Origin of the sequence: Escherichia sp. WS33, from assembly GCF_046486385.1 — a bacterium.
In the GTDB taxonomy this organism is placed as follows: Bacteria; Pseudomonadota; Gammaproteobacteria; order Enterobacterales; family Enterobacteriaceae; genus ECMA0423.
In genome coordinates, this window is record NZ_JBJQLJ010000016.1 from 1 (window position 1) to 57671 (window position 57671).

The window sequence follows — 57671 nt, forward strand, 5'->3', positions numbered from 1 at the left end:
CGAGCATTATAACGAATGGCATCCGCATAGTGCACTGGGTTATCGCTCGCCACGGGAATATCTGCGGCAGCAGGCCAGTAATGGGTTAAGTGATAACAGGTGTCTGGAAATATAGGGGCAAATCCAGTTTTAAATGTTAAAATCACTATCTACACTTTTCAAAGCCTTAGAAACCGCCTGAGATGAAATAGTTCTTCCCTCAATTTCCGTTAATTTATCTGCAATTTGCCTCTGATTGAATCCTTGTTTCTTAAGAACGAGCATTCGTTTCTTACTATCTGTTAATCGTGAGTCAACCATGTGGCGAGCGATATCTCGCAGTTTTCCGATATCATCAGCTCCAAGAGTCGTACCAGCTCCAGTCAAGCGCACGGCTGCTTCATGAATGAGTCTTTCTGTTTCTTCCTTAAGTACGATTGGGTAATTAAAATTATCCCTAACGTAATGGAAAAATGCGTCACTTTGTTCCTGAGTGACGCATTTAAATTGGAGGAAATGATAGAAATAAAGGTCAACTAGTTCATCTCTTGAAATGACTTTAAGCTCTTCGACTCTGACAATGTGAAGTTGCAATCTCTGAAATTCATTCTCGAATTGGTCTTTTGAGTGCAGAGCACTCTTGTAAGCGGAGTTCCACGTACAACCATTTTTGTGTTTCGGTTTATGGTAAGAGCAATACCTGTGGCTGAGTTGTAGTTTTTTCTGATTATCAGGATTCTGTTCGTTGTGACTTTCTATCTCATCTTCCAGTTCTAGCATATTGTTATCTAGTTTATAGAAATATTCTGCAAGTTCATTTCTTTGGCCACACAGCTCGCAGAAAGTTTGCTTTCGTCGCGCATTGAGTTTTGTGTCTGCACTGTGTTGCTTGAAGCGCGTCGGTGTAAGGTGAAGCTGCCATAATAGCTCAAGCAGATTATCCACGGTTGCTTGAAACTTAAGATCAATAGGTCGATATTGATGTTCCGTTTTTTCAAAACGCCTTAGTTGCTGTTTAATAACATCATGAGCATTTTTGATACCCATAACCATCACTAGATTGGTTATCGGAGTATCTTCCTTAAATTTAGAATCATATTTAATAGGCGAACAACTAGGGACGCTTTCAGTACTGGTAAATTTATCATTTGAACGTGGTAAGGGAGAGTGAGAAATATTCGTATAGGGAATAGGAAAGAATTGAAAATGACTCTCAGGAAGAGAGTTAAGGAATGTTGAAACTTTAGGATCAATCACCTCTAAGATAAGTTCTCCAATAGGACGCTTATCCGCTTCTCGTTTGTCGTAGGATAAAATATCCTTCAAATGGCTTCGTGGGTCCTTTCTTTTTGAATGTACGGTGTAGTTTGCCCATCGCTCTCGAAATTCCCGTATGCCAGCGGCAACAACGGTATCGCAATCTTCCCAGACAGAGATAAAGTACATACCTAAGCGATCACTTACATTCTTTTCACTTTCGATATATGCCATTTGCCACATCCCTCATATACAGATTGGGGTTATGTTACTACTGGTTAAGTAATGAGTCTATTGGCAACTACTTGTAATGGCAGGCAGCTGTTCTTTGTTAATTTGAAAATAAATTAAAGAATCAACCTAATCTGCCAAAACGTCCAATTCAATGTCTAAAAAATATTGGCATAGTCAGGTCTCAGCAACTAACAGGAGACCAACACATGCAAGAACTAGCACATAAGACCCTAATTAATCGTAAGACCCTACTCAGCATGATTCCTTTGTCTGATCGAACGATCTATAACCTGGAACAACGTGGTGAGTTTCCTCAGCGTATTGTTTTGACGAGCCGAAGTGTTGCGTGGGATTTAGCGGAGGTTGAAAACTGGATAGAAGCAAAGCGCAGATCTGCTTTAAAGGCAGCAAGACCCGCTTTTATGTGGTCAGTGTGAAGCATCATGACGATTAAAAATGTAATAGATGTTCAGTCTTGGGAAACGACTCAGAAAAAAAACGTCTCTGTGACAAACGATAAGGTAAAGTTAAATACAAGATATGTAGATAAACTCATCGCTATACATGAGTGCAGTGCTCTGGAGGCTAATGAAATTGGTTTCATTGCTCGGTTTTTAATTAAGGCAACCCTGCCACACAGCAAGCCAAGATTGAATGAGTGGAGCCGTAAAAATGGTAATTTAACCATGCATATGATGGCACCATCAGCAGTAGGTTTGCCTTACGGTTGTTATGCTCGATTACTATTGGTTTGGATTAGTACTCAGGCAATTAGAAATAAATCAAAATTAGACAAAGGTATTATCACTGAACAGGAAGTTCGTAAGCTTGAATTAGGACGATCTCAGCGACGTTTTATGGAAGCACTGGGGCTACGTTCAAGCGGTGGTAAAAATGGCTCTATTGTCCCGCTTCGTGAACAGATGCGGCGATTATTCAAAACGACGATTAGTATTATGTCAGCAGAGATAAATGAGGAAAATGGATATATTTGTGAAGATGAAATGGGAGCTAGGGTCGCCGATATTTCACATATTTGGTGGAGTACAAATTATCCTGAACGAAATTTATTGAGTCAATCTTGGGTAGAACTTTCGCCTAAATTTTTTCAACTAATAATAGATAAACCTGTTCCGTTGGATATGAGGGTTCTGCGGCTGATTAAACGTTCTCCGATGGCCTTAGATATATATTGCTGGGCGACTTATCGGGTGAGTTATTTAAAGCGAGTCACAGTTATCCCTTGGTCAGGTTTGATGGAGCAAATGGGATCTAATTATGCCGATGTCAAAGACTTTAAGCGACGGTTTAATGATGGGCTTGAAAAGGTACAGCAGGCATGGCCGGGGCTAGACGCTACACCAACTGAAAAAGGACTTCTTATAAAACCAAGTGCTCCTCAAGTACCACGAAGGAAAAAACACAGAACTGAGGGATATTGAAACGTTATGAACCTCTATCAACTGACACTTTATAAGTGTGTGTAAGCTTGGGGATGAAGAAAGTTATCCACGCATATTCTGTCCCGCTTCAAACAAAGTATTCTGCGCATATTCTGTCTCAGTTTACGCATGTTTTGTCTCGGGGTGCGCATGTTTTGTCGCTTGGATGGTTGTAAAATCAATTTATAACAAAGGGTTATAGAGCACCCTGTAGTGTTTTCCTGTAGGTTTAACCTATATAAAAATTAACCTGTAGTTAAGGGATAGATATTGTGGATGAACTCGATGGGGTCTCTAATTACTTTCCTGATTATCACTGTTCAATTTTTAATGTTAATTTTTTATTGAGATTTGCTTAGCTAAAAAATACATTTTTCTAAATGTCATCTGTTTCTTTTGAAAACGATTTATTTTGTAAGCATTTATAGCTTGTATTTGTATTATTGACACATGAGGTAGATTGTTTTTTTGCATATAAAACAATTTGTTAGCTGTTGTTGGGGGCTTTAAAAATTTTAGCCGCTAAAATCCGATAATTTTTCTTGAGAGTTAGGGGCGATGAAATCAGTTATAGCTGAGTTTATAACCACTGAGACGGTGACCGAGGCGCACTATATATCGAATAATTTTACTCGAGGAATCCTGCATCAATACTCTAAGGAAACACAACATGTACACCGAAATACACATTGTCGTGCACAGATATACTACGGCAACAGGAGGGCAGGACATGTAAAGTAGGCCCACCGTAAACGGTGCTTCTACTTTACCTTCCCTTATTCGCAGCGGGGCTGCTCAAGGGAGTCCTGCTCTGCGAGGCTAATCGGCTACGGCCTATATGGAGAGAAATATGACAGTCACTCAGACTAGAAAAAACAGTACACCAATTAAAGTTTATTGTTTGCCAGAGGAAAAAGCGCGAATACAAGAAAATGCGGAAGCATCTGGCTTAAGTGTCGCGAGTTTCATTCGTAAAGTCGCAATGGGTTATCAGGTTGAGTCTATTGTAGATATTAAACAGGTTATAGAGCTTAGCCGGGTAAATGCTGATCTTGGTCGACTTGGTGGGTTACTTAAACTGTGGTTAGCTAACGATCCTCGCACAGTTGATTTCTCACCCACATTGATTAAAACGTTGCTCGCTAAAATAGAATCAACCAGACGAGAACTAAGAAATATTATGGATAGAATCTTGGACAAATAAATTTATGGCTTCCTAAATATCTGCATCTGTTAAAATTCCGAGTTTTCAATATTAATAATAAGTTGAAATTGAGGTAGGCAAATGAAGTTAATGCTCCGAGTATTTTCATCACCGAGAGGGGTTTTAGCCGCTAAAAAAGCCTTAGTAGCTTCCTTCCTGGCGTCCATCATGGTATTACCGGTGACAGCCGGTATTCCTGTTATTGATGGAACTAATGTGGTTCAGACCACAATCAGCGCTGTCAACAACGTTCAGGCAGTAGCAAAACAAATCCAGCAATACCAGACGCAACTGCAGCAATATGAAAACATGCTGCAGAACACCGTAGCACCTGCGGCTTACATCTGGGGCCAAGCCAATTCGACCATCAACAAATTACTGCAGGCGCAGGACACCCTGAATTACTACAAAAATCAGGCCGGAAGTCTTGATTCATATCTAAAACGTTATCAAGACATTAACTACTACCGTTCATCACCGTGCTTCAACAGCAATGTTGAGTGTACTGCATCTGAAATTAGCGCACTGCGTAAAGTTGAACAGAACAGTTCTGAGGCACGAAAAAAAGCTAATGACGCCGTATTCAAGGCAATTGATGAACAGCAGGATACGCTGCAAAAAGATGCTAACAACTTGGCAGACTTGCAAACTCAGGCTGCCGGCGCAAAAGGGCAAATGGAAGCCATTCAGGCGGCTAACCAGCTTGCTAGTGCACAAACAAACCAGTTACTGCAAATCCGTTCACTACTGGTGGCACAACAAAATGCAGCTACGACCCTGGCGCAAGCTCAGGCCGATAAAGAAGCCCAACAAATAGCCGCTGATGAGAAAGTATTAGCTAGACAGAACACGCCAAGCCCGAAGCGAATTTGGTGAGGACCAACTGAATGAAAAATAAAATCATGATGGTTTTTATTCTAATCATTTCAATGACTCTATGTTCTTGCGAAAAAAACGATAAAGATTGCTCATCGACGCCAGATAATAAATTAGATGCACATAGATACGATAAATGTGCATTGCATAGTAATAACAATCCAAGCCCTAAACGAGAATGGTGATTATGAAAATAGTAAGCAAACTCACTTTTTTAGGTATCATAGTTTTCTTTTCTGTAAATGCTTATGCTGGTCAATTAGATAGTAGCGGGCTACTTGATATTTTGTTAGATAAGTTTCAACAAGTAGCCAGCACATGGACAACAGTAATTGCTGATTATGCAAATTGGCTCTTCTGGGGGCTGGTATTAATAAGTATGGTTTGGACATTTGGTATGATGGCGATGCAAGGGGAGGGGTTGACAGGCATACTTGCTGAAATGGTTCGATTTTTTGCCATTATTGGTTTTTTTTATTATCTTTTAATCAACGGCCCAGCCATATCGCAATCCATAATTAACTCAATGAGACAACTTGCAGCAAACGCTTTAGGAATAAGTACTGGTATTTCACCCTCAAGCATAGTTGATATGGCGTTTGCGATATTAACAAAGGTCAGTTCAGCCGCATCAATTTGGTCGCCAATGATATCCACCATTATGATAACAGTCGCGATAATTGTTTTGGTAGTGATGTCCCTTATAGCGATAAATATGCTAATCATGTTGGTTTCTGCATGGGTGTTATGTTATGCAGGAGTTATACTGCTTGGGTTTGGTGGTTCAAGATTGACCTCTGATATAGCAATTAATTACTTACGAACTGTTTTATCGATTGGCATTCAATTATTCACGATGACATTAATTATTGGGGTTGGGCAATCATTTATAGATCAATATTTTTCTCTTATTAAAGATGATGTTCCTGATCTTAATAGTCTTATCGTTTTGCTTCTGGCATCAATTATCCTATTAGTATTAACGAATAAGCTACCACTGTTGTTATCAGGTGTTGTAGGAGGGGCTTCTTTACAAGGGATTGGTGGGTTTGGGGCGGGTATGATTACCGGCGCTGCCGCTACTGCCATCAGCGGTGCTGGAGCAATGGCAATGGGGGCATCAGCTCAGGTCAGCGGCGGAGCCTCTGCATTAAAGGCAGCGTTCGAGTCTGCGCAAGCTGCCATGGCCGAAGAGGCGGGTTCCGGGGGCGTAATTAGTGGTGGTGAAGATACCGGCTCTGTAGACACGTCGGGAGAACAACCATCCGGTCAAGGTAGCTCCAGTGGGGGAAGCGAAGGTTTTGCTGCATCCTTCTCGCGTGCTGGCCGCATGGCAAGCCATATGGGAAGCAGTATGATTAACGGAGCTGCTGAGTACCAGAGAATGAAGCGAAGTAGCAATTCTTCCCGAGCTCAACAGACTTTTGGCGGGGAGTTGGCGACTCAGATACGTAAACAAACAGCTACTCGTCGGGATAACCACGAACATGATAATTTTGCCGGAGATAGCTTATCCGGCAATAATAAATCTTGAATCACGCGCGTCAGTTTACGAGGGAGCGCGAGCTGACGCTTTCACTGAGCGAACTTTACTTCTGCAACTCAAAGGAAAAACCATGTCCAGGACTCCCGATTCACGGTTACGCATTGAGGGTTTTCGCAAAGCAGAGGCTTCCCTGAGACTTGAAGGAATGGACCCCAGCGGTACGCCACTGTACGAGTCCATTAAGGCGCGTATTATTTCAGGTGAACTGACGTATGAGCAGGGGCGTTCTGAGATTCTTGCATACTACACAAAAGCAGATACCGCCGGGCCTGTGACAGCGGGAGAAATTCTGGCAGAGGAATTTTTAAAACCGCTGAACATGTCACATGATGAACTGGCGGAAGCTATGGGTATTTGCAAGCAGGATATTGAAGATATTATCTGCGGTATGCGTCGTCTTAGGGATAATGAGGTATGCGTTCTCGCTGACATATTTGGGACTGATGAGGACTTCTGGAGCAATCTTGAGGCTTTGCAAGATTGTCAGGAACAGCGACCGACATAATCAATCCGCTGCTACCTCATATGTCATGATACAGCCGCCCCTCAAGTGTCATGAAAATTTCAACGTCGGCTCGCAGTTTTTCTCGAAGCTAGCATTTTCTCCATAAACAGATAACCGGGCGGGCTCAGTCCAACATGACTGGTGAACTTCAATTCCCGGAGAACTTCGGAAAAACTTGGCGCAAGACAGATGAAAAGGTTCTTTACGACATGATTAATTATGGCTGCACTGTCCTGCAGATAGCCGTTGAACTGAAACGGCACCCGGTAAGCGTCGTTAACACGCTGGCGAAGTACGTGGACGATGAAAGTATCGAGAATGCATTTCTCAAGATTTTTACGATGTCCTTGTTCGGGAATTCATTCGATGGTTGTAGACGTACGCTTCCCGTTGGGTAGTAATCATATTCATTTCCCGCCTGACTTGGGTTGCTTGTATTTGCTTGACAACAGGTAATAATGTTGCCCGTCATGTGACAAACCTGTACTATTTCGACAATAAAACATTACCCCCAACAGAGTACGGATAACGCAAATGAGTGAGCAAATAATGACCGTTAAGGATGTCGCGTCGTACCTAAAGCTCAACGAGCGAACTGTTTACCGTATGGCAACGTCAGCGAAAATACCTGCCTTCAAAGTGGGCACATCCTGGCGTTTCAAGCGTGAAGACATCGAAAAGTGGATAGTAGAACAAAAGAATGACAGACAATAATAGGGAGTTTCGGGGTGTTACTGGATAACAAAACCAGCGGCCACGTTGGTATCGAACTGAAAAAACATACCTTTTCTGGTTCCAGGCTCTCTGTTCTGTCCAGCCTGTTTACCTTATACGGTTTTGCCTCGCTGAAGCACGAGTTGAAGCAGCTGGAGTCTGCAAGGATTATTTTCAGCGAATGGGATTCGCTCAATCTGCAGAACTTGGTTGGTTCTGATTCAGACGTTCGCCTGCTGAATCAGTTGCAACAAAAAAGCATCGCCAGTGAGTTCTCGCAATGGCTGGCAAACAAGGCTGAAGTGAAAGCCAGTGTGCGGCCTCAGCCGGGTCAGAATATTATTCATCTTGGGGCTACCGAGCAAAGTTTTGCCATCAGCGGCAGTGCCACGTTCAGTCCAACTGGGCTCGGCGACGTGCGCTCCGACTCCCTGCACATGAACATGGGCTTGTCTGACCCTGAGAGCACCCGGCAGCTTTTGACGTGGTTTGATAATGTCTGGGCTGATGCAGAGAATTTTCGTGATATTAAGAATGTTCTAATTGCCAAATTGGATGCCATTGCCGCCGATCAACCGGCCAGTTTTATCTATTTCCTCACGCTATTTCATTTGTTCAAAGACTTCCTCGAAGACATCGACGAAGACAACATCATCCGCAGTAAAACCGGCTTTAAAGATACCCTAGTCTGGAGCAAACTCTACAAATTCCAGAAAGACGGAGTGCTGGGGGCAATAGACAAGCTCGAAAAGCACAACGGCTGCATCATTGCCGACAGCGTGGGTTTGGGTAAAACCTTTGAAGCCTTGGCTGTGATCAAATACTACGAACTGCGTAACGATCGGGTGCTTGTTCTATGCCCGAAAAAGCTTCGTGACAACTGGACTATGTACACGGTCAACGATAAGCGCAACCTACTCGCAGCTGACCGCTTTAATTACGACGTACTGAACCATACCGATCTGACCCGACCGAAAGGCTACTCGGGCGAAATCAATCTGGAGACACTGAACTGGGCCAATTACGACCTGGTGGTCATCGACGAATCCCACAACTTCCGTAACACACCGAGCAAGGCGGAAGGTAAAAGCCGCTATGAGCGCCTGATGAACGACATTATCCGCTCAGGCGTAAAAACCAAAGTGCTGATGTTGTCGGCAACGCCGGTCAACAACCGCATGAACGACCTGAAAAATCAGGTCGCCTTCATTACTGAAGGTCGGGATGATGCCTTTGCCGAACAGGGTATCAAAAATATTGAATCTACTCTGCGGCTTGCCCAGAAGCAATTTAACCAATGGGTCAGTGAGCCGGTCGAAAACCGTACCACCGCAGCCTTGCTCGACATTATGAGCTTTGACTACTTCAAACTGCTCGATATCGTTACCATTGCCCGTTCCCGCAAACACATAGAAAAGTACTACGGCACCGAAGATATCGGCCGCTTCCCAACTCGCTTGCCACCGAAAAACATCTATGCCGACATCGATGCATCCGGCGAGTTTCCGCCGTTAAAAGAGGTCAACAAAACCATCCGGCGGCTATCCCTGGCAGGTTATTCTCCGCTGAAATTCGTGCGTGAAGCTAAAAAAGCCGAATACGCCCGTCGTTACGATAAAGCCGTAGGCGCAGGTAAAGGGGTGTTCAAACAGGTAGACCGTGAAGAAAGCCTGATTCACCTCATGCGCGTCAACTTGCTCAAGCGAATGGAAAGCTCAATTCACTCGTTCACGCTGACGGCCACCAAGCTTGCTCAGCAGGTTGACCGACTGCTGGCCAAAATTGATGCCCACGAATCAGAAGATCTGACGGAGCTGAATATCGAGGATATCCACGACTTTGAACTGGAGTCCACCGAACTGGAAAGTTACATGGTGGGCAACAAGACCAAAGTGTTGCTGCAGGATATGGATCTGATTCGCTTCCGGCAGGAACTGGAGGCCGACCGCGAGTTTCTGACTTACATTGCTGATACTGCACAACGTGTGAGTGCTGCTCGTGATGCAAAGCTGGTTCAGCTTAAACAGACCATTGCCAGCAAGGTGGCTAACCCGCTAAATCCCGGCAATAAAAAGGTGATCGTGTTTACCGCTTTCGCCGACACGGCTCAATACCTGTATGTCCATCTGGCGCAATGGGCGCATTCCGAACTGGGCATTCACAGTGCATTGGTGACGGGCGGTGGTACCAATAAAACCACCATGACGGGCTTAGGTTCCGACCTCAACAATATTCTGACCGCCTTCTCTCCGGTATCCAAAGAGCGCGGCAAAGTAGACCCAACTGCCACTACCGAACTGGATTTACTGATAGCCACCGACTGCATCAGTGAGGGTCAGAACCTGCAGGATTGCGATACGCTCATCAACTACGACATTCACTGGAATCCGGTACGTATCATTCAGCGTTTTGGCCGTATCGACCGTCTTGGCAGTAAAAACACGCAAATCCAGCTCATCAACTTCTGGCCCAACATGGAGCTGGATGAATACATCAATCTGGAAGCGCGTGTCTCGGGGCGTATGGTGTTGCTGGATATATCTGCAACTGGCGAAGAGAACGTCATCGATGAAAACGCCAAAGACATGAATGACCTTGAATACCGGCGCAGACAACTACAGCAACTCAAAGACGCAGTAGTCGATCTGGAAGACATGAGCGGCGGTGTATCTATTACCGACCTTACCCTCAATGACTTCCGCATGGATCTGTCAGGCTACATGAACGACAAGGCCGGTCTCGCAACGCTTGAGCATACACCGCTAGGGCTGTATGCCGCCGTCAGCATTGACGAAGATATGGTCGCCGATGGCATCAAACCCGGCGTCATCTTCTGCCTGAAGAATATCCGCAGCGGTAAAGAAGCGGTTCAGGTAGATGATAATTACCCGCTGGCACCTTACTTCCTTATCTACGTGACCGCTGATGCCGAAGGCAGCACTGTGGTTGAGCTGAACTTCACCCAAAGTAAAAAGATACTCGATCTGCTCAAGCGTGAAGCCTTTAAGCACAAAGCGCCCGATCAACCCGCCATCACCGAAGTTAACCGCATGACACGCCACGGGCGTGATATGAGCCACTTTCAGCACCTATTAGCTGTCGCCGTAGATAGCATTGCCGGGAAGAGCGAAGAAAAAGGCATTGAAAGCCTGTTTGCCAAAGGCGGTACCGTACTTACCGCCACCTCCAGTCAGGGCATTGAAGACTTTATGGTGGTGTCCTACCTGATATTGACAGCCGCTACTCAGGGAACAGAAGGTCAAGGAGAGCGTGATGTCTGATATGGGGTTAGGCTTGCCACAATTCGAAGCCTTTCTGGAAGGCTTGAACGTGCCCAATAGCTGTGTGCTCAATAAGTCCTTGTTTAAAAAGATGTTTCAGGAGCACGCGGACCTGGACGCTAAAGACAAAAAGGCATTGAAAGACGATGTTGATAAAATCCGCTGGCTCTACACCTTAAAGCCCAGCACCATCAATATCGCGCCTTTTAGTGACGACCTGCGCGATTATGGCGAGCTGGCTTTTCTGGTAGTGGAACTCAGTAGCGCTAAAAATGCGGGAAGACTCGGCCAACTGATCAATCGGGCGATACCTTACCCGACGGTCATTTTCTTCGTGCTCTCTGAAAGCAAAATCATAGAAGAAGGCACAGAAGCAAATGACGAACCGGGTGTAACAGGTCGGGAATATGAGCCAGAAAATAAAAACGCCAAGGAACAACTGGCTATCTGCCTGGCGGATAAACGCATAAACAAGGCCGATAAAGAGAAGTGGGTTATTGAGCAACTTATGATATCCCCTTGGCTGAGATTAAGTGGTGTTACCGATAGCGAGCAGGAGTTTCTAAACAGCCTGATCTTTACCGGCTTGCCACACAGCAACTTCTGGCAGTTTTATCAAGCCATCATAGTCCGTGTACAAGCCCTTCAGTGTGCTGAAATCAGCGGGCGCTTTCATTTGGCCAGCGGTGAAGTCACACAACAGCAAGCTGACCAGCTTAACCGTTATCGCAGTATCGAGAACGATATTAAAAAACTACGTGCCCAGATCAAGCAGGCCGAGTTCAGCCAGCAGGTTGTGTTGAATACCCAGATTAAACAGCAGGAACAGCGGCTCAAGCAGATCGCTGAAACCCTGTAACCGAATTGCAGAAAGCAGAAGCAGAAGAATCAAGAGGAAACAAAGTGAAAAACGTTATCCCAGAAGTGGACTCAAAAAGCATGGACATCGTCGCCGACAACATCAGCAAACTCAAAGAGCTTTTCCCGGAAGCCTTTACCGAAGGCAAAGTGGATTTTGATGCTTTAAAAGAAGTGCTTGGTGACTATATCGATGGCCGCGAAGAACGCTACAGCTTCACCTGGAATGGCAAAAGCAAAGCCCGCATGTTGGCACAAACACCAAGCACTGGCACCCTGCGCCCCTGCAAGGAAGAGTCGGTGGACTGGGACAGTACGCAGAATCTCTTTATTGAAGGAGACAACCTAGAAGTGCTGAAGCTCCTGCAAAAGAGCTATCACAAAAAAGTCAAAATGATCTATATCGACCCGCCATATAACACCGGCAAGGATTTTGTTTATAAGGACAACTTTAAAGACAATATTCGGAACTACAAAGAGGTTACTGGACAGCTTGATGGTGAGGGTCGAAACTTATCAAGTAATCCTGAAACCAGTGGGCGCTATCATACCGACTGGTTAAATATGATGTATCCCCGCCTAAAGCTTGCACGAAATCTGCTTAAGGATAATGGGGTTATCTTTATAAGCATTGATGAATCTGAAACCGCAAATTTGCAGAAGATTTCTGATGAAATATTCGGCGAAGAAAATCTACTGGGAAGAATATCAGTTGTAAGTAACTTAAAAGGCCGGAGTGATGATAAGCACTTTGCAACAGCTCATAACGATTTATTGGCTTATCAAAAGGTGAATTTCATAACAAATGGTGTTCCATTACCTGAAGAATATCTTGAGGACTATGATCAGCTAGACGATCAAGGAAGGAGATTTAGGCTTCAGGGACTCAGAAAACGGGGCACCGGTGCAAAACGAGAAGATCGTCCGAATATGTATTATCCATTTTATGTGGATACAAAAACGGGTGCTGTATCCCTTGAAAAATCTGAATTATTTTCGGAAGTTGTGCTACCAGTACTTTCCGATGGAGCTGATGGCCGGTGGCGATGGGGATTTGATACTTCATCTGAAAGAATTAGTGAATTGACTGCTAAAACTGTCGGTAAAGAAAATCGTTGGGATGTCTTTCAAATAGATTACGCAGAGACTGACGATGGAGAAAAAAGAATAAAGCCTAAATCAATTTGGATGGGGTCAGAATTCGCAAATGAAACTGGTACGCTAGAGGTTAAGAAGCTATTGAGTAGCGGAGTTTTCGATACTCCGAAACCTATAGGTCTTGTTAAATATATAATGGAACAAGCGCTTGATATCTCCAGTCCGGAAATTGTTTTAGATTTCTTTGCGGGTTCTGCAACAACTGCTCATGCGTTGTTAGAGTTTAATATAGAGTCTAAATCTAAATTTAGATTTATCACTGTACAGCTTCCTGAATTATGTGATGAGAAATCAGCTGCTTTTAAAGCTGGCTATAAAACAATTGCTGAAATTAGTAAGGAGAGAATACGCCAAGCTGCTATTAAACTCGGAGCTGAAAATCCAGATTACCAAGGCGATCTTGGCTTTAAAGTCTTCAAACTTGATTCCACCAATATTAAGCCTTGGGAGTTGGACTTTGATCTGACTGAGCAGGATCTGGAAGATCAGATATCCAATATCAAGCATGATCGTAAAGAAGAAGACGTGCTCTACGAAGTTCTGTTGAAGTACGGCCTGGACCTGACTTTACCGATTACCGAGCATAGTGTGGCGGGCCATAAAGTATTTGATATCGGCATGGGCGCGCTAATGATTTGCCTGTCGGACGATATTACCCTCGACGTGGTGGAAGGCATTGCCACGCTTAAAGACGAACTGAAGCCAGAAATTATGCGCGTAGTCTTCAAAGACGCTGGCTTTGCTGATGACGTGGTAAAAACTAACGCGGTACAGATTCTCAAGCAGGCGGGTATTGAAGACGTAAGGAGCCTGTAAGATGAGCATGAAGATTCAGTTTGATGCCAATTTGGATTATCAGCGTGATGCCATTGAGTCGGTAACGGGCGTATTCGCTGGTCAGGAAATCTGCCAGACCAACTTCACCGTTGCGCCTTTGCAATCCTGGGAGGAAGGGTCACTGTTTCATGGCACTCAAGAAGATAGCTTGGGTATTGGTAACCGCCTGCGCCTGCTGGATGAGGACATCCATGCCAATATCCGTAAGATCCAGCTGAAAAATGGCCTGGTACCTTCGGAGTCCTTTGACTCGAAAGACGGTATTCACTTAACCGTGGAAATGGAAACAGGAACAGGTAAAACCTATGTTTACCTGCGTACCGTATTTGAGATGAACCGTCTCTACGGCTTCACCAAATTCATCATCGTGGTGCCGTCCATTGCCATCAAAGAAGGGGTGCAGAAGTCGCTGGAAATTACGGCCACCCACTTCAAAGAGCTGTACGAAAACGTTGCCTTTGATTATTTCACTTACGATTCCAGCAAGCTGTCCGATGTCCGCAACTTTGCGACCAGCCCTGATATTCAGATCATGGTGATCAATATCGATGCATTCCGGAAAAGCTTTACCGACCCGGAGCAAGAGAACAAAGCCAACATCATTCACCGGGCGCATGATCGTATGACCGGTGCCAAGCCGATCGAGTTTATCCAGCAAACCAATCCGATTGTGATTGTGGATGAGCCGCAGAGCGTTGACACCACCGATAAAAGTAAAGAGGCAATCGCCTCGCTTAACCCCATGTGTACACTGCGTTATTCGGCGACCCATGTGGAAAAGCACCATATGCTCTACAAGCTGGATTCAGTCGATGCCTACGAGCAAAAACTCGTTAAGCAGATTGAAGTGGCAGGCATTGAGGTCAAGGACGGCCACAATAAGGCTTACATCAAGCTGATCAGTGTGAACAACAAGAAAAGCCCGATCAGTGCCAAAATCGAAATTGATGCTCGCCTGAAGAATGGCAGCATTAAGCGCAAGGAAGTCACGGTGACCAGCGGAGCGGATTTGCTGGATGCCAGGTACAGCGGTGGCCGCGATGTATATGACGGCTACATTATTGATGACATCTACTGCGAACAGGGCAATGAATACATCAACTTTACCAGTAAGCCCGATATTCTGAAACTGGGTCAGGCCTTGGGAGAAGTTGATCCGGATGAACTTAAACGCCTGCAGATCCGCAAAACCATTGAAGAGCATCTCGATAAAGAAATGCGCCTGCGCCCACAGGGCATTAAGGTGCTGAGCCTGTTTTTTATCGACAAGGTCGCCAACTACCGCTGGTACGACGAAGACGGTAACCCGCAAAAGGGTAAGTTCGCCCTGATGTTTGAAGAAGAATACGATCGCGCCATTCGCAAACCCAAGTACAGCCAGTTATTTGAAGGTGCTGATCTGGATACAGCTGTACAAGGCGTGCATAACGGTTATTTTGCGATCGATAAGAAAAAAGATTCGTCAGGCAAGGAAATGCTCAAAGAATCTAAAATTGGAAAAGATGGCAAGGCGGCAAGCAGCGAATCTGATGGCAGTGCTTACAACACCATTATGAAAGACAAGGAATGGTTGTTGAGTTTTGATTGCAAACTGAAATTCATTTTTTCCCATTCAGCGCTCAAGGAAGGCTGGGACAACCCCAACGTGTTCCAGATTTGCACCCTGAACGAAACTACATCGGTCATTAAAAAACGTCAGGAGATCGGTCGTGGCTTGCGCATTTGTGTGAATCAGGATGGCGAGCGGGTGCATGGCTTTGCGGTGAATACCCTCACTGTGATGGCTAATGAATCCTACGAGCAATTTGCAGAGCAATTGCAGAAGGAAATAGAAAACGAGGAAGGCATCAAGTTTGGCGTGGTCGAGAAGCACCTGTTTGCCAATATCGTGGTACCGGTTGACGACCACAATCACGAATACTTAGGTGCCGAGGCGTCGAAGCAGTTGTGGGAACACTTGCAGAGCGAAGGCCACATTGACAGCAAGGGTAAAGTGCAGGATAGCCTCAAGGCGTCATTGAAGAACGGTACTCTGGCGTTGCCTGAGGCATTCCAGCCCCATACAGCACAGATTGTGTCGGTACTGAAAAAGATATCCGGTAACCTGAACATCAAGAACCGTGATGACAAAGCCAAGGTTTCGCTGAACAAAGCGGTGTATCTGAGTCCCGAGTTTCAGGCGCTGTGGGATCGTATTAAATACAAAACTACGTTCCGCGTGAACTTTGATACCAGGGCATTGATCGAGAAGTGCGCCGAAGAGATCAAAATAAACCTTCAGGTGGGTAAGGCTCGCTTCACTTACCGCAAGGCGAAGACTGAAATTGATCGGGGTGGCGTGCACACAGAGAAGGCCGTTGAAGCAACCAGCGTGTACGAATCCCGCTCGTTCGATTTACCCGATTTGATCACTTACTTACAGAACGAAACCAACCTGACGCGCCGCACCATTGTTGCCATTATCAACAAAAGTGGTCGCCTGGAGTCGTTCAAGAACAACCCACAGAAGTTTATCGAACAGGCAGGTAACATAATCAAAAGCCAAATGCGTCTGTTTATCGTCGATGGAATCAAGTACCACAAAATTGGTGATGATCAGTTCTATGCTCAGGAATTGTTCCAACAAAACGAATTGTTTGGCTACCTGAAAGACAACATGGTTAAAGCTGAGAAGTCCGTTTTTGACTATGTAGTTTACGACTCCGATATTGAGCTGGAATTTGCCTCGGCCTTCGAGCGAAACGAGGATATCAAACTTTACGCCAAACTCCCCGGTTGGTTCAAAATCGATACCCCATTAGGCGGTTACAACCCCGACTGGGCGGTGCTGATCGAAAAGGACGGAAAAGAAAAGCTCTATTTCGTTGTCGAAACCAAAAGCACGCTCTTCTCGGTGGAACGACGTCCGGAGGAAAATGCCAAAATCAAATGTGGTTATGCACACTTTGAAGCACTGGGTGATGAGGTGAATTTTACTGTATCTAATTCGATGGACGAGTTTTCAAGCAGGTATGCGTGAGCAGTTTTAATTCACAGTTTTTTGAAATGAACGATTTGAAAAGGAAGTCAAAATGAAACTTGGACTGGATCTGGAGAACTGTTATGGCTTCAATAAACTGGCGGAGTAGTTAGACTTTACCAGAATTAATAGCATTGACGGCGTGTGCTCTTTGTATGCGCCCAATGAAACATTGAAAACCTCCTTGTCCAAGGCGCTAAAGGACATTGAAGAAGGCAGTCAATCAAAAGATATTATATTTCCAGAACGAGCAAGGAAAGGAATTGTCACTTTAGATGAACAGCCTGTTGATGCTGGTCGAATAATCGTTATTAATTCTGTCTATGGCCCTATGTCTGAGAAGCTGGTGAAGGCATAGGCATAAATAACCATGATCGTAGGCCATGCGTTGCTGGGAAAAGAGAGGCATGACGATACTCAGAGCAACTCAAACCGAGACGCTTTGCATCACCGATGAAGTTGCGGCCTAAATGATCGCCGGGTGGCTGAGAGCTGGAGCCTCTATGCATTGCGTGAGCGGGGTCTCTGCATCATGTGTTGGTGGGTATGAGTAATGTCTGTCACGATCGGCCGAGGTACGCAAATGTTGGCAGATCAAACATTTTTCAGTTGAATCAACTGCGAATGGTATTATCCGTGGTATTGCTATTGATTTCTTATTCAATCATTTGTAATTAAAGGGATTTTTTTGTTCATTGATAATGGAGTGGGAATGATTTGACCCTGCACTATGAATGAACAAAACCCTCTGTTACTACAGAGGGTTTTTTATCTTCAAGAATCATAGGCTTGAAGTTACTAACATCGATTAATTAAACCAGCTTTCCGATTTGTTCTCTTCTGCTTTGCCCACGCTTTTCATCAGATCGCGACCGCCTTCAGTCATATTTCTGTTGGCGTCAGCTTCAGATTGCACCACATCGGTTTGCGCAGCTTTGTGCTTCAGTTCCTGATCGATAAATTCGTTTTCGCGCTTAACGCGGGCTTCTTCTTTCGCCAGCGCCAGTTTTTGTTTCTGAATCTCTAAGCTGCGTAGCTCATCTTCATAACTTTGATCGCGTTTTTTGTCCGCAGTGGCTTCGGCGTCCAGTTTATCCTGACGAGCTTTCTTATTTGCCGCTGCCGTTGCCGCTCTTTTGTTAGCGGCGGCCTGGGCATTTGCGCGACGTTGCTTCTCTTGCTGGATTTCCCTGTTGCGCTCCGCGACCCATTCGTCATGCTGCCTTTGCTCTTCATTTTTACCTTGCTGTTCCGCTTCTGCGACAGCAGAGAGTTGATCCTGCAATGATGAGGCGATAGCCGGATAGCTTAAGGAGGCTAAGATGGCGCAAAGAAAAACTTTCTTCATGACTCCTCCTGATTATTAGCTCTTTTCAGGACATTTAGTATTTGGCTGAATACGCGTTTCGTTATACGTTGTGGTAATAACAACGGCTAAACCTGTCGTAAACTGGCACTCTTTACCCACCTGGGTAGAGGTATACACTTTGGTGCCTTCCTTATATGTTAAAGAAACACCTTCCACTAAGGTTTTATCATTCACCATAGAACCCACTGCCGCGCCTACAGCTCCGCCGCCAACTGCCCCTGCCGTCGTTCCGGAATTGCTGCCAGAACCGACGTTGTGGCCGATAACACCGCCAACGACTGCGCCAATAAGCGCGCCGAAGGCTTGTGCGTTCCGTTTATTTTGGGAGTTGTCTACGGCAACTTTTGCGGGAAGAATGGAAATAATATTAACGGTTTTAGTTTCTTGTTTGGTATTCAGTTGATCGGTTTGATAAACATCGGCGGCATGATCGTCAGCATTTGACTGGCATCCTGCCAGAGTGAATGACGCTAACATTGCCACAGGCAGAAGACATTTTTTAAATTTCATCACTATTCCTTGTTATACACATTACGAAAAATAAGACATTTAAGATCATCAAAAGAGGAAAGTAAATGTATTGCGTATAAAGGGATAGATTAAATTTATTAAAATTCACGCAGGGAATAATTTATAAAAATATATCATTACAACATATATATTAATTTTATATTTATTTCGCAGCCAAACAGGATAAACATCAGTCAGGACAAAGACGTAAAATTTAAGATGAAAGAATATCTGCCGCTTTGATAATTCCAAAGAGCAAAAGCATCCGACAGCGAAGTGCCGTTAGGTTCTGTGAAAGTGGAGAAGGTAACCGCTAACGTTGTACCGGTGATTCGACGGAGAGTGTGGATTGCTGAGCTTCTTTTTTGCTCTGATGGTGCTGCCAGGCACCGACGGACGAGTAGATAAAACGGCCAAAGAAGAAGATAAAGCTGATGAGCAGTACGATACGGGTCATGCGACTGTTAAATCGGTGTCGTTTTCGCATACTGGTTGCCTGACTCACAAAAGGTTCCTTGAAGTATGTCCCACGCTGTGGACGGTACTTACATTAAGGCACAACAGGACAAAATGGTCAATTCTTCGTTATGTAAAAAAGCGTCAGTGGATACATATTTTAATGTTATGGAAGTTAATTTAATTATTTACAATGATGATGTAATAATGATGAATTAACATGATAAACGTAATAATTCATTAATCAGGGTTATTTTGTTTGATATATATCAATTGGAACTTTCATATGACACTTAGAATCAATGCTCTCTATAGTGATGAATAATCATCATTCGAAGTCAGGTGGGATGCCTGTCTGAATACACCTCCTTCAGGATGTGGGGGATTCTGCTGAGCATCTATGAAACTGAATGCAACTTATATAAAAATACGTGATAAATGGTGGGGGCTTCCGCTGTTCCTGCCTTCTTTAATCTTGCCCATTTTCGCCCACATTAATACTTTCGCGCATATTTCTTCCGGTGAGGTTTTTCTCTTTTATCTGCCTTTGGCACTGATGATCAGCATGATGATGTTTTTCAGCTGGGCGGCATTGCCAGGGATCACCTTAGGGATTTTTGTCCGCAAATATGCAGAGCTGGGTTTTTACGAAACGCTCTCATTAACGGCTAATTTTATTATCATTATCATTCTCTGTTGGGGCGGTTACAGGGTCTTTACTCCCCGGCGTAACAACGTTTCACATGGTGATACCCGTTTAATTTCCCAGCGTATATTCTGGCAGATAGTGTTTCCTGCAACGCTGTTTCTGATACTTTTCCAGTTTGCTGCATTTGTAGGATTGCTGGCGAGCAGAGAAAATCTGGTCGGTGTCATGCCTTTTAACCTCGGGACTTTAATCAATTATCAGGCCTTACTGGTGGGTAATCTGATCGGTGTCCCGCTGTGCTACTTCATCATTCGGGTAGTGCGAAATCCATTTTATTTACGTAGCTATTATTCGCAATTAAAACAGCAGGTTGATGCCAAAGTCACCAAAAAAGAGTTCGCGCTCTGGCTACTGGCATTAGGTGCTTTATTGTTGCTGTTATGCATGCCGTTAAATGAAAAAAGCACAATTTTTAGCACCAATTATACCTTGTCATTATTGCTGCCCCTGATGATGTGGGGAGCGATGCGCTATGGTTATAAGCTGATTTCGCTGCTCTGGGCGGTCGTGTTGATGATCAGCATCCACAGCTATCAAAATTACATTCCCATTTATCCTGGCTATACCACGCAGCTGACCATAACCTCCTCCAGTTATCTGGTATTCTCTTTTATTGTCAATTATATGGCTGTACTGGCAACTCGTCAGCGAGCGGTAGTCAGACGCATTCAGCGGCTTGCGTATGTGGACCCGGTGGTTCATCTGCCAAATGTTCGCGCCCTGAATCGCGCGTTGCGTGATGCCCCCTGGTCTGCGCTTTGTTATTTACGCATCCCTGGCATGGAAATGCTGGTTAAGAACTATGGCATCATGCTGCGGATTCAATACAAGCAAAAACTTTCTCACTGGCTGTCACCCTTGCTGGAACCGGGTGAAGATGTTTATCAGCTTTCGGGTAACGATCTCGCGCTGCGGCTGAATACAGAATCGCACCAGGAGCGCATTACCGCACTGGATAGCCATCTCAAGCAATTTCGTTTCTTTTGGGATGGCATGCCGATGCAACCGCAGATTGGCGTCAGTTACTGCTATGTGCGCTCGCCAGTGAATCATATCTACCTGCTGCTGGGAGAGCTAAATACGGTCGCCGAACTTTCCATCGTGACCAACGCCCCGGAAAATATGCAGCGTCGCGGGGCAATGTATTTGCAACGCGAATTGAAAGATAAAGTCGCGATGATGAATCGACTACAGCAGGCGCTGGAACACAACCATTTTTTCCTGATGGCCCAGCCGATTACCGGTATGCGTGGTGATGTTTACCATGAAATTCTTCTGCGCATGAAAGGTGAGAATGATGAACTGATCGGCCCCGATAGCTTCTTGCCGGTCGCGCACGAATTTGGTTTATCGTCGAGTATCGACATGTGGGTCATTGAGCATACGCTGCAATTTATGGCTGAAAACAGAGCGAAGATGCCCGCTCACCGTTTTGCTATTAATCTGTCTCCAACCTCGGTATGTCAGGCTCGTTTTCCTGTTGAAGTCAGTCAGTTGCTGGATAAATATCAGATTGAAGCGTGGCAACTTATTTTTGAAGTCACCGAAAGTAATGCTCTGACCAATGTTAAGCAGGCGCAAATCACCTTGCAGCATCTTCAGGAATTAGGCTGCCAGATTGCGATTGATGATTTCGGCACCGGCTACGCCAGCTATGCGCGGCTTAAAAATGTGAATGCCGATCTGCTTAAAATTGACGGCAGTTTTATCCGCAATATTGTGTCAAATAGTCTGGATTATCAGATAGTGGCATCGATTTGCCACCTGGCGCGAATGAAGAAAATGCGGGTAGTGGCAGAGTACGTTGAAAACGAAGAGATCCGCGAGGCGGTGCTCTCTTTGGGGATCGATTATATGCAGGGTTATCTTATTGGTAAGCCGCAACCGTTAATTGATACGCTGAATGAAATCGAACCCATTCGCGAAAGTGCCTGAATAATGCGGGCCGACATTTCTCGTCGGCCCGCAAAGCATTAAGCGGCGATTTCAGGTGTACTTTCTTCTTCAATTTTCAACCGCCAGCCAGCCACGCCTTCCCAGTATTCTTGCTCCTTTTCCAGATCAAGCAGTACCAGCGCATTCTGACTAAACCAGTCATGCGGGAAACGCAGTGTCCAGTGACTGTCATCAGTAATCAGTGTCAATGTTGGCGGTGTGGTGGTTGCCTGACGTTGATTGTTTAGTAATACGCCAAGGCGCAATAGCTGTATCAGTGGCAGGAACTGTTTCTTCTTAAACAAGGTAAAGCGCGGCAGATCGTCGAGCTTAATCGCTTTACGGTGATAGCGCACCAGTGTCGCCATCATCAGCTGCTGTTCCTGATTAAAACCCGGCAAGTCACTGTTTTGCAGAATATAAGCGGAGTGGCGATGCAAACCGCTGTGGTTGATATTCAACCCGACCTCATGCAGCATGGCGGCCCATCGCAGTAGCGCCTCCAGTTGCGGATGCGCCAGCTTCGGTTGCTGTTCCCGCCACTGTTCGTACATTTGCATAGTGGTATCCAGCACTCGTCGGGCCTGTTCGCTGTCGATGTGATACTGGTTGGCGAGGCTGCTGGCGGTACGACTACGCACATCCTGATGACGGAAACGTCCTTCCATTTCATACAGTACGCCTTCACGTAAAGCCCCGTCAGAAAGGCGCAGTTCACGGATGGCTAAAGCATCAAACACACCGCATAAAATCGCCAGTCCAGGAACGAAGACTGTTTTCCGCTCTTCGGAAAGACCCGGTAAACTCAGCGATGCGAAATTACGGTGACGTAAAACTTCTTTTACCAGTTTTTCCAGACGTTCCGGGGTAATTATCCCGTCTTTCTCGCCCATTTCCATTAATACTTCATGGGCGGCTTTTATGGTACCGGAAGCGCCCATTGCCACGTTCCAGCCCTGAATACGGAATTGCCAGGTTAAAGTTTCCAGTTTTTGTGCTGCCGCCATGCGAGCGCGCTGGAAATTCTCTTTATTGATGACCCCGCCAGGGAAATAAAGCTGGGCAAAGCTGACACAACCCATCCGGCGGCTTTCAACGAGAATAGGTTCGAAATTTTCACCAATCACCAGTTCCGTAGATCCGCCGCCAATATCAATAACCAGTTTGCGACCTTTTTCCGGTTGGGTATGTTCCACTCCCATAAAAATCAGACGGGCTTCTTCATTACCGGAAATAATTTCAATCGGGTAGGGAATGACCTTTTCCGCGCGTTTCAGAAAGTCAGTGGCGTTCAGCGCCTGACGCAGCGTATGGGTACCAACTATACAGACGCTGGCAGGAGAAAACCCTTGTAGCCGTTCGGCAAAAAGCGACAGACAGTTCAAACCGCGCGTCATTGCCTCTTCACTCAACATATTATCTGGCCCCAGGCCGTCCGCCAGATGCACCCGCTGTTTCAGGCGGCCAATAATCTGCATGGCACCATCTACCACACGGGCTATGACCATGTGAAAACTGTTTGAACCAAGATCAACCGCAGCAAACTCCTGCGGACGAGGGGATTTATCGTGTATTGGCATAGGGTTATTCAGGTTGTTCGAGTGATTTGATGTAGTCATAAATCGCCAACTGCGCCCGTACTTTGCGGCGATTGCCGCGGGGAACGTAGCGATTACTGAGTTCTTTATCGATATAACGAGCTTTGACCGTATCGCTGAACAATATGTCGATGATGTCCAGCACCCGCTGCTTCAGGCGCGGATCGAGCAGCGGCGTCGCCACTTCAATACGATAATCAATATTGCGCGTCATCCAGTCGGCGGAAGAAAGGTAGACCTTTTTATCGCCGCCATTTTCAAAAATATAAACCCGGTCATGTTCAAGGTAACGGTCAACAATACTGATGGCACGAATGTTGTCGCTAATGCCTTCCAGATTGGGGATCAGCGAACACATTCCGCGAACCAGCAGATTAACCGGTACGCCGGAGCTGGAGGCCGCATACAGACGATCAACCAGGCCTTTATCGACAAGGTTATTTAGCTTCAGGGTGATACCGCTGGGCAGCCCTTGCTGCGCGTTGGCGATTTCGCGGTCTACCATTTCATATAACAGACGGCGAGAGTTTTGCGGTGACACCATTAAATAATCAAATGTCACCGGGCGGTATGGGTTTTCAATAAAGTTAAATACCCGCCGTACTTCGTTGGTGATACGCGCATCGGCGGTCAGCAATGAATAGTCAGTATAAAGACGCGCGGTTTTTTCGTTAAAGTTCCCGGTCCCGATGTGTGCGTAACGCACCACTTCACCGTTTTCTTTTCGTGAAATCAGGAACAGTTTGGCGTGAATTTTCAGCCCCGGCGCAGAGAAGATAACGTGCACGCCTGCTTCGGTCAGGCGCTTCGCCCAGTGAATGTTAGCTTCTTCGTCGAAACGCGCCTGTAACTCAACCACCACGGTGACTTTCTTACCGTTATGTGCGGCGTGGATCATCGAGTCGATGATGCGTGAATCTTTCGCCACGCGGTAAATGTTAATTTTAATCGCCAGTACGCTCGGGTCGAACGAAGCCTGACGCAGCAGTTCCAGCACATGCTCAAAGGTGTGATAAGGATAATAGAGCAACACATCGCGTTCGCGAATGGCATCAAAACCATTGCGGAACTGGGCTTTATCAAACCAAATATGGCGTAAACGCGGCAGTGGTTTGTTCACCAGATTGGCTTTGCCGACATTGGGGAAATTAATAAAGTCTTTAAAATTATGATAACGACCGCCGGGGACGATGGAGTCGTAGCGGGAAATAGTCAGTTTTTCGCGTAACACTTCAACCAGCGCATTGGGCATATCGCGCTGATAAACAAAACGCACCGGCTCAGCAGTTAAACGCTGCTTGAGACTGGAAGACATCAACTCCATCAGGCTGGCTTCCATCTCATGCACTAAATCGTATTCGGCATCGCGGGTCATCTTCATTGAATAGGCATTCAGCGCGTCATAATCAAAGAAGCCTTTGAAAATATCATCAAGGCAGTAACGCAGAATGTTATCCAGAAGAATCATCGGCTTGCGTCGACGCGGCGCTTCTGGCGGTAAATTCACAAAGCGCGGCACTTTATCTGATGGGATCTCCAGCAGCGCGTAACGGATGGTATCGCCACGGATAATTTCCACCGCCAGATAGGTGTAATCATCTTTCAGGAACTGCACTAAGTCAGTGTCAGGATTGATTAAAATCGGCGTAATGTGCTGACGCAGATACTGCTTAAAATAATGACGCAGCCAGTTTTGTTGATTGACGGAGAGCTGGCGTTCATTAATCAGGAAGATCTGGTTACGCGCCATCTCCAGCAGCAGCTCGTTGTAGAGGCCGTCGAATTCCTGATCGGCTTTCAGCACCCGGGACTGAATTTTGCCCAGTAAATGGCGGGAATGAGAGTTGGAGCCTTGTTCTTCGCTAATAATGATGCGTCGCTTCAGTTCAGCGAAGCGGACTTTATAGAACTCATCAAGGTTATTGGAATAGATCCCCAGGAAACGCATCCTTTCAATCAGCGGGTTAGATTTGTCCGCCGCTTCCTGAAGCACGCGTTCATTGAACGATAACCAACTGAGCTCTTTTTCGATGTATAGCTTTTCCTGACCCATTACCACTTTTACTCCGTTTTATTCACGGGACACTGCCTGGATATTATGGCGAGCAATATTGGCAGATGTCCAACTATGCCAGAAAAGGGGGAAAAAAACTGCTGGAGCTTGCGATTTACAGGTGAATTGAAAAACGCCAGCGGCAGAGCTGGCGCTTTAACTACGGGGCATTACTCGTCGGCAGCGTAGCCCTGCGGCGGCAGACGTTGACCATCCAGCCACGCGGCGTTTTCGTGCATTTTCAGACGACCATCGGCAAACCAGCTAATCACCAGTGGATAAATAGCGTGTTCCTGGGTTTGCACGCGGGCGGTGATGTCATCTTCCGTATCACCAGCAAATACCGGGACTTTCGCCTGTAAAATAACCGGGCCACCGTCCAGTTCATCGGTGACGAAATGCACCGATGTACCGTGCTCTTCATCACCATTTTCCAGCGCCTGACGATGGGTGTGTAATCCGGGATATTTCGGCAGCAGAGAAGGGTGAATGTTCAGCAAACGCCCGGCATAGTGGGAGACAAACGCCGGGCTGAGAATGCGCATAAAACCAGCCAGCACGACCACATCGGGTGCGTACATGTCGATTTCATGAATCAACTCCCGGTCATAGGCCTCACGACTGTCAAACGCGCTGGCGATGAGCGTATGCGTTGCAATACCCGCCTGGCGGGCGCGTTCAAGGCCGAACGCGTCGGCCTTATTGCTGAAAACTGCCCGTACGGTGCCTTTAATTTTGTTGGTTTTACAGGCGTCAATAATTGCCTGTAAATTACTTCCGTTGCCGGAAATAAGCACCACAATATTCATTATTCGATAACCACGCGTTGTTCGGAATCAGAGGCTTTGATGATACCGATTTTCCACGCGTTTTCACCGTTGGCATTGAGTAGGGCGAGGGCTTTGTCCACTTCCGGAGCAGGCAGGGCAATAATCATCCCGACGCCGCAGTTGAAGGTGCGATACATTTCATGGCGCTCAACGTTACCTGCCGTTTGCAGCCAGTTGAACACTTCCGGCCACTGCCAGGAAGATTCATCAATCACTGCCTGGGTATTATCTGGCAATACGCGCGGAATGTTTTCCCAGAAGCCGCCGCCGGTCAGGTGCGCAATGGCATGCACATCGACCTTTTCAATCAACTCCAGCACTGACTTCACGTAAATGCGGGTCGGTGCCAGCAGATGATCGGCTAATGGCTTACCATCAAGTTCGGTGGTTTGCGGATCACAACCGCTGACTTCAAGAATTTTGCGCACCAGCGAATAGCCGTTCGAGTGCGGACCGCTGGAACCGAGTGCAATCAGCACATCGCCGTCGCTGACTTTAGAGCCGTCGATGATTTCTGATTTTTCTACCACGCCAACGCAGAAACCCGCGACATCGTAATCTTCACCGTGATACATCCCCGGCATTTCTGCCGTTTCGCCACCCACCAGTGAACAGCCCGATTGCAGACATCCTTCCGCAATGCCGCTGATCACCGCTGAAGCGGTATCAACATCCAGTTTTCCGGTTGCGTAATAGTCGAGGAAAAACAGCGGTTCTGCACCTTGCACCACCAGGTCATTAACGCACATGGCGACCAGATCAATACCAATGGTGTCGTGACGTTTTAAGTCCATTGCCAGACGCAGCTTGGTACCTACGCCGTCAGTGCCGGAAACCAGCACGGGTTCACGATATTTTTGCGGCAATGCACACAGCGCACCGAAGCCGCCCAGACCGCCCATCACTTCCGGACGACGCGTTTTCTTCACTACGCCTTTGATTCTTCCAACCAGAGCATTACCCGCGTCAATATCAACACCGGCATCTTTGTAGCTAAGAGAGGTTTTATCGGTCACTGCTTGGGTCCCCACGCGTTACTTGCGGTAGAAAAATAAAATTCGGCGCAATTCTAACAGGGAAAGCAAACGTTTGCGAGACTGCTTTACACAACCTTTTTGCACGTCTTTTCCCCAGACGCGCGGCGAAAGAAGACTTGTGCCAGGGCAAAGGTTAGTTTTCGGATGGAATAATCTTCTTTCATAACCATTTGAATATAAAATAACTTTATCTCAAACCGTTATCATTTTGACTAAAGTCAACGAAAAGAATATTGCCGCCTTGAAGAAAGGAGGTATAATCCGTCGATTTTTTTTGTGGCTGCCCCTCAAAGGAGAAAGAGTATGAAGATCGTGGAAGTCAAACACCCACTCGTCAAACACAAGCTGGGACTGATGCGTGAGCAAGATATCAGCACCAAGCGCTTTCGCGAACTCGCTTCCGAAGTGGGTAGCCTGCTGACTTACGAAGCGACCGCCGACCTCGAAACGGAAAAAGTAACTATCGAAGGCTGGAACGGCCCGGTAGAAATCGACCAGATCAAAGGTAAGAAAATTACCGTTGTGCCAATTCTGCGTGCCGGTCTGGGGATGATGGACGGTGTGCTGGAAAATGTTCCGAGCGCGCGCATCAGCGTTGTCGGTATGTACCGTAATGAAGAAACGCTGGAGCCGGTACCGTACTTCCAGAAACTGGTTTCTAACATCGATGAGCGTATGGCGCTGATCGTTGACCCAATGCTGGCAACTGGTGGTTCCGTTATCGCGACCATCGACCTGCTGAAAAAAGCGGGCTGCAGCAGCATCAAAGTTCTGGTGCTGGTAGCTGCGCCAGAAGGTATCGCTGCGCTGGAAAAAGCGCACCCGGACGTCGAACTGTATACCGCATCGATTGACCAGGGACTGAACGAGCACGGATACATTATTCCGGGCCTCGGCGATGCCGGTGACAAAATCTTTGGTACGAAATAAAGAATAAAAATAATTAAAGCCGACTTTAAGAGTCGGCTTTTTTTTGAGTAAAGCGCCTATAACACATAATACAGAGGATAATACTATGACGCGCCGTGCTATCGGGGTGAGTGAAAGACCGCCACTTTTACAGACAATCCCGCTTAGTTTGCAACATTTGTTCGCCATGTTTGGTGCAACCGTCCTGGTGCCCGTCTTATTTCATATTAACCCGGCGACTGTACTGTTATTTAACGGTATTGGAACGCTGCTGTATCTCTTCATCTGTAAAGGGAAAATTCCGGCTTATCTTGGTTCCAGCTTTGCCTTTATTTCACCGGTATTGTTACTGTTGCCGTTAGGGTATGAAGTCGCGCTGGGCGGCTTTATTATGTGCGGCGTGCTGTTCTGCCTGGTTTCTTTTATCGTGAAGAAAGCGGGGACCGGCTGGCTGGACGTGCTGTTTCCACCTGCGGCAATGGGCGCAATCGTTGCCGTCATCGGTCTGGAGCTGGCGGGCGTAGCTGCCGGTATGGCGGGTTTACTCCCGGCTGAAGGGCAAACGCCAGACTCCAAAACCATCATCATCTCTATTACCACCCTGGCGGTCACGGTTTTAGGTTCCGTGCTGTTTCGTGGTTTCCTGGCAATTATCCCGATTTTAATTGGCGTGCTGGTGGGCTACGCGCTCTCTTTCGCAATGGGAATTGTCGATACCACGCCGATTATTAATGCTCACTGGTTTGCGCTGCCAACCCTCTATACGCCGCGCTTCGAGTGGTTTGCCATTCTGACTATTCTGCCAGCGGCGTTAGTGGTTATTGCCGAACACGTAGGGCACCTGGTAGTAACGGCTAATATCGTCAAAAAAGATCTGCTGCGCGATCCAGGTCTGCACCGTTCGATGTTTGCTAACGGCCTGTCGACCGTGATCTCCGGCTTCTTTGGCTCTACGCCAAATACCACTTACGGAGAAAACATTGGCGTGATGGCGATCACCCGTGTTTACAGTACCTGGGTTATCGGTGGGGCGGCGATTTTCGCTATCCTGCTTTCCTGTGTCGGTAAACTGGCTGCCGCTATCCAGATGATCCCATTGCCGGTGATGGGCGGCGTTTCGCTGCTGCTTTATGGTGTCATCGGTGCTTCCGGTATTCGTGTTTTGATCGAATCGAAAGTGGATTACAACAAAGCACAGAACCTGATCCTGACTTCCGTGATTTTGATCATCGGCGTCAGTGGCGCGAAGGTAAACATCGGCGCGGCGGAGTTAAAAGGTATGGCGCTGGCGACCATCGTCGGTATCGGCTTAAGTTTGATCTTCAAACTGATTAGTGTGCTGCGCCCTGAAGAAGTGGTGCTGGACGCAGAAGACGCGGATATAACAGACAAATAATGTACCGACCGGGCAGTGTTGCTGCCCGGTTCAAACATCATGGGATTCTGTGGTAAACTTCTCGCGATTTTGTGAAATCCTGGTTGAGGTATCTCTGAACACACCGGCACAGCTCTCTTTGCCACTTTATCTTCCTGACGACGAAACCTTTGCAAGTTTCTGGCCGGGGGATAACTCCTCTTTACTGGCTGCGCTGCAAAACGTGCTGCGTCAGGAACATAGCGGTTACATCTATCTCTGGGCACGCGAAGGCGCGGGGCGCAGCCATCTGCTGCACGCGGCTTGCGCGGAATTGTCGCAGCGTGGCGATGCGGTGGGCTATGTCCCGCTGGATAAACGCACCTGGTTTGTTCCGGAAGTGCTCGACGGTATGGAGCATTTGTCGCTGGTCTGTATCGACAACATTGAGTGTATTGCAGGCGATGAGTTGTGGGAGATGGCGATTTTCGATCTCTACAATCGAATTCTGGAATCGGGCAAAACACGATTGTTGATCACCGGCGATCGTCCACCGCGGCAGTTGAATCTGGGATTACCGGATCTCGCGTCGCGACTCGACTGGGGGCAGATCTACAAATTGCAGCCACTTTCTGATGAAGATAAGTTGCAGGCGCTACAGTTACGCGCGCGTTTGCGTGGTTTTGAACTGCCGGAAGATGTGGGGCGTTTCTTGCTGAAGCGGCTCGACAGAGAAATGCGCACGCTATTTATGACGTTGGATCAGTTGGATCGTGCGTCGATTACCGCGCAACGTAAGCTGACCATTCCGTTTGTGAAAGAAATTCTGAAGTTGTAGATAAGGTGTTTATTGTCGGATGCGGCGCGAACGCCTTATCCGAACTACGCGAAGTTAATCCATAGTATTCGTAGGCCGGATAAGACGTGGCAAGCGTCGCATCCGGCAATGTGCTTCAACTAGCGATGGAGCACATCTTAACCCACGATTTCCAGTACCTGCTCCGGTGGACGACCAATCCGCGCTTTGCCATTCGCGACCACAATCGGGCGCTCCATTAGCTTCGGATTATCCACCATTGCCTGAATCAGCGCCTCTTCGCTAAGCGAACTGTCAGCCAGGTTCAGTTCTTTATAAAGATCCTCTTTCTGGCGCATCAATTCACGGGCGCTATTCATCCCCAGCATTTTCAGCAAATCGCGCAGCGTTGCCGCATCGGCGGGTGTCTCAAGGTAGAGCACCACTTCTGGCTCCACGCCGTTTTCTTTCAGCAGGTTCAGCGTTTCCCGGCTCTTTGAACAGCGTGGGTTATGGTAGATTTTTACCTGTTTGGTCATTGTTCTTCCTTTAATGCGAATTACATCTTGGTATAAGGCTTAAAGCGTTCCTGCAGCTGGCGCAACTGGTCGATGCGCGCATCGTAACGCGCTTGTTGCAGGCTGCCTAATTTCACCTGCGAACTGGCGCTACTCAACAGCGAAATGGCCTGATCGAGTCGTCCGGCGAGCGCATAACCTTCTGCTCGCGCAGCCAGCTCCTGATCACGGTTATTTAGCGCGGCTTCCGCCTGTGCCAGCAAATCCCAGCCGTTGCTGTCATCTTTATTATTAAAGGTGTAGCGATTCAGAATATTGGCCGCTTCTTGTGGTTGACCACCTTGCAGATAAGCGTTCGCCAGGTTGAGCTGCAACACCGGATTGGTGCGTAAATCGCGGGCATTTTTCAGGCGATTGATCGCCTCATTGGCTTTGTTTTGCCCAAGATCGATATCGGTAGCCAGATCGAGATACCATGCGTTGCCAGGTTCTGCCGCCAGTAACGGTTGCAGCGTTTTACGCGCCTCGTCGTATTTATTGGCTTCCATCGCCTGTAAAGCACGACCATATTGTGCTGCTCGTTGCTGACGAACGTTTCCTTTCGCCCATTCATCCAGCAAATCACTGGTGAGCTGGTTACGTCCGGAATTATACATCCCCAGTGTGCGCGCTTTCGCCAGATAGAAATCTTCCGACGACTGCACCACCATCGGGCGCATCTGATTAGCACGGTTGCGGGCATCTGCCAGACGACTTTCCGGCAACGGGTGAGTCAATAAAATTTCCGGCGGGCGCGAGGAGTAACGCGCCTGATCGAGTAATTTTTCGAGGAAGGTAGGCATCGCCTGCGGATCGAATCCCGAGCGTTGCAGCACCTGAATACCAATGCGGTCCGCTTCCTGTTCATTTTGCTGGGTGAAACTGATCATCCCCTGACGCGTTCCCGCCAGTGTACCGGTCAGCGCCGCCATCCCCGCCTGCGGACTGGCCATCGCCAGTAAAATAGAACCTAACGCGCCGACCCAGGTCAGCGGCGCGCTGCGCTGCTGATCTTCCATCGCTCGCGCCAGGTGACGTTGGGTGACGTGGGAGATTTCGTGCGCCATAACTGAAGCCAGTTGACTTTCGTTATCGGAATAACGGAACAGGGCAGAGTGCAGCACCACGTTGCCGCCAAAGAAAGCAAAGGCGTTAATTTCGTCGTTGTTGATCAGAAAGAAATGAAACGGTGTCTTAACCGAATTGGCATGCGAAACCAGACGCATCCCCAGCGAATTAATATATTGCGTTAACAGCGGGTCATTAATTAACGGCGCGCTGCCGCGTAGCTGGCGGACATAATAGTCGCCCATCTGCATTTCCTGACCAATGGAAAGCGTGCTTCCTGCGGAGGTTCCCATATCCGGCAAGGTGTCTGCGCTGTCGGCAAACGCCGGGGCTACCTGACCAATGGTCATAGCAGCAATGAGGGTTGCAACCAGGTTTTTTTTCAACTGCCTGAACATAACCTCTATCCTGTATTTCTGAAGATAGTCATTTGACCGATACTGTGAAATATCGTTCCCACCGCGCCGCCTTTGAGTGTAACGGCGAAGATTAGCCCACTCAAATGACTTTTCAGTTTCCTGAATCCGTCATAAAAAGCGAAGTCTTTTTTGTGACATTTCGATACAATTGCGGATCGCAATCCCGCTCTTGAGGTTCAGGGAAGGTCTTTATGCTCGAAATGTTGATGCAATGGTATCGCCGCCGTTTTAGCGACCCGGAAGCGATTGCCTTGCTGGTTATTTTAGTTGCCGGATTTGGCATTATCTTTTTCTTTAGTGGCCTGCTTGCTCCGTTGCTGGTGGCTATTGTGCTGGCCTATTTGCTGGAATGGCCAACCGTGCGCCTGCAATCTATTGGCTGCTCCCGCCGCTGGGCGACGTCGATTGTATTGGTGGTTTTTGTCGGTATATTGCTACTGATGGCGTTCGTGGTACTGCCTATCGCCTGGCAACAGGGCATCTACTTAATCCGCGATATGCCGGGGATGCTCAATAAGCTTTCTGACTTTGCCGCCACGTTGCCGCGCCGCTATCCGGCGTTAATGGATGCGGGCATTATTGATGCAATGGCCGAAAATATGCGCAGTCGGATGCTGACCATGGGCGATTCGGTGGTGAAAATTTCCCTCGCCTCGCTGGTCGGTTTGCTGACCATAGCCGTCTATCTGGTGCTGGTGCCATTGATGGTCTTCTTCCTGCTGAAAGACAAAGAGCAGATGCTGAACGCCGTTCGTCGGGTGCTGCCGCGCAACCGTGGACTGGCAGGACAGGTGTGGAAGGAGATGAATCAACAAATCACCAACTATATCCGCGGCAAAGTGCTGGAGATGATCGTGGTGGGGATCGCCACCTGGCTGGGGTTCTTGCTCTTTGGGCTGAACTATTCGCTGCTGCTGGCGGTGCTGGTCGGCTTCTCGGTACTTATTCCGTACATTGGCGCATTTGTGGTGACCATTCCGGTGGTTGGCGTGGCGCTATTCCAGTTTGGTGCAGGCACGGAATTCTGGAGCTGCTTCGCGGTGTATCTGATTATTCAGGCGCTGGACGGCAACCTGTTAGTACCGGTGTTGTTCTCCGAAGCGGTTAACCTGCATCCGCTGGTGATTATTTTATCGGTGGTGATCTTCGGTGGTTTGTGGGGATTCTGGGGCGTATTCTTCGCCATTCCATTGGCGACGCTGATCAAAGCCGTGATCCACGCCTGGCCCGATGGGCAAATAGCGCAAGAATAATCTTCAGCCCGACGAACTGTTTCGCCGGGCTGATTTTTCAGGATTCCTGACGTAAATAAATAGCCCGATAACACATACTCACCAGCACTGCACCGCCGATAATATTACCCAGCATCACCGGGAGCAGATTGGCGGTAATAAAATGGCTGACCGTCAGTGCAGGAAAATTGTCTGCGCTACTGTGCGCCAGTTGCCGAAGGGGCGTGGGGCAAAATGGCGAATGGCAATGGCGAACGGAATCACAAACAAATTGGCGATACAGTGCTCAAAGCCACTGGCGACAAACAGGGTGATGGGCAAAATCATAGCGACGATTTTGTCGCATAACGAACGCCCGCAATAACTTATCCACAGCGCCAGGCAAACCATCAGATTGCACATAATGCCGAGGCTGACAGATTCAGTAAATGTATGATGCATTTTGCCCTCGGCGCAGTGTAAAACCGCGACTCCCCACATCGCGTTTTCACTCATCACCAGCCCGGAAAACCAGATTAACAAACTGAAACAGGCAATACCTGCCAGATTACCGCAGGCCACCAGAAGTGCGTTAATCAGCCAAGTTCGCCAACTAATAACGCCCCGACTTTTTGCCATTACCGTCATTACCGACGAGGTGAACAGGTTGGTGCCGCAAACCGCCAGCAAAATAAAGCCAAGTGTAAAGCAAAGGCCGCCCACCAGATGGGTTAATGCCTGTGAAGACGGGGCATCGGCGATAACTGAAAGGTAAAAAGTAAATCCGATCGCCATAAACACGCCAGCGGACATCGCCATTAAAAAGACCGACACTTTACTGCGGGCAATTTTATGGGAGGCAATCCGTTCAGCGATTGCCGCTTTTCTGGCGCTCAACTGCAAGTCGAAAGAGAGTTTGTTTCTCATGCATACTCCTGCAAAAGCAGATTACAACACCTCGCGAACCGAGATTCCCAGACGCTGCATTCGTGACAGCAGCGTGGTGCGCTTCATCCCTAATCGTGTCGCCGCGCCACGGGGCCCGGCAACAATGCCATTGGTTTCTCGCAATACCTGAACAATGCGCTGACGTTCTTCTTCGTCATTCTCTGGCGTCGTCGGGTGCAGCAACTGCGCCATTGAACTGCGAAGCGCTGAATCTTCATTTAGCGTCGGCAGTAAACGGCTTTGTCGGACATTAAGATGTAAATTCAGACTGTTACCGCGAGTCAGCAGTACCGCTCGCTCAATCACGTTTTCCAGCTCGCGCACGTTGCCCGGCCAGTCCCACGACATCAACTGGCGTAGCGCCTCGGTCGGGATGGCGTCAATTGAACGATTCATATGGCGCGCCATTTTTTGCGTGAAATGCTTTGCTAAAAGAGGGATATCTTCCGGACGGTCGCGCAGCGGCGGCAATTCCAGTGGGAAGACATTCAGGCGATAAAAGAGATCGCTGCGAAACTGGCGATCTTCAACCATTTGCCACAAATCACGGTTGGTGGCGGCAATGACTCTGACATTTACCGGGATCGTTCTACTCCCGCCGAGACGCTCAATCTCCCGTTCCTGCAATACGCGCAGCAGTTTAGGCTGAAGTTCTAACGGCAGATCGCCAATTTCATCGAGAAACAACGTGCCGCCATCGGCAATTTCAAAACGACCACGATGGGTATTAATCGCACCAGTAAACGCCCCTTTGTCATGACCGAATAACTCACTTTCCAGAAGACTGGCGGGGATGGCAGCGCAGTTGATTTTGACCAGCGGCTTGTCGCGTCGCGGGCTAAGTTGATGGATCGCTCTGGCGATCACCTCTTTGCCGGTTCCGGTTTCACCGCAAATCAACACCGTACTGTCGCTCTTCGCCACAATATCTACCTGCTGGAGTAGGTCTTCCATTGCCTGGCTTTGATAGATAATGTCACCGACGCCCAGATTCGAAAGGAGCTGCTCGCTAAGCTGGTGGTTTTCTTGCTGCAAACTTTCCTGCAAATCGGTCATGCTACGCTAGGCATCGGCATTGCCAACGGCAATAGCGATGCGATCGGCTATGTGTTGTAGTAGCTGGCAGTTTTCCTCACTAAAGAGAGTGGAAGAGGTATGCGCCAGCAACAATGCACCCGGTGTATGGTTGCCAAAGGTAAGCGGTATAAGGAGCGCAGATTCGCAGCCGTTAGATGCAAGTAAGAGTAATAACGGGTCGCGTTGCCAGAGAAACAGATCATCTGCACGGTGCGTCAAGGTCGGTTGTCGGGTTTGTAGCGTTTGTGTCAGCAATACACTGTCGCCAGGCATATTGCGTGGCAGACACGCACAATGTGAGGCAGAAAGATCGCTGCACCACAGGCTGAACTTCTCGTTCTTTCGATGATCGCCCAGTACCATACTGACTGAAGCCAGACCGAAAAAATGATGGATCTCACGAGCGACGTCAGCGATCAGATCGTCGAGATCAAGATGTGACAGCACTGCATTAGTGATATCCACCAGTACCCGATGATGATCGCGATCTTTCTCCAGCAAACGCAGCGCCACCTGCTGTTCTTCATCATTGAGCCATGATTGCAGAACCGGGGTGATAATGCGTGCCAGCCAGTTAAACAGTGTGCAATCCTGGGGAGTAAAACGGCAGCCGTGGGTGCGAATAAAGCGTAGCTCCGCCATTCCACTACTGCCGAGAAGGACGGCGTGACGCGAATAATCGATCATCTCGCCCTGATACTCTGCTGTTGCCGTCACATCGCTGCCATCATCATGGTAGCGGTAATAGACGTTGCTTTTGAGAACATGCAGTTCAATAAGTTGTACCGGGCTGAACGGCGGCGGCAGCGGGATGAAGGCGCGTAATAAAGACGCCTTACCGTGTTTCTGTGCTAACCGCTCCGCGAGCATTCCGTTTACCGCTTCAATTGTTATTCCTTGCGGCGGGGCAAACATCGCCTCGTCTGACATAGCCATCAACAGTCCTTATTAATGAGAAATCCTTCTCACGCAATTTTTCTGGCCATCAGATAGATGGCCGGTTCCTGCACAATTTCATCCAACAGATGAATGAATTGAATGCTACGCGCCTGCCACACAGACGTTGCGTCATCTGCCAGTGGCGCGAATGCCCGGGTCAACAGGGCGGTGTGGCTGGCGTCAATAACAATCTCACCAAAAGTCATCACCCCCAGCATCTTACGTCGGGCTTGCTCCTCTTCGACCTGGGCAAGCCAATCTTCGTATTCCGTCAGTGGGCAGCGGAAGGCGACATTCAGACAATCAATCACGCCAACGTGATGGCCGATAGCCAGCGAGTAATACATTACCTGAGAGCTGTGTTCCGGCATCTCGTCGCTACTGGCGACAAACTTTTTTCGCAGCGTCCAGAAAACAATTTCCCCGCACTCTTCAGTCATGTAACCCCCGGAGTACGCGAAAGAGTTGCTGAACGATACTATTGAGACGTGGATCGTCGGCATCGCGCAACCAGGTGTTAACCCGATTTCCTGTAGGATCGTCGCTTAAATGGCGCAGGAGCCGATCGCAAATTTCTCGCCCCTGACGATAGCCCGCCAGCCGCCGCGCTTCTCGCTCAATGGCGATACGCTGTGATGGCGGGATCTGCGGCCACAACGGTTGCATAGTCACCCCGGTGGGATCGCGATAATCCACCGCGTGAATCTTCTGTTGCAGCAAACCGAGCGCCACGGCGAAACCGTGAATGGTGGCGGCCGGTGTTGGCGGGCAGCCGGGGATCCAAACATCAATGGGGACAATGGTGTCGCTGCCGCCCCAGACGCTGTAGAGATCGTGGAAAATCCGCCGCCGGCACCGCACGCGCCGTAGGAAACACAGATTTTATGATCGGGGGCAGACTCATACGCCCGAAGTGCAGGCATACGCATCGCCCGGGTGACTGCGCCAGTAAATAACAAAATATCGGCGTGACGCGGTGATGAAACAACCTTAATGCCAAAACGTTCTGCGTCGAATACTGGTGTAATGGCGGCAAAAATTTCGATTTCACAGGCGTTGCAGCCACCGCAATCGACGCGATAAACGTAGGCTGAGCGACGGATATCCTGTAGCAAATGCCGCTTCATCTTTTGCGTTTGCTCGTCCAGCGTGATGGGCTGGCTGACATGTTGTGTAAGCACTGGACTCATAGCTGCTCCTTAGCCACCAGCGGTACATCTGTATCGTCGTTGAGCAGCGTCGCGCGTTGTTTGCACTCCGGGCAGACGCTCGCTTGCGCCCATAACATTTCGCGGTTTTGTGGCGCATTTTGTTGCTGTGCCAACAATTCAGCAGCCAGTGCGACGGTTTTTTGCTGGGCAAACGGGCGTTCGCAACGGCTGCAACGTTGTAGATGGAACGTCGCGCGGGTATAGAGATCGGCTTTATTGGTGACGGTCAGTTCAAAGTTATTGGTAAGCTGGATGGCTCTGGTCGGGCACACTTCTTCACAACGTCCGCAGTAAATACAACGCCCCAGATAGAGCTGCCAGGTGCGCGAATTTTGCTGGTCGTCGGTCTGGATAGTCAGCGCATTTGCCGGACAAGCACAGGCGCAGGCACCGCAGGCAATACATTGGCTGGGCATCAGGTCCGGTTTCCCGCGAAAGCCTGGGCTGACCTCCAGTGGCGCGAAGGGATATTTCACCGTCGCGGTTCCGGCGCGCATAATAGTTTTCAGTAACTTCAGCATCTTCTGTCCTTACTTCAGCGGCGAACGGTTACGATCAATGCCGTAGCGTTCGATCTCTTTATACGGCACGGTTTTTGACTGGCGCTTGCGCACATCTACCAGCGTCACACGGTCGGTACAGGAGTAGCAGGGATCAAGGCTACCGATAATCAGCGGTGCGTCAGAAACGGTATTGCCGCGCAGCATGTAACGCAACACCGGCCAGTTGGCGTAGGTGGCGGCACGGCAGCGCCAGCGGAACAATTTTTGGTTATCACCGAGCATGCTCCAGTGCACGTCTTCACCGCGTGGCGCTTCAACAAAGCCCAGCGCGAATGCGTGAGGTTTATAGCTAAAGCCTTCGGTCAGCAGTGGGGTATCCGGCATGTTGTCGAGGGCAAATTCCAGCATTGCCAGCGAATCAAACGTCTCTTTGACACGGACCATCACGCGGGAGAAAACATCGCCGCCGGTAAAGGTAAACAGTGTTTTTGGAATATTGCCGTAGTCGGCGTAGGGGTGATCAAAGCGCAAATCACGGGCGATTTGTCGGTCGAGAATGCCAATGCCCTGAGTGCGTTGTTCCATATTCGGCGTAGCAAGCAGCATCTCTACCAGCTCCGACACGTCGGCGCGCATCTCGCGCACCAGTTTCAGCGTTTGCAGACGTTGCTCTTTGAGAATATCGCGGCGAACACCACCAATCAGATTCAGACCGTAGGTTTTACGCGACCCGATCAGCAATTCCGCCATCGTCATCGACTTTTCCCGCACTCGGAAAAATTGCATAAAGCCGGTATCAAAACCAACGAAATGGCAGGAGAGGCCAAGGTTAAGCAAATGACTGTGTAGCCGTTCGACTTCCAGCAGAATCGAGCGAATAGTATGTGCTCGTTGCGGCACCTCAATCCCCAGTGCATTTTCAACCGAATTGGTATAGGCCACACTGTGGGCAAAACCGCAAATCCCACACACGCGGTCCGATAAGAAGGTCACTTCGTTGTAGCCCATCCGCGTTTCTGCCAGTTTCTCCATGCCGCGATGGACATAAAACAGGCGGTAATCAGCATCGACAATTTGCTCGCCATCCACAAACAAGCGGAAGTGACCCGGTTCATCGGAGGTGATATGCAGCGGGCCGACAGGGATCACCCGCGCATCGCTGTTGCCCTCATTGATAAACGCATACGTTTCGGAATCTGTCGTCGGTTCAGGGCGCAGTCGATAATCCATCGCATCTTTGCGCAGCGGATGCATATCTTCCGGCCAGTCATCGGGCAACACCAGGCGACGCTGATCCGGCAGGCCAACCGGAATCAGCCCGTACATATCGCGAATTTCTCGCTCGCCCCAGACCGCGGCAGGGACGCGCGGTGTGACTGACGGAAACTCCCGACTGTCGGCATCGACCAGTGCCTTCACCACGATCCAGCATTTTTCGGCCCCTTCCATTGAAAGGGCATAATAAACCGCGTAATGACCGTTAAGTGTCCGCTCGTCGTTGCCAAACAGGACTGGAAGCCAGCCATCATGTTGATAATAAAGATAATGTACAACGTCAGGCAGCAGATTGATTTTCACCGTAATGGTGACCTGTTCAGGCGTTTGTCGCTCTTCATCCAGCACCGCGCCGGGGAACTGCGTTTTCAGGGCGGCGAGAATCGCTTCGCCACGATTTGACGATGAATTAACGTTCACTGTGTTTCTCCGAAACAGATGCGGTGCCTGAAGGCAAAAAATCATGCCAGGTGCTACGTTGTGCAGGCAGGTCGTGCGTCCCTGAGAGGACTATAGTGGAAGCGCCCGCCAGGATCCTGATGACAGGTTGTGGAATATGCGTTCCCATCGCCAGCATCATGACCAGCAGAATCACCATTGGCGAGGTGGTCAACCAGCCGAGATCACCCCGGTTAACGGCCTGCGGCGGTTTCGCCATTAACACCCGCGCAGCCATCCGTACCAGGCCCGCCAGCACCAGCGTTAACAGCAATAACAGCAGGACGATAATCAGCAGGTGATTACGTGCCAGTCCTGCGGTAACGGTCATAAATTCGCTAAGAAAAATGTTGAAGGGCGGCATCCCTGCCAGCGCCAGCGCACCGCCGCCAAACAGCACGGCGGTAAATGGCATGATTTTGAGCATCCCACAGACGACGTTGAGATCGCGCGTGCCGTACTTGAGCAGTACATTGCCGGAACCGCAGAACAGCAGCGTTTTTGCCAGACTGTGGTTTAAGGTGTGCAGCAGCGCGGCAAAAATTCCCAGCGGCCCGCCAATGCCTAGCGCCACCGCGACCAGCCCCATGTTCTCCACGCTGGAGTACGCCAGCAGACGCTTAATGTCCCGCTGTACCAGAATGAAAAATGCCGCCACGGCAACCGACAACATGCCGAAGATGAGCAACAACCGGTTGGGGAAATCGCTGCCGATGGCTTGGCAAATAATGATGTAATAGCGAATCAGCACCAACAGCGCGCAGTTCAGCAATACGGCGGAGAGCAGGGCGCTGACCGGACTCGGCGCTTCACTGTGAGCATCCGGCAGCCAGGCGTGCATGGGAAATAGCCCGGTTTTGGTACCAAAGCCAATTAGCACAAACACAAAGGCCAACAGCATTAATGTTGGGTCAAGCAAGGACGATTGCTTAAGAACCTCGCTCCAGAATATCGCCATTTCTGCCTGCGGCATAACGCTGGCGGCGTTGGCGTATACCAGCACGGTACCGAACAGACCAAAAGCGACACCAACAGTACAAATAATGATGTACTTCCATGCTGATTCCAGCGATGAACGCTGACCGTAAATGCCTACCAGAAACGCCGAGCTTAAGGTGGTGGCTTCGATCGCCGCCCACATCACAATCAGGTTATTGCTGGTAACAACCAGCAGCATGGTGAACAAAAACAGATGGAAGAAACCGTAGTAATCGCACAGTGTAACGGGTGAAAGCTCGCCGTGTGCCACTTCATGACGCATGTAGCCAATCGAGTAAACACCGGTGAGAAAGCCAATCACACCAAGAATGGCGAGGAACAAACCGCCCAGACCATCAATATGAAGCCACAGTCCCGCAGCGAATATTTCTCCTGCATCAGCGGCAGTTTGGACCACCCAGAGTGCCAGAATCAGCAGCAGTGTGATCCCTAAGCTATGTAATACAGTCACCGTACAAGTCGCAGAGAGCCCCCGTTTCCGGCAGGCAAAACAGAGCAGCGAAAAAAGCAGCGGCGTGAGCAGGAGTAAAGCGAACATCACAGAATAACTCATCTCATTATCCCTTCAGCGCGGTCAAGTTGTTCACGTCCAGCGTGCCGTGGGTACGCCATATTTTTCTTGCCAGTAACACCATCACAATGACGGCGAAGATGGCGTCGGTAGCGATACCTATTTCCACCAGTTCCGGTGCTCGCCAGGCAAGAAGCGCCAGCACCAGATGGGAGCCGTTTTCCATCAGGCAGTAACCAAAAATTTGCCGCAGGATATTGCGCTGGCTGACAATGCACAGCAGGCCAAGCAGAAAATGACCTAACGCTACCGCCAGCGCCGGTTTCAGCCCGGTAGCCATCGGTAGCTTCACGGGCTGAACGACAAATGCGCAAAGCAGGACAATTAACGCCGCGAGCAGTGCCATCATTGCCGGACCGAATAACGCTTTTTCCGGGATGTTCTGGGGAATATTTCGTGCAGCGTAAGTCATGATTAACGGTACCAGCAGCACTTTGGTGATAAAGGCGCTGGCGGACCAGATCAGCAGTTGCTCTGCGGCGAACAGGCACGAGAGAGTGGCGAAAATAGACACCAGCACCAGCGACTGGCAGGCGTAAAATCCGCATGACAGGCGATAGCTTTTGACGCTAATCACAAACAGCGATGTCAGCATCATCAGTCCCGCCAGATTATTTACGATCATAGAACCGGTCATTCATCATCTCCTTACTGCAACCAGGTCGCGGCGATTACGCTGGAAATCAGCGACATCACAATCAGTACAATCAACACCAGGCGCATTGACCCTGGCAGCGGTGCGGCATCGGCGACGGCCTCGCTCGGTTTGCCAGGCACAACGCGACCAAACCAGCGAATAAACCAGGCGAAACTGGCGACCGATTCAATCATCAGCAGAATCATGGCGGGCAGCAGGATCCAGTACTCCACTGACAACGCAAAACCGGCAGCAAACAGCGGGAATTTACTGAAGAAGCCGTTGAACGGCGGCACACCGGTAATCGCCAGCGCTGCCACGCAGAAACCCACGCCTGGCAACGGCAGGGTGTGCAATACGCCACGCAGACGCGGCAACAAGCGCGTGCCGCAGCTGTAACTCAGCGCACCTGCTACAAGGAAAAACAGGCTTTTAGCGAACGCGTGGTTGACGATGTAGGCGATGCTGCCCTCCAGTGCCAGCCGCCCACTTTCACCTTCGATGCGGCGTGGAGATAGGCACTGATCGGTGTTGGCGCTTCCATTGCATCCGGTAGCCACGCTTGCATCGGTAGCTGGGCCGATTTCCCCCACGCGGCAAACAGGATGCCGCCATAAACCAGATAACGTGCGTCGCCATGTAACTCGCTCATCGCGCTAAGCACACACGTTCCGGTCTGCAAAAACAGCGTGGCGGCGGCAAGATACAACCCCAACGAACCGATATGGGTGATAAGCAACGCTTTTAGTGCTGAACGCTGCGCTTTATCGCTCTGGTAATAATTGATCAACGCCCAGGAGCAGCCGCCCGTAATTTCAAAAAACAACAACTGACCGAGCAGCGTCGAGGAGAGTACCAGTCCCGCCATCGCGCCGATAAACACCAGCAAAAATGCGTAATAACGATTCGTGCCGTTATGCGGGTGTTCGCGATTTTTATCCGTCAGATAACCCGTGGAGTAGATCGTGACCAGCAAACCGAGAAACACCACCACAAACAGAATCAGCGTACTCACGCGATCAATGACCAGGCCAAACAATGCCACATCCCCCACGTTGACCAACGTCAACGTGACGGCAACTTTATCGGCCTGATAAAACGCGGAGATCAGCGACAACATGCACAGCGTGGTCAGCGCGGCGAACAAAACCCCCCATTCGGCGGCCCGACGTTGTGGCGAAAACGAAACGACCAGTGCGCCGATAAAAGGCAGCAATAACGTCGTCAGAGCAAGATTTTCCATATTCCGTCAGTGCTCCTTACAGACCGGTTAACCAGAAGACCCATGCAAGCGCAGCAAGGCTGAAGCCAAGCCAGGTCACATGGTGAATGAGTAAAAAACGCCCGCGTGCCAGCGTGTTTTCTGCGATTGAGGCCAGTACAAAAATCAGCAAAACCTTGAGCAGCGTAACGACAAGTGAAGTCAGCAGGCAGGCGAGAGAAAGTTCTTGCGCGCGCCCAAAGGACAGAAACAGGGCCACAAACAGTGATGCCATCACGACCTGTTTCAGCCCCAGCCCCCATTTCGCTAGCGCCAGCCCGGCACCGGAATATTCGGTCAGCGGGCCTTCCTGTAATTCCTGTTCTGCTTCAGCAACATCAAAGGGAATTTTTCCCATCTCAATGAAGCAGGCAAAACCACAGGCCAGTAACGCCAGTACGGTGGTTAGCGGCGAGTTCCAGCCCATCGCCAGCGTATTGCTGATCATCTCGATATGCGTGGAACCTGCTATCAGCGCCAATACCAGCAGTGAGAGAATAAGCATTGGTTCGACCAGAATGCCGAGCGTCAACTCGCGACTGGCACCGACTCCCGCAAACGGACTTCCGGTATCCAGCCCGGAAAGAGCAAAGAAAAAACGAAACAGGGCAAGAAGATAGATAAGGGTGATCAGATCGCCGCCGCCCGCAAAAGGGGAAACGGTAATAAACAGTGGTAAGGCCATCGCCAGCACCAGCATGCTGCTGATTAATACCCACGGCATCAGGCGGAACATCAGACCTGAAGATGTCGGCGCAACTTCCTGGCGTTTAAACAGTTTGTGGATATCGCGATAATCCTGCCAGATCCCCGGCCCGCGGCGGGAGTGCATACGCGCGCGTATCTGCCGGGAAATACCCGTAAAAAGTGGGGTTAGCATCAGCAGAATCACGGCCTGTGCTAACGCAAAAATAACCAGATATCCGTCGCAAAGAGTTTGTCTCATGGTGATTTCCTTAGACGGCAATAGCGATTAGCAGCACAACCAGTGCGGCGACCACATACAGGCAATAGAGACGAAAGTCGCCGCTTTGCAGATGCTGTATTTCTTTGGCCAGCCGTTGGGTGGCGCTCACGATGGGGCGGATCACCCGCTCATCCCAGAAGGGTTCTGTGCTCTGAGCCCTGGCGGTGACGTGCGCAAAACCTTTATTTAGCCTCAGCGTAGGGTCGAGCTGTTGTCGTAGACGAAATAACGCAGAGAAGACCACACGCAGCGGCTGCATCACGCCATTGCCTGACGGGGCCATCGCATTTTCCCAGCCGTAGCCGCATGCCCAGGCATCTCCTGTGCGACGAAACGCTGCGCGGCGCGAACGACACCACAGCCAGTAAAGGCCAGGCAGCAAAGGCATCGCCAGTAGTAACAGCAACAGTAATGAGGGGGTGACCTGTGTATGAAACGTGCCGGGTACAAGTGCTATTCCGCTGGCGACAGTGACGGGAGGGGTATTGGTAAACGCATGGGCAATATGCATTATCTTCGGTGCCAGCCAACTGGCACTAAGCGCAATTAATACGCAGAGTGCCGCGAGCAGTAGCATGGCGACGATCATCGTATTTGGCACTTCCTGTGCCTCTTCAGCGTGTGTACTGCGCGGCGCACCACAGAAAGTAATACCGTACATTTTTACGAAGCACATTACTGCCAGCCCACCAGTGACTGCCAGCATTACCATAGCAATAGGACCCGCAAGTTGTAGCGCTACGGCTTCCACACGACTTAGTGAGAACAGCGACTGCCAGGTGTACCATTCGCTGATAAAACCATTCAGCGGAGGAATGGCTGATATCGCGAGGCAACCAATCAGGCATGCTGCGGCTGTCCACGGCATCCGTTTCGCCAGTGCCCCCATTTTTTCCATGTCGTGGGTATGCAAACGCGAAATAATCGCGCCCGCGCCGAGAAATAGCAGCCCTTTGAACAGCGCATGGTTGAGCAGATGAAACAGTGCGCCGAGCAGTCCAACCACGGTGAGCAGCGGGTCGTGCAGTGACAGACCGACCATCGCCACACCGACTGCCAGCAAAATAATGCCGACGTTTTCGACGGTACTCCAGGCCAGCAGCCGTTTGATATCCTGTTCCGCCAGCGCATACAGCACGCCCAGGAGCGCGGAGATTGCGCCGATCGCCATCACCAGAATGCCCCACCACAGCGGCAAACCCGTTTGCGCCAGCAGGTCCATCGCTACTTTCAGGATGCCGAAAATACCGATTTTGACCATTACGCCAGACATCAACGCCGAAGCGTGCGATGGTGCGGCAGGGTGAGCGCGCGGCAACCAGCTGTGCAACGGCATCATCCCGGCTTTCGCGCCAAAACCGAAAAAGGCCAGCAGGAACACCGCCGACGCCAGCCCCGGAGAAAGTGAAAGCGTGCGGAAACTGGCAAAATCGAGGCTGCCGCTTTCGCGCCCCATCAGCAAGAAGGCGATCATAATCAGCACCGATCCGGCGTGGGCGATAAAAAAGTAGAGCATGCCAGCGTTGATCGACGTTTTATCCTGCCTGGCAATGACCAGAAACCTGGAAGACAGCGACATCATTTCAAACAGCACGATGAACCAAAAAGCGTTGTCCATCACCAGCAGGGCAACCATCGATGCGATGAAAAGATTCATAAAGAAGCCCATCGCCGCCGCGCCTTTGCCCTCGTATTCGCGCATATAAGTCAATGAATAGAGCGAACAAACCACCACCAGCAAGGAGATAACCAGCACCATAAATGCCGAGAGGCTATCCATTCGCAGGGTTAAATCGGCAAAGTCAAAAGGGGTGGCAAAATGGGCGACTAAAGTTACACCAGCATGTAATTGCGTAATTCCGCTGATGATGCCAATCACGCCGCCCACCAGCGATGTGATGCCGGAAAGCTTAATAGCCAGTCTGTCCAGACCGAGTAAAAACAGCGAAGCCAGACTGGCAAACAGATAGAGGATCAGCGACCAGGTTAATAATTGCAGGGCATCCATTAGTGTTGCTCCTGAGTGAGGGAAAGGGGATCCTCCCCGCCATTGGCAAACCAGCTTGCGGCAAGGCGCTGTTTTTCTTTCATCTGACGTTGCAGGCTATCGTCGGTGATCAGCCGTAACGCCTGATTCGGGCAAGCGCGAACGCAGGCCGGACCTTCTGGCAAGAAATCACACAGGTCGCATTTCACCGCGACGGTCTGGACACCCGGTTCCCAGCGCAGCAACGCATGTTGGGGCAGCACGTTTTCTTCGCCGTCTTTGAGTGAGCCTTCAGCCTGAAAAACATATTGCGCATGGGCATTCACCGGACGGCTTCCTGAAGCGCTGATTGCGCCAAATGGGCAGACCACGGCGCAAAGCTTGCAGCCAATACAGAGGCTTTCGTTGAGTTGGATCGCATCATCCCTCTGAGAGATGGCATTGACCGGGCAGACCTGCAGGCAAGGGGCTTCCTCACAGTGATGACACACGACAGGGGCAGTGATTGTTGACGTCTTCGCCAGGGCCAGGCGCGGGTGTTGCTGTAAACCTTGCGTTTTATGCACGTCCGAACAGGCAGCGAGACAGGTATTACATCCTGTACACCACAGTGGTTCGGCCACCACAAAGCGGTTCATGTCGGCTCCTTGAAAATGATATGAAACATTGCATTTCATATTGCATAAAGGATGCCATTCTTATTAACTCAATATATTCAATAAGTTATGTATTGACTGGATTCTGAACGGTACAAAAATGATGGTCATTAACGTTCAGCAAAAAATGGATTCGACACCCGTGTCGCAGGGGAAAGCGAGAATGTGATCTTGATCACGAGAAGTGAGGTATGCTGGCCGCAAGCGCAGCCAGCACGGAATGGAGCAAAGTAATCAGGCGTGTTCTTTCAGCCAGTTCAGCACAACGTCGTGGTGATTGCTGGTTTTGAAATCGTCAAAGACATGTTCGATTTTGCCATCAGCGTCAATCAGGAAGCTGATGCGATGAATGCCATCGTAGGTTTTGCCCATGAAGGACTTTTCACCCCAGACGCCGAATTGTTCGCACACCTGGTGGTCCTCATCAGACAGGAGCGTAAAGTTAAGCAGCTCTTTTTCCGCAAAACGGGAGAGTTTTTCGGGTTTATCGGTGCTGATACCCAGCACATCAACGCCCGCTTTTTTCAACTCATCCATGTTATCGCGTAAGCCGCAGGCCTGTACGGTACAGCCGGGGGTCATGGCTTTCGGGTAGAAATAAACCAGAACACGCTGTCCCTGGAAGTCGGTCAAATTAACTTGTTCTCCGTCTTGATCCGGCAAGCTAAATTTCGGTGCGATATCACCGGCTTTCAGTGGATTCATTACTTAACTCCATCCTGTTCATCATGTTGGGAATAATTGACGACGTTAATACTGCCTTGTGCATTGAGTTCTGTACATAGGGCTTTGAACGCTTGCTCAATATTTGCTGCGTCCGCAGATGCGGGGCTGTGGGCGGTTATCTGAATATGCAACTGCGCAGCCCGTTCATTTTCAGCAGGTTGCGTGCGCGACACCAGCTCCGCAATGTTCATATGATGCGCGTCGAAAAGTGCTGTGAAGCGTTCAATTAAATGCGGGGAGTCTGCCACATCGACCTGAACCCAGACAGATGCTGGCATTGGCGGACGCGGACGCGCCGTCGTGCGCTTCATCACGATTAAAAGATCCAGTTCGGCACCTTTCAACGGTAACGTTGATTCAATCAGAGTAATGGCATTCCATGAACCGGAAAGCAGCATAATAAACGTGAACTCTTCTCCCAGCATCGCCAGGCGACTGTCTTCAATATTACAGCCGCAACTACTGACATGACGGGTGATGGTGTTCACAATTCCAGGGCGATCGGCACCCAACGCAGTGATCACCAGATAATGTTGCGATGACAGTGTCAAACTGGTTATTCCTTTAAGGGGTGAGTTGTTCTTAAGGAAAGCATAAAAAAAACATGCATACAACAATCAGAACGGTTCTGTCTGCTTGCTTTTAATGCCATACCAAACGTACCATTGAGACACTTGTTTGCACAGAGGATGGCCCATGTTCACGGGAAGTATTGTCGCGATTGTTACTCCGATGGATGAAAAAGGTAATGTCTGTCGGGCTAGCTTGAAAAAACTGATTGATTATCATGTCGCCAGCGGTACTTCGGCGATCGTTTCTGTTGGCACCACTGGCGAGTCCGCTACCTTAAATCATGACGAACATGCTGATGTGGTGATGATGACGCTGGAGCTGGCTGATGGGCGCATTCCGGTAATTGCCGGGACCGGCGCTAACGCTACTGCGGAAGCCATTAGCCTGACGCAGCGCTTCAATGACAGTGGTATCGTCGGCTGCCTGACGGTAACCCCTTACTACAATCGTCCGTCGCAAGAAGGTTTGTATCAGCATTTCAAAGCCATCGCTGAGCATACTGACCTGCCGCAAATTCTGTATAATGTGCCGTCCCGTACTGGCTGCGATCTGCTCCCGGAAACGGTGGGCCGTCTGGCGAAAGTAAAAAATATTATCGGAATCAAAGAGGCAACAGGGAACTTAACGCGTGTAAACCAGATCAAAGAGCTGGTTTCAGATGATTTTGTTCTGCTGAGCGGCGATGATGCGAGCGCGCTGGACTTCATGCAATTGGGCGGTCATGGGGTTATTTCCGTTACGGCTAACGTCGCAGCGCGTGATATGGCCCAGATGTGCAAACTGGCAGCAGAAGGGCATTTTGCCGAGGCACGCGTTATTAATCAGCGTCTGATGCCATTACACAACAAACTATTTGTCGAACCCAATCCAATCCCGGTGAAATGGGCATGTAAGGAACTGGGTCTTGTGGCGACCGATACGCTGCGCCTGCCAATGACACCAATCACCGACAGTGGTCGTGAGACGGTCAGAGCGGCGCTTAAGCATGCCGGTTTGCTGTAAAGTTTAGGGAGATTTGATGGCTTACTCTGTTCAAAAGTCGCGCCTGGCAAAGGTTGCGGGTGTTTCGCTTGTTTTATTACTCGCTGCCTGTAGTTCTGACTCACGCTATAAGCGTCAGGTCAGTGGTGATGAAGCCTACCTGGAAGCGGCACCGCTTGCGGAGCTTCATGCCCCGGCTGGAATGATTTTGCCGGTGACCTCCGGTGATTATGCAATCCCGGTGACCAACGGTAGTGGTGCTGTCGGTAAGGCGCTGGACATTCGTCCACCAGCCCAGCCGCTGGCACTGGTTTCTGGCGCGCGTACCCAGTTCACGGGCGATACCGCTTCATTGCTGGTGGAAAATGGTCGTGGCAATACTCTGTGGCCGCAGGTGGTTAGTGTGCTGCAGGCGAAAAACTACACCATCACCCAACGTGATGATGCTGGTCAGACACTGACCACCGATTGGGTACAATGGAACCGTCTGGACGAAGACGAGCAGTATCGTGGTCGTTATCAAATCTCTGTTAAGCCGCAGGGTTATCAGCAGGCGGTTACGGTTAAACTGCTGAACCTGGAACAGGCGGGCAAACCGGTTGCAGACGCGGCTTCCATGCAGCGTTACAGCACGGAGATGATGAACGTTATTTCCGCCGGTCTGGATAAATCTGCCACTGACGCCGCGAACGCTGCGCAAAATCGTGCCTCCACCACTATGGACGTACAAAGTGCAGCTGATGACACCGGTTTACCGATGCTGGTCGTACGCGGGCCGTTCAATGTGGTTTGGCAACGTCTGCCAGCGGCGCTGGAAAAAGTGGGCATGAAAGTGACCGACAGCACCCGTTCGCAGGGTAACATGGCCGTAACTTATAAGCCGCTGTCTGACAGCGACTGGCAGGAACTGGGCGCGAGCGATCCAGGCCTGGCATCCGGTGACTATAAACTGCAGGTTGGCGATTTAGATAACCGCAGCAGCCTACAGTTCATCGATCCGAAAGGTCATACTCTGACTCAGAGTCAGAACGACGCGCTGGTAGCTGTCTTCCAGGCTGCGTTTAGCAAGTAAAAATACAGGGCTGGAATCATCCGGCCCTTTTTTCTGATATGATACGCAAACGTGTGCGTCGGCAGGAAAACGCGATTTTAGCGGTAATTCGCACGAAATTTGTTTGTCGGACGTAGTTCGGATAAGGCGTTCACGCCGCATCCGACAAAACATCCGGCACACCAGACAGCAAAAGATTTTAAAACGTTAATTCATACCCAGGAGTGATAAAGATGCAAAAGCAAGCTGAGTTGTATCGTGGTAAAGCGAAAACCGTATACAGCACGGAAAACCCGGACCTGTTGGTGCTCGAATTCCGCAATGATACGTCAGCAGGGGATGGCGCGCGCATTGAGCAGTTTGATCGCAAAGGTATGGTGAACAACAAGTTCAACTACTTCATCATGAGCAAACTGGCTGAAGCGGGTATCCCGACTCAAATGGAGCGTCTGCTCTCCGATACCGAATGTCTGGTGAAAAAGCTGGATATGGTGCCGGTTGAGTGTGTCGTGCGTAACCGTGCTGCTGGCTCTCTGGTGAAACGTCTTGGAATCGAAGAAGGTATTGAGCTGAACCCGCCGCTGTTCGATCTGTTCCTGAAAAACGACGCCATGCACGATCCGATGGTCAACGAATCTTACTGCGAAACCTTTGGCTGGGTGAGCAAAGAGAACCTGGCGCGTATGAAAGAGCTGACCTACAAAGCGAACGACGTGCTGAAAAAACTGTTCGATGATGCTGGTCTGATTCTGGTCGACTTCAAGCTGGAGTTTGGCCTGTACAAAGGTGAAGTGGTACTGGGCGATGAGTTCTCCCCGGACGGCAGCCGCCTGTGGGACAAAGAAACACTGGAGAAAATGGACAAAGACCGTTTCCGCCAGAGCCTCGGTGGCCTGATCGAAGCCTATGAAGCCGTCGCCCGCCGCCTGGGTGTACAGCTGGACTGATTTTTCTGGTTGCTTGTTTCTTTAGCCGGAGGGTACTCCGGCTAAATGTCTTTGATACCCCCGCTACAATACTTCTCATTATCTCCCTTTGACAGGAAAGTCATACCAGGCCAATATGTATATACATAACGTATATCCCAAAAAGGGGGGGCTATGGAAACTACTGTATTTTTAAGTAATCGCAGTCAGGCCGTCAGATTACCGAAAGCGGTCGCTCTGCCAGAAGACGTTAAGAAAGTAGAAATTATTGCGATTGGTCGTACAAGAATCATCACTCCCGCCGGTGAGTCCTGGGACAGTTGGTTTGATGGCGAAAATGTGAGTGCGGATTTTATGGATATCCGTGATCAACCCGCAATGCAGGAAAGGGAATCATTTTGATGCTGAAATTCATGCTGGATACCAATATCTGTATTTTCACTATTAAGAATAAACCAGTACATGTCAGAGAGCGGTTTAACCTGAATTCTGGCCGGATGTGTATAAGTTCTGTAACATTGATGGAGCTTATCTATGGGGCAGAAAAAAGTCAGATGCCAGAACGCAATTTGGCGGTTATTGAAGGTTTCGTATCTCGTTTGGTAGTGCTTGATTATGATAGTGCTGCTGCGACGCATACCGGGCAAATCAGGGCCGAGCTTGCCCGGCAGGGAAGGCCTGTTGGACCTTTTGACCAGATGATAGCGGGACATGCTCGCAGTCGCGGTTTGATTGTGGTTACCAACAATACCCGAGAGTTTGAGCGAGTGGCGGGAATCAGACTAGAAGACTGGAGCTAACATTCTCTTTTACTTCTAACATTCGTAAATTATATAACGTGGCATGAAGCCTTAATTCCTCCGCCATTTCATCCCGCTTTCCTGTGGTAATCTTCCTCTGAACCACCTACGATCATTTCTATAATGAATATATTGTTGAGGTATCTATGCGTTGGCAAGGGCGACGTGAAAGTGACAATGTTGAAGACAGGCGCAACAGCTCCGGTGGTCCGTCTATGGGCGGTCCTGGTTTTCGCCTGCCAAGCGGTAAAGGCGGGCTGATTTTACTGTTAGTCGTGCTGGTTGCAGGCTACTATGGTGTTGATTTAACCGGGTTAATGACTGGACAGCCGGTTTCCCAACAACAATCAACGCGGTCCATTAGCCCTAATGAAGACGAAGCTGCAAAATTCACCTCGGTGATTCTGGCAACCACGGAAGACACCTGGGGACAACAGTTCGAGAAGATGGGTAAGACCTATCAGCAACCGAAGCTGGTCATGTACCGTGGAATGACGCGCACCGGCTGCGGGGCTGGTCAGTCCATTATGGGGCCGTTCTATTGCCCGGCGGATGGCACAGTTTATATCGATCTCTCCTTCTATGATGACATGAAAGACAAACTTGGCGCGGATGGCGATTTTGCCCAGGGGTACGTTATCGCCCATGAAGTCGGTCATCATGTGCAGAAACTGTTAGGCATCGAGCCGAAAGTTCGTCAACTGCAACAAAACGCGACGCAGGCGGAAGTGAACCGCTTATCTGTGCGTATGGAACTCCAGGCCGACTGTTTTGCCGGTGTCTGGGGGCATAGTATGCAGCAGCAAGGCGTTCTGGAAACCGGCGATCTGGAAGAGGCGCTGAACGCGGCGCAGGCCATCGGCGATGACCGTTTACAACAGCAAAGTCAGGGGCGAGTAGTACCAGATAGTTTCACACATGGCACTTCTCAGCAACGCTACAGCTGGTTTAAACGTGGTTTCGACAGCGGCGATCCGGCACAATGCAATACTTTTGGTAAAAGCATTTAACTTCCGGGGCAGGGATGGCTGAACTGACTGCGCTTCACACATTAACAGCGCAAATGAAACGTGAAGGGATCCGCCGCTTGCTGGTGTTGAGCGGGGAAGAGGGTTGGTGTTTTGATCATGCGCTTAAGTTGCGTGATGCCTTACCTGGCGACTGGCTGTGGATTTCGCCGCAGCCAGATGCTGAAAACCACTGTTCACCCTCGGCGCTACAAACTTTACTTGGGCGCGAGTTCCGGCATGCGGTATTCGACGCCCGCCACGGCTTTGATGCCGCTGCCTTTGCAGCACTTAGCGGAACGTTGAAAGCGGGAAGCTGGCTGGTTTTGTTACTCCCTGTATGGGAAGAGTGGGAAAACCAACCTGATGCCGACTCGCTGCGCTGGAGTGATTGCCCTGACCCTATTGCGACGCCGCATTTTGTCCAGCATCTCAAACGCGTACTTACGGCGGATAACGACGCTATCCTCTGGCGGCAAAACCAGCCGTTCTCGTTGGCGCATTTTACTCCCCGTACTGACTGGCACCCCGCGACCGGCGCACCACAACCAGAACAACAGCAACTCTTACAGCAGCTACTGACCATGCCTCCGGGCGTGGCAGCGGTAACGGCTGCGCGTGGGCGCGGTAAGTCGGCGTTGGCAGGGCAACTCATTTCTCGTATTGCGGGCAGTGCGATTGTCACCGCGCCCGCAAAAGCGGCAACGGATGTACTGGCACAATTTGCGGGCGAGAAGTTTCGCTTTATTGCACCGGATGCCTTGTTAGCCAGCGATGAGCAAGCCGACTGGCTGGTGGTCGACGAAGCCGCAGCCATACCTGCGCCGTTGTTGCATCAACTGGTATCGCGTTTTCCTCGAACGTTGTTAACCACTACGGTGCAGGGCTACGAAGGCACCGGACGTGGTTTTTTGCTGAAATTTTGCGCTCGCTTTCCGCATTTACACCGTTTTGAACTGCAACAGCCGATCCGCTGGGCACAGGGATGCCCGCTGGAAAAAATGGTTAGTGAGGCACTGGTTTTTGACGATGAAAACTTCACCCATACACCACAAGGCAATATCGTCATTTCCGCATTTGAACAAACGTTATGGCGAAGCGAGCCAGAAACGCCGTTAAAGGTTTATCAGTTATTGTCTGGTGCGCACTACCGGACTTCGCCGCTGGATTTACGCCGGATGATGGATGCACCAGGGCAACATTTTTTACAGGCGGCTGGCGAAAACGAGATTGCCGGAGCGCTGTGGCTGGTGGATGAGGGGGGATTATCTCAACAACTCAGTCAGGCGGTATGGGCAGGTTTTCGTCGCCCGCGGGGTAATCTGGTGGCCCAGTCGCTGGCGGCGCACGGTAGCAATCCACTGGCAGCGACATTGCGTGGACGGCGGGTCAGCCGGATAGCAGTTCATCCGGCGCGTCAGCGGGAAGGCACAGGGCAGCAACTTATTGCTGGTGCTTTGCAATATACGCGTGACCTCGACTATCTTTCGGTGAGTTTTGGTTACACCGGGGAGTTATGGCGTTTCTGGCACCGCTGCGGTTTTGTGCTGGTGCGGATGGGTAATCATCGTGAAGCCAGCAGCGGTTGCTATACGGCGATGGCGCTGTTACCGATGAGTGATGCGGGTAAACAGCTGGCTGAACGTGAGCATTACCGTTTACGTCGCGATGCGCAAGCTCTCGCGCAGTGGAATGGCGAAACACTTCCTGTTGATCCACTAAACGATATCGTGCTTTCTGACGACGACTGGCTTGAACTGGCCGGTTTTGCTTTTGCTCATCGTCCGCTATTAACGTCGTTAGGTTGCTTATTGCGTCTGCTACAAACCAGTGAACTGGCATTACCGGCGCTGCGTGGGCGTTTACAGAAAAATGCCAGTGATGCGCAGTTATGTACCACACTTAAACTTTCAGGCCGCAAGATGTTACTGGTCCGTCAGCGGGAAGAGGCCGCGCAGGCGCTGTGCGCACTTAATGATGTTCGCACTGAGCGTCTGCGCGATCGCATAACGCAATGGCAATTTTTTCACTGACTCCTTCAATTTTCTCCCATGGTCATTGTGAGTCAGCGGCGTAAAATTAATGACATCAGTTAAGGAGTTCGCCATGAAACATGACCATTTTGTTGTTCAAAGCCCGGATAAACCTGCGCAACAGTTGTTACTGCTTTTCCACGGTGTCGGGGATAACCCGGTGGCAATGGGGGAAATAGGTAGCTGGTTTGCACCGCTGTTTCCTGATGCGCTGGTGGTGAGTGTCGGTGGCGCGGAGCCGAGCGGTAATCCGGCGGGGCGTCAGTGGTTTTCGGTGCAGGGTATTACGGAAGATAATCGCCAGGCGCGTGTGGATGCGATCATGCCGACGTTTATTGAAACGGTGCGCTACTGGCAGAAACAGAGCGGAGTAGGGGCTAACGCCACGGCACTCATCGGTTTCTCTCAAGGCGCGATTATGGTGCTGGAGAGCATTAAAGCCGAACCGGGCCTTGCTTCACGCGTCATTGCTTTTAACGGACGCTATGCGAGCCTGCCGGAAACTGCGTCTACAGCCACGACAATTCACCTGATTCATGGCGGTGAAGATCCGGTTATCGATCTGGCGCATGCGGTTGCGGCGCAGGAAGCGTTAATCAGTGCCGGTGGTGACGTGACGCTGGATATCGTGGAGGATTTAGGCCATGCGATCGACAATCGCAGTATGCAATTTGCCCTGGATCACTTGCGTTATACCATTCCGAAACATTATTTCGACGAAGCGCTAAGTGGCGGTAAGCCTGGCGATGATGATGTGATTGAAATGATGTAAAAGACAGATTACCTGGCCTGATAAGACGCGTGAGCGTCGCATCAGGCATCGTTCACCATTGCCGGATGCGGCGTTAACGCCTTATCCGGCCTACGGTTGAGCACTCAGCTTACTTCTTCGGTTGATCCTTTTTCGGCCAGTCGTCGTCATCGTCCCACTTATCGTTGAAATCACGATGCGGGGGAAGCTCCGGCTTGTTGGCGAGAAATTTCTTATGGTCGACGCGCTTGAGATCTTTAATCACGTTCAGCAGGACGCCTACCAAAAAGACAATCACCAGAATCCACCAATATTTAGCCAGCCAGTCCATGCTTATTTCCTCTTGCAGAACCACTCATCAGGCGACGAGCTGTTCCATGATACGTTGATACATACGGGCAAGTAGCTGCAGGTCGGCAGCGTTCACACATTCATTAATTTTATGAATAGTGGCATTGACCGGCCCGAGTTCCACCACCTGCGCCCCCATGCGAGCAATAAAGCGCCCGTCGGACGTTCCGCCTGTGGTCAGTAGCTGCGGTTTAATTTCATTATAGTGCTCAACCGCGTTAACGACCGCATCCACCAGTTTACCGCGCGCGGTCAAAAATGGCTGCCCGGAAAGCCACCAGTCCACCGTATAACGCAGTTGATGTTTTTCAAGCAGGGCAAGCACCTGTGCTTTGATCATCTCATCAGTCAGTTCGGTGCTGAAGCGGAAGTTAAACTGCACAAACAGTTCACCCGGAATAACATTGTTACTGCCCGTTCCCGCCTGAATATTAGCAATCTGCATACTGGTCGCCGGGAAAAATTCATTGCCCTGATCCCACTCAATAGCCACTAATTCATTAAGGAAAGGTGCTGCGCGATGTACTGGATTGTCAGCCAGATGCGGGTAGGCCACATGCCCCTGAACGCCATGAATGGTAAGGTTGCAGGTTAACGATCCGCGACGACCATTTTTCACCACATCACCAACCACTTCGATACTCGACGGTTCGCCGACCAGGCAGTAATCGAGACGCTCATTACGTGCCATCAACGCTTCGACGACTTTTACCGTACCGTTGTGGGCACTGGCTTCTTCATCAGAGGTGATCAGAAATGCCAGTCGCCCCGTATGGTTGGGATGTTGTGCGACAAAGCGTTCTGCCGCTACCACCATCGCCGCCAGCGAGCCTTTCATATCTGCCGCACCGCGTCCGAATAACATGCCATCACGAATGGTGGGTTCAAACGGCGGATTGATCCAACGATCGGCGTCGCCAGGCGGCACCACGTCGGTATGCCCGGCAAAGGCCAACGTTTCACCTTGCCCACGCCATGCCCAAAAATTCTGCGTATCGGCAAAATCCATGCGTTCAACGGTAAAACCGATCGCCTGCAAACGTTCAATCAACAAAGCCTGGCATCCTGCGTCATCAGGACTCAGGGAAGGGCGGCGAATAAGCTGTTGTGTCAGCTCAATAACCGGGCACGACATAGACTACACCTCATGGAAAAATTGCTGATAACTGGAATCACTGAAACCCAGCAGCATAGGCTTACCAGGCGCGCAGAGCAATGGACGTTTGATAATTGCAGGCATTTCAGTCATTAATGCCGCCGCAGAGGCCGCATCGGTGATTTT

General features: G+C 49.6%; 48 protein-coding genes and 4 pseudogenes (1 of these 52 running past the window's edge). 25 read left to right on the forward strand and 27 right to left on the reverse strand.

Annotated elements, in window-relative coordinates; translation table 11 throughout:
• Positions 1 to 129 precede the first annotated feature (129 nt).
• The gene (locus ACJHXA_RS14110) at positions 130 to 1470 is read right to left on the reverse strand and encodes a hypothetical protein (protein WP_283512314.1); all 1341 of its coding nucleotides are present in this window, start codon (positions 1468 to 1470) and stop codon (positions 130 to 132) included.
• 206 nt (positions 1471 to 1676) lie between these two features.
• On the opposite strand from ACJHXA_RS14110, the gene ACJHXA_RS14115 reads away from it, so the two are divergent.
• From ACJHXA_RS14115 to ACJHXA_RS14165, 11 genes are all read left to right on the forward strand, one after another.
• On the forward strand, positions 1677 to 1907 hold the full coding sequence (locus ACJHXA_RS14115) for a helix-turn-helix transcriptional regulator (protein ID WP_038988916.1): 231 nt from the start codon (positions 1677 to 1679) through the stop codon (positions 1905 to 1907).
• Between the two features lie 6 nt (positions 1908 to 1913).
• Positions 1914 to 2912, forward strand: coding sequence for a replication protein RepA (locus ACJHXA_RS14120; RefSeq protein WP_024221968.1), 999 nt, complete (start codon positions 1914 to 1916; stop codon positions 2910 to 2912).
• An 850-nt stretch (positions 2913 to 3762) separates the two neighbouring features.
• Positions 3763 to 4116 carry a conjugal transfer transcriptional regulator TraJ gene (gene traJ, locus ACJHXA_RS14125; RefSeq protein ID WP_038988918.1) on the forward strand — a complete coding sequence of 118 codons (354 nt, stop codon included), beginning with the start codon at positions 3763 to 3765 and terminating at the stop codon, positions 4114 to 4116.
• Between the two features lie 81 nt (positions 4117 to 4197).
• Positions 4198 to 4992, forward strand: coding sequence for a P-type conjugative transfer protein TrbJ (gene trbJ / locus ACJHXA_RS14130; protein WP_038988919.1), 795 nt, complete (start codon positions 4198 to 4200; stop codon positions 4990 to 4992).
• A gap of 187 nt (positions 4993 to 5179) precedes the next feature.
• The gene (trbL, locus tag ACJHXA_RS14135; RefSeq protein WP_038988920.1) at positions 5180 to 6526 is read left to right on the forward strand and encodes a P-type conjugative transfer protein TrbL; all 1347 of its coding nucleotides are present in this window, start codon (positions 5180 to 5182) and stop codon (positions 6524 to 6526) included.
• 82 nt (positions 6527 to 6608) lie between these two features.
• Complete coding sequence (locus ACJHXA_RS14140) at positions 6609 to 7043, forward strand: HigA family addiction module antitoxin (protein ID WP_038988922.1); 435 nt, start codon at positions 6609 to 6611, stop codon at positions 7041 to 7043.
• Positions 7044 to 7577: 534 nt separating this feature from the next.
• On the forward strand, positions 7578 to 7757 hold the full coding sequence (gene mads1 / locus ACJHXA_RS14145; RefSeq protein WP_038988923.1) for a methylation-associated defense system helix-turn-helix domain-containing protein MAD1: 180 nt from the start codon (positions 7578 to 7580) through the stop codon (positions 7755 to 7757).
• Between the two features lie 14 nt (positions 7758 to 7771).
• Positions 7772 to 11038, forward strand: coding sequence for a helicase-related protein (locus ACJHXA_RS14150; RefSeq protein WP_038988924.1), 3267 nt, complete (start codon positions 7772 to 7774; stop codon positions 11036 to 11038).
• The gene (locus ACJHXA_RS14155; RefSeq protein WP_181025966.1) at positions 11031 to 11897 is read left to right on the forward strand and encodes a DUF4391 domain-containing protein; all 867 of its coding nucleotides are present in this window, start codon (positions 11031 to 11033) and stop codon (positions 11895 to 11897) included. The genes ACJHXA_RS14150 and ACJHXA_RS14155 overlap by 8 nt, the downstream gene beginning before the upstream one ends.
• A gap of 44 nt (positions 11898 to 11941) precedes the next feature.
• Positions 11942 to 13870, forward strand: a complete 1929-nt coding sequence (locus tag ACJHXA_RS14160; RefSeq protein WP_077249608.1) for a site-specific DNA-methyltransferase — start codon at positions 11942 to 11944, stop codon at positions 13868 to 13870.
• A gap of 1 nt (position 13871) precedes the next feature.
• Positions 13872 to 16910 carry a type III restriction-modification system endonuclease gene (locus tag ACJHXA_RS14165; RefSeq protein ID WP_197709404.1) on the forward strand — a complete coding sequence of 1013 codons (3039 nt, stop codon included), beginning with the start codon at positions 13872 to 13874 and terminating at the stop codon, positions 16908 to 16910.
• Between the two features lie 808 nt (positions 16911 to 17718).
• Here ACJHXA_RS14165 and ACJHXA_RS14170 read toward each other — a convergent pair.
• From ACJHXA_RS14170 to ACJHXA_RS14180, 3 genes are all read right to left on the reverse strand, one after another.
• Positions 17719 to 18258 carry a DUF5384 family protein gene (locus tag ACJHXA_RS14170; protein WP_000755179.1) on the reverse strand — a complete coding sequence of 180 codons (540 nt, stop codon included), beginning with the start codon at positions 18256 to 18258 and terminating at the stop codon, positions 17719 to 17721.
• A gap of 15 nt (positions 18259 to 18273) precedes the next feature.
• Positions 18274 to 18792 (reverse strand): glycine zipper 2TM domain-containing protein, encoded by a 519-nt coding sequence (locus tag ACJHXA_RS14175; protein WP_103262086.1) that lies wholly within the window; start codon positions 18790 to 18792, stop codon positions 18274 to 18276.
• A 310-nt stretch (positions 18793 to 19102) separates the two neighbouring features.
• Positions 19103 to 19294 (reverse strand): YfgG family protein, encoded by a 192-nt coding sequence (locus ACJHXA_RS14180; protein ID WP_000076001.1) that lies wholly within the window; start codon positions 19292 to 19294, stop codon positions 19103 to 19105.
• A gap of 17 nt (positions 19295 to 19311) precedes the next feature.
• Here ACJHXA_RS14180 and ACJHXA_RS14185 point away from each other — a divergent pair, with 17 nt between their 5' ends.
• Both ACJHXA_RS14185 and pdeF read left to right on the forward strand, forming a co-directional pair.
• On the forward strand, positions 19312 to 19464 hold the full coding sequence (locus ACJHXA_RS14185; RefSeq protein ID WP_000017552.1) for a hypothetical protein: 153 nt from the start codon (positions 19312 to 19314) through the stop codon (positions 19462 to 19464).
• A 181-nt stretch (positions 19465 to 19645) separates the two neighbouring features.
• On the forward strand, positions 19646 to 21889 hold the full coding sequence (gene pdeF, locus ACJHXA_RS14190) for a cyclic-guanylate-specific phosphodiesterase PdeF (RefSeq protein WP_000772775.1): 2244 nt from the start codon (positions 19646 to 19648) through the stop codon (positions 21887 to 21889).
• A gap of 38 nt (positions 21890 to 21927) precedes the next feature.
• Here pdeF and ppx read toward each other — a convergent pair whose 3' ends face one another.
• The 4 genes from ppx to purM form a co-directional block, all read right to left on the reverse strand.
• Positions 21928 to 23469 (reverse strand): exopolyphosphatase, encoded by a 1542-nt coding sequence (gene ppx, locus ACJHXA_RS14195; RefSeq protein WP_001121363.1) that lies wholly within the window; start codon positions 23467 to 23469, stop codon positions 21928 to 21930.
• 4 nt (positions 23470 to 23473) lie between these two features.
• Positions 23474 to 25540 (reverse strand): polyphosphate kinase 1, encoded by a 2067-nt coding sequence (gene ppk1 / locus ACJHXA_RS14200; protein WP_000529576.1) that lies wholly within the window; start codon positions 25538 to 25540, stop codon positions 23474 to 23476.
• A gap of 170 nt (positions 25541 to 25710) precedes the next feature.
• Positions 25711 to 26349 carry a phosphoribosylglycinamide formyltransferase gene (gene purN, locus ACJHXA_RS14205; RefSeq protein ID WP_001028614.1) on the reverse strand — a complete coding sequence of 213 codons (639 nt, stop codon included), beginning with the start codon at positions 26347 to 26349 and terminating at the stop codon, positions 25711 to 25713.
• Positions 26349 to 27386, reverse strand: a complete 1038-nt coding sequence (gene purM / locus ACJHXA_RS14210; RefSeq protein ID WP_001295474.1) for a phosphoribosylformylglycinamidine cyclo-ligase — start codon at positions 27384 to 27386, stop codon at positions 26349 to 26351. Before purM ends, purN begins: the two co-directional genes overlap by 1 nt.
• Positions 27387 to 27710: 324 nt before the next feature.
• On the opposite strand from purM, the gene upp reads away from it, so the two are divergent.
• From upp to ACJHXA_RS14225, 3 genes are all read left to right on the forward strand, one after another.
• Positions 27711 to 28337, forward strand: coding sequence for a uracil phosphoribosyltransferase (gene upp / locus ACJHXA_RS14215; RefSeq protein WP_001295473.1), 627 nt, complete (start codon positions 27711 to 27713; stop codon positions 28335 to 28337).
• Positions 28338 to 28422: 85 nt separating this feature from the next.
• Positions 28423 to 29712, forward strand: a complete 1290-nt coding sequence (gene uraA / locus ACJHXA_RS14220; protein ID WP_000198328.1) for a uracil permease — start codon at positions 28423 to 28425, stop codon at positions 29710 to 29712.
• A gap of 94 nt (positions 29713 to 29806) precedes the next feature.
• Positions 29807 to 30508: a DnaA inactivator Hda gene (locus ACJHXA_RS14225; protein WP_001307333.1), complete on the forward strand. Its 702-nt coding sequence runs from the start codon at positions 29807 to 29809 to the stop codon at positions 30506 to 30508.
• A 137-nt stretch (positions 30509 to 30645) separates the two neighbouring features.
• Here ACJHXA_RS14225 and arsC read toward each other — a convergent pair whose 3' ends face one another.
• Complete coding sequence (arsC, locus tag ACJHXA_RS14230; protein ID WP_000166449.1) at positions 30646 to 31005, reverse strand: arsenate reductase (glutaredoxin); 360 nt, start codon at positions 31003 to 31005, stop codon at positions 30646 to 30648.
• Between the two features lie 20 nt (positions 31006 to 31025).
• Positions 31026 to 32489, reverse strand: a complete 1464-nt coding sequence (bepA, locus tag ACJHXA_RS14235) for a beta-barrel assembly-enhancing protease (RefSeq protein WP_000489667.1) — start codon at positions 32487 to 32489, stop codon at positions 31026 to 31028.
• Between the two features lie 212 nt (positions 32490 to 32701).
• Between bepA and ACJHXA_RS14240 the strand changes: the two genes are divergently transcribed.
• Positions 32702 to 33763, forward strand: coding sequence for an AI-2E family transporter (locus tag ACJHXA_RS14240; RefSeq protein ID WP_000892044.1), 1062 nt, complete (start codon positions 32702 to 32704; stop codon positions 33761 to 33763).
• Between the two features lie 37 nt (positions 33764 to 33800).
• Here ACJHXA_RS14240 and focB read toward each other — a convergent pair.
• The 14 genes and pseudogenes from focB to ACJHXA_RS14310 all read right to left on the reverse strand — a co-directional run bounded on the left by focB (position 33801) and on the right by ACJHXA_RS14310 (position 48467).
• Positions 33801 to 34648 (reverse strand): annotated as a pseudogene (focB, locus tag ACJHXA_RS14245) (formate transporter FocB).
• A gap of 21 nt (positions 34649 to 34669) precedes the next feature.
• Positions 34670 to 36682, reverse strand: a pseudogene (gene hyfR, locus ACJHXA_RS14250) (DNA-binding transcriptional regulator HyfR).
• Positions 36683 to 36711: 29 nt separating this feature from the next.
• A complete protein-coding gene (hyfJ, locus tag ACJHXA_RS14255) occupies positions 36712 to 37125 on the reverse strand; it encodes a hydrogenase 4 assembly chaperone HyfJ (RefSeq protein WP_001315783.1) in 414 nt (137 codons plus the stop codon).
• Positions 37118 to 37875, reverse strand: a pseudogene (gene hyfI, locus ACJHXA_RS14260) (hydrogenase 4 catalytic subunit HyfI). Before hyfI ends, hyfJ begins: the two are co-directional and overlap by 8 nt.
• On the reverse strand, positions 37872 to 38417 hold the full coding sequence (gene hyfH, locus ACJHXA_RS14265) for a hydrogenase 4 subunit H (RefSeq protein ID WP_000916064.1): 546 nt from the start codon (positions 38415 to 38417) through the stop codon (positions 37872 to 37874). The pseudogene hyfI and the gene hyfH overlap by 4 nt, the downstream one beginning before the upstream one ends.
• A 9-nt stretch (positions 38418 to 38426) precedes the next feature.
• Positions 38427 to 40094 carry a hydrogenase 4 catalytic subunit HyfG gene (hyfG, locus tag ACJHXA_RS14270; protein WP_001102295.1) on the reverse strand — a complete coding sequence of 556 codons (1668 nt, stop codon included), beginning with the start codon at positions 40092 to 40094 and terminating at the stop codon, positions 38427 to 38429.
• Positions 40084 to 41664 carry a hydrogenase 4 subunit F gene (gene hyfF, locus ACJHXA_RS14275; RefSeq protein ID WP_000122552.1) on the reverse strand — a complete coding sequence of 527 codons (1581 nt, stop codon included), beginning with the start codon at positions 41662 to 41664 and terminating at the stop codon, positions 40084 to 40086. Before hyfF ends, hyfG begins: the two co-directional genes overlap by 11 nt.
• Positions 41665 to 41668: 4 nt before the next feature.
• On the reverse strand, positions 41669 to 42319 hold the full coding sequence (gene hyfE / locus ACJHXA_RS14280) for a hydrogenase 4 membrane subunit (protein WP_000147987.1): 651 nt from the start codon (positions 42317 to 42319) through the stop codon (positions 41669 to 41671).
• Positions 42320 to 42330: 11 nt separating this feature from the next.
• Positions 42331 to 43562 (reverse strand): annotated as a pseudogene (locus ACJHXA_RS14285) (hydrogenase 4 subunit D).
• A 16-nt stretch (positions 43563 to 43578) separates the two neighbouring features.
• A complete protein-coding gene (gene hyfC, locus ACJHXA_RS14290) occupies positions 43579 to 44526 on the reverse strand; it encodes a hydrogenase 4 subunit HyfC (RefSeq protein ID WP_001317255.1) in 948 nt (315 codons plus the stop codon).
• A gap of 10 nt (positions 44527 to 44536) precedes the next feature.
• Positions 44537 to 46555: a hydrogenase 4 subunit B gene (hyfB, locus tag ACJHXA_RS14295; protein WP_000339446.1), complete on the reverse strand. Its 2019-nt coding sequence runs from the start codon at positions 46553 to 46555 to the stop codon at positions 44537 to 44539.
• Complete coding sequence (gene hyfA / locus ACJHXA_RS14300) at positions 46555 to 47172, reverse strand: hydrogenase 4 subunit HyfA (RefSeq protein ID WP_001295470.1); 618 nt, start codon at positions 47170 to 47172, stop codon at positions 46555 to 46557. The genes hyfB and hyfA overlap by 1 nt, the downstream gene beginning before the upstream one ends.
• Before the next feature lie 252 nt (positions 47173 to 47424).
• On the reverse strand, positions 47425 to 47895 hold the full coding sequence (gene bcp, locus ACJHXA_RS14305; RefSeq protein ID WP_001068682.1) for a thioredoxin-dependent thiol peroxidase: 471 nt from the start codon (positions 47893 to 47895) through the stop codon (positions 47425 to 47427).
• Positions 47895 to 48467, reverse strand: coding sequence for a glycine cleavage system transcriptional repressor (locus tag ACJHXA_RS14310; RefSeq protein ID WP_000176187.1), 573 nt, complete (start codon positions 48465 to 48467; stop codon positions 47895 to 47897). The genes bcp and ACJHXA_RS14310 overlap by 1 nt, the downstream gene beginning before the upstream one ends.
• A 145-nt stretch (positions 48468 to 48612) precedes the next feature.
• Here ACJHXA_RS14310 and dapA point away from each other — a divergent pair, with 145 nt between their 5' ends.
• The 8 genes from dapA (at position 48613) to ypfH (ending at position 56059) form a co-directional block, all read left to right on the forward strand.
• Positions 48613 to 49491: a 4-hydroxy-tetrahydrodipicolinate synthase gene (dapA, locus tag ACJHXA_RS14315; RefSeq protein ID WP_001295469.1), complete on the forward strand. Its 879-nt coding sequence runs from the start codon at positions 48613 to 48615 to the stop codon at positions 49489 to 49491.
• Between the two features lie 16 nt (positions 49492 to 49507).
• Entirely contained in the window at positions 49508 to 50542 is a 1035-nt protein-coding gene (bamC, locus tag ACJHXA_RS14320; RefSeq protein ID WP_001297320.1) for an outer membrane protein assembly factor BamC, read from the forward strand.
• Between the two features lie 212 nt (positions 50543 to 50754).
• Positions 50755 to 51468, forward strand: coding sequence for a phosphoribosylaminoimidazolesuccinocarboxamide synthase (gene purC, locus ACJHXA_RS14325; protein WP_001295467.1), 714 nt, complete (start codon positions 50755 to 50757; stop codon positions 51466 to 51468).
• A gap of 153 nt (positions 51469 to 51621) precedes the next feature.
• The gene (vapB, locus tag ACJHXA_RS14330; RefSeq protein WP_000450524.1) at positions 51622 to 51849 is read left to right on the forward strand and encodes a toxin-antitoxin system antitoxin VapB; all 228 of its coding nucleotides are present in this window, start codon (positions 51622 to 51624) and stop codon (positions 51847 to 51849) included.
• Positions 51849 to 52247, forward strand: a complete 399-nt coding sequence (locus ACJHXA_RS14335) for a type II toxin-antitoxin system tRNA(fMet)-specific endonuclease VapC (protein WP_000911330.1) — start codon at positions 51849 to 51851, stop codon at positions 52245 to 52247. Before vapB ends, ACJHXA_RS14335 begins: the two co-directional genes overlap by 1 nt.
• Positions 52248 to 52393: 146 nt before the next feature.
• Positions 52394 to 53257, forward strand: coding sequence for a neutral zinc metallopeptidase (locus tag ACJHXA_RS14340; RefSeq protein ID WP_001267508.1), 864 nt, complete (start codon positions 52394 to 52396; stop codon positions 53255 to 53257).
• 14 nt (positions 53258 to 53271) lie between these two features.
• A complete protein-coding gene (tmcA, locus tag ACJHXA_RS14345; protein WP_000829329.1) occupies positions 53272 to 55287 on the forward strand; it encodes a tRNA cytosine(34) acetyltransferase TmcA in 2016 nt (671 codons plus the stop codon).
• Positions 55288 to 55360: 73 nt separating this feature from the next.
• On the forward strand, positions 55361 to 56059 hold the full coding sequence (ypfH, locus tag ACJHXA_RS14350; RefSeq protein WP_000679823.1) for an esterase: 699 nt from the start codon (positions 55361 to 55363) through the stop codon (positions 56057 to 56059).
• A 109-nt stretch (positions 56060 to 56168) separates the two neighbouring features.
• On the opposite strand, the gene ACJHXA_RS14355 is transcribed toward ypfH, so the two are convergent.
• The 3 genes in view from ACJHXA_RS14355 to ACJHXA_RS14365 are tightly spaced (at most 27 nt apart) and all read right to left on the reverse strand, a layout consistent with a single transcriptional unit that may run on beyond the window.
• Positions 56169 to 56369 carry a YpfN family protein gene (locus ACJHXA_RS14355; RefSeq protein WP_000383836.1) on the reverse strand — a complete coding sequence of 67 codons (201 nt, stop codon included), beginning with the start codon at positions 56367 to 56369 and terminating at the stop codon, positions 56169 to 56171.
• Between the two features lie 27 nt (positions 56370 to 56396).
• Entirely contained in the window at positions 56397 to 57524 is a 1128-nt protein-coding gene (dapE, locus tag ACJHXA_RS14360) for a succinyl-diaminopimelate desuccinylase (protein ID WP_001277801.1), read from the reverse strand.
• 3 nt (positions 57525 to 57527) lie between these two features.
• Positions 57528 to 57671, reverse strand: the end of a protein-coding gene (locus ACJHXA_RS14365; protein WP_000258247.1) for an ArsC family reductase. It continues 213 nt past the right edge of the window; only the last 144 of its 357 coding nucleotides appear in the window; its start codon lies off the right edge, out of view; the stop codon is at positions 57528 to 57530.

What these genes read in the sequence shown, in the direction of transcription:
- bcp (WP_001068682.1), bottom strand. Translation starts at nt 47,895, where the DNA reads ATGAATCCACTGAAAGCCGGTGATATCGCACCGAAATTTAGCTTGCCG.
- ACJHXA_RS14335 (WP_000911330.1), top strand. Translation starts at nt 51,849, where the DNA reads ATGCTGAAATTCATGCTGGATACCAATATCTGTATTTTCACTATTAAG.
- ACJHXA_RS14120 (WP_024221968.1), top strand. Translation starts at nt 1,914, where the DNA reads ATGACGATTAAAAATGTAATAGATGTTCAGTCTTGGGAAACGACTCAG.
- trbJ (WP_038988919.1), top strand. Translation starts at nt 4,198, where the DNA reads ATGAAGTTAATGCTCCGAGTATTTTCATCACCGAGAGGGGTTTTAGCC.
- ACJHXA_RS14110 (WP_283512314.1), bottom strand. Translation starts at nt 1,470, where the DNA reads ATGGCATATATCGAAAGTGAAAAGAATGTAAGTGATCGCTTAGGTATG.
- ppk1 (WP_000529576.1), bottom strand. Translation starts at nt 25,540, where the DNA reads ATGGGTCAGGAAAAGCTATACATCGAAAAAGAGCTCAGTTGGTTATCG.
- hyfF (WP_000122552.1), bottom strand. Translation starts at nt 41,664, where the DNA reads ATGAGTTATTCTGTGATGTTCGCTTTACTCCTGCTCACGCCGCTGCTT.
- hyfC (WP_001317255.1), bottom strand. Translation starts at nt 44,526, where the DNA reads ATGAGACAAACTCTTTGCGACGGATATCTGGTTATTTTTGCGTTAGCA.
- ACJHXA_RS14155 (WP_181025966.1), top strand. Translation starts at nt 11,031, where the DNA reads ATGTCTGATATGGGGTTAGGCTTGCCACAATTCGAAGCCTTTCTGGAA.
- traJ (WP_038988918.1), top strand. Translation starts at nt 3,763, where the DNA reads ATGACAGTCACTCAGACTAGAAAAAACAGTACACCAATTAAAGTTTAT.
- uraA (WP_000198328.1), top strand. Translation starts at nt 28,423, where the DNA reads ATGACGCGCCGTGCTATCGGGGTGAGTGAAAGACCGCCACTTTTACAG.
- ACJHXA_RS14355 (WP_000383836.1), bottom strand. Translation starts at nt 56,369, where the DNA reads ATGGACTGGCTGGCTAAATATTGGTGGATTCTGGTGATTGTCTTTTTG.
- ppx (WP_001121363.1), bottom strand. Translation starts at nt 23,469, where the DNA reads ATGCCAATACACGATAAATCCCCTCGTCCGCAGGAGTTTGCTGCGGTT.
- hyfE (WP_000147987.1), bottom strand. Translation starts at nt 42,319, where the DNA reads ATGACCGGTTCTATGATCGTAAATAATCTGGCGGGACTGATGATGCTG.
- arsC (WP_000166449.1), bottom strand. Translation starts at nt 31,005, where the DNA reads ATGACCAAACAGGTAAAAATCTACCATAACCCACGCTGTTCAAAGAGC.
- ACJHXA_RS14240 (WP_000892044.1), top strand. Translation starts at nt 32,702, where the DNA reads ATGCTCGAAATGTTGATGCAATGGTATCGCCGCCGTTTTAGCGACCCG.
- ACJHXA_RS14140 (WP_038988922.1), top strand. Translation starts at nt 6,609, where the DNA reads ATGTCCAGGACTCCCGATTCACGGTTACGCATTGAGGGTTTTCGCAAA.
- purN (WP_001028614.1), bottom strand. Translation starts at nt 26,349, where the DNA reads ATGAATATTGTGGTGCTTATTTCCGGCAACGGAAGTAATTTACAGGCA.
- ACJHXA_RS14185 (WP_000017552.1), top strand. Translation starts at nt 19,312, where the DNA reads ATGTCCCACGCTGTGGACGGTACTTACATTAAGGCACAACAGGACAAA.
- hyfA (WP_001295470.1), bottom strand. Translation starts at nt 47,172, where the DNA reads ATGAACCGCTTTGTGGTGGCCGAACCACTGTGGTGTACAGGATGTAAT.
- mads1 (WP_038988923.1), top strand. Translation starts at nt 7,578, where the DNA reads ATGAGTGAGCAAATAATGACCGTTAAGGATGTCGCGTCGTACCTAAAG.
- bepA (WP_000489667.1), bottom strand. Translation starts at nt 32,489, where the DNA reads ATGTTCAGGCAGTTGAAAAAAAACCTGGTTGCAACCCTCATTGCTGCT.
- tmcA (WP_000829329.1), top strand. Translation starts at nt 53,272, where the DNA reads ATGGCTGAACTGACTGCGCTTCACACATTAACAGCGCAAATGAAACGT.
- dapE (WP_001277801.1), bottom strand. Translation starts at nt 57,524, where the DNA reads ATGTCGTGCCCGGTTATTGAGCTGACACAACAGCTTATTCGCCGCCCT.
- upp (WP_001295473.1), top strand. Translation starts at nt 27,711, where the DNA reads ATGAAGATCGTGGAAGTCAAACACCCACTCGTCAAACACAAGCTGGGA.
- ACJHXA_RS14170 (WP_000755179.1), bottom strand. Translation starts at nt 18,258, where the DNA reads ATGAAGAAAGTTTTTCTTTGCGCCATCTTAGCCTCCTTAAGCTATCCG.
- purC (WP_001295467.1), top strand. Translation starts at nt 50,755, where the DNA reads ATGCAAAAGCAAGCTGAGTTGTATCGTGGTAAAGCGAAAACCGTATAC.
- ACJHXA_RS14165 (WP_197709404.1), top strand. Translation starts at nt 13,872, where the DNA reads ATGAGCATGAAGATTCAGTTTGATGCCAATTTGGATTATCAGCGTGAT.
- pdeF (WP_000772775.1), top strand. Translation starts at nt 19,646, where the DNA reads ATGAAACTGAATGCAACTTATATAAAAATACGTGATAAATGGTGGGGG.
- hyfB (WP_000339446.1), bottom strand. Translation starts at nt 46,555, where the DNA reads ATGGATGCCCTGCAATTATTAACCTGGTCGCTGATCCTCTATCTGTTT.
- hyfJ (WP_001315783.1), bottom strand. Translation starts at nt 37,125, where the DNA reads ATGACTGAAGAGTGCGGGGAAATTGTTTTCTGGACGCTGCGAAAAAAG.
- dapA (WP_001295469.1), top strand. Translation starts at nt 48,613, where the DNA reads ATGTTCACGGGAAGTATTGTCGCGATTGTTACTCCGATGGATGAAAAA.
- ACJHXA_RS14340 (WP_001267508.1), top strand. Translation starts at nt 52,394, where the DNA reads ATGCGTTGGCAAGGGCGACGTGAAAGTGACAATGTTGAAGACAGGCGC.
- trbL (WP_038988920.1), top strand. Translation starts at nt 5,180, where the DNA reads ATGAAAATAGTAAGCAAACTCACTTTTTTAGGTATCATAGTTTTCTTT.
- ACJHXA_RS14115 (WP_038988916.1), top strand. Translation starts at nt 1,677, where the DNA reads ATGCAAGAACTAGCACATAAGACCCTAATTAATCGTAAGACCCTACTC.
- hyfH (WP_000916064.1), bottom strand. Translation starts at nt 38,417, where the DNA reads ATGCTGAAGTTACTGAAAACTATTATGCGCGCCGGAACCGCGACGGTG.
- vapB (WP_000450524.1), top strand. Translation starts at nt 51,622, where the DNA reads ATGGAAACTACTGTATTTTTAAGTAATCGCAGTCAGGCCGTCAGATTA.
- ypfH (WP_000679823.1), top strand. Translation starts at nt 55,361, where the DNA reads ATGAAACATGACCATTTTGTTGTTCAAAGCCCGGATAAACCTGCGCAA.
- bamC (WP_001297320.1), top strand. Translation starts at nt 49,508, where the DNA reads ATGGCTTACTCTGTTCAAAAGTCGCGCCTGGCAAAGGTTGCGGGTGTT.